Annotated in this window: 48 protein-coding genes and 9 tRNA genes; 9 read left to right on the forward strand and 48 right to left on the reverse strand. The window is 60.0% G+C overall.

Going from position 1 to position 57,671, the window contains the following annotated elements; translation table 11 throughout:
- Window positions 1–175: 175 nt before the first annotated feature.
- The 6 genes from N4Q37_RS22600 to N4Q37_RS22625 all read right to left on the reverse strand — a co-directional run bounded on the left by N4Q37_RS22600 (window position 176) and on the right by N4Q37_RS22625 (window position 4,058).
- Window positions 176–1,336, reverse strand: coding sequence for an alpha/beta hydrolase (locus tag N4Q37_RS22600; protein ID WP_260961865.1), 1,161 nt, complete (start codon window positions 1,334–1,336; stop codon window positions 176–178).
- 314 nt (window positions 1,337–1,650) lie between these two features.
- On the reverse strand, window positions 1,651–1,851 hold the full coding sequence (locus N4Q37_RS22605; protein WP_260961866.1) for a hypothetical protein: 201 nt from the start codon (window positions 1,849–1,851) through the stop codon (window positions 1,651–1,653).
- A gap of 284 nt (window positions 1,852–2,135) precedes the next feature.
- Window positions 2,136–2,369, reverse strand: coding sequence for a zinc ribbon domain-containing protein (locus N4Q37_RS22610; protein ID WP_260961868.1), 234 nt, complete (start codon window positions 2,367–2,369; stop codon window positions 2,136–2,138).
- A gap of 92 nt (window positions 2,370–2,461) precedes the next feature.
- Complete coding sequence (locus tag N4Q37_RS22615; RefSeq protein ID WP_260961870.1) at window positions 2,462–3,007, reverse strand: hypothetical protein; 546 nt, start codon at window positions 3,005–3,007, stop codon at window positions 2,462–2,464.
- Window positions 3,008–3,203: 196 nt separating this feature from the next.
- On the reverse strand, window positions 3,204–3,848 hold the full coding sequence (locus N4Q37_RS22620) for a hypothetical protein (RefSeq protein ID WP_260961872.1): 645 nt from the start codon (window positions 3,846–3,848) through the stop codon (window positions 3,204–3,206).
- 133 nt (window positions 3,849–3,981) lie between these two features.
- A tRNA-Val gene (locus N4Q37_RS22625) sits at window positions 3,982–4,058 on the reverse strand.
- Window positions 4,059–4,241: 183 nt separating this feature from the next.
- Here N4Q37_RS22625 and N4Q37_RS22630 point away from each other — a divergent pair.
- Entirely contained in the window at window positions 4,242–5,525 is a 1,284-nt protein-coding gene (locus N4Q37_RS22630; RefSeq protein ID WP_260961873.1) for an NAD(P)/FAD-dependent oxidoreductase, read from the forward strand.
- Between the two features lie 173 nt (window positions 5,526–5,698).
- Here N4Q37_RS22630 and N4Q37_RS22635 read toward each other — a convergent pair whose 3' ends face one another.
- On the reverse strand, window positions 5,699–6,328 hold the full coding sequence (locus N4Q37_RS22635; RefSeq protein ID WP_260961875.1) for a LysE family translocator: 630 nt from the start codon (window positions 6,326–6,328) through the stop codon (window positions 5,699–5,701).
- Between the two features lie 46 nt (window positions 6,329–6,374).
- Window positions 6,375–6,779: a VOC family protein gene (locus tag N4Q37_RS22640; protein ID WP_260961877.1), complete on the reverse strand. Its 405-nt coding sequence runs from the start codon at window positions 6,777–6,779 to the stop codon at window positions 6,375–6,377.
- 123 nt (window positions 6,780–6,902) lie between these two features.
- On the opposite strand from N4Q37_RS22640, the gene N4Q37_RS22645 reads away from it, so the two are divergent.
- The gene (locus N4Q37_RS22645; protein ID WP_260961878.1) at window positions 6,903–8,261 is read left to right on the forward strand and encodes an aminotransferase-like domain-containing protein; all 1,359 of its coding nucleotides are present in this window, start codon (window positions 6,903–6,905) and stop codon (window positions 8,259–8,261) included.
- A gap of 22 nt (window positions 8,262–8,283) precedes the next feature.
- Here the strand turns inward: N4Q37_RS22645 and N4Q37_RS22650 are convergent, their stop codons facing one another.
- The 20 genes from N4Q37_RS22650 to leuC form a co-directional block, all read right to left on the reverse strand.
- A complete protein-coding gene (locus N4Q37_RS22650; protein ID WP_260961879.1) occupies window positions 8,284–10,335 on the reverse strand; it encodes an FAD-binding oxidoreductase in 2,052 nt (683 codons plus the stop codon).
- A 284-nt stretch (window positions 10,336–10,619) separates the two neighbouring features.
- Window positions 10,620–10,696 (reverse strand) — tRNA-Asp (locus N4Q37_RS22655).
- 88 nt (window positions 10,697–10,784) lie between these two features.
- A tRNA-Asp gene (locus N4Q37_RS22660) sits at window positions 10,785–10,861 on the reverse strand.
- 58 nt (window positions 10,862–10,919) lie between these two features.
- Window positions 10,920–10,995: transfer RNA gene (locus N4Q37_RS22665), tRNA-Val, on the reverse strand.
- 167 nt (window positions 10,996–11,162) lie between these two features.
- Window positions 11,163–11,936 carry an SDR family oxidoreductase gene (locus tag N4Q37_RS22670; protein ID WP_260961880.1) on the reverse strand — a complete coding sequence of 258 codons (774 nt, stop codon included), beginning with the start codon at window positions 11,934–11,936 and terminating at the stop codon, window positions 11,163–11,165.
- Window positions 11,933–13,144, reverse strand: coding sequence for an O-succinylhomoserine sulfhydrylase (locus N4Q37_RS22675; RefSeq protein WP_260961881.1), 1,212 nt, complete (start codon window positions 13,142–13,144; stop codon window positions 11,933–11,935). Before N4Q37_RS22675 ends, N4Q37_RS22670 begins: the two co-directional genes overlap by 4 nt.
- A gap of 58 nt (window positions 13,145–13,202) precedes the next feature.
- Complete coding sequence (gene purF / locus N4Q37_RS22680) at window positions 13,203–14,708, reverse strand: amidophosphoribosyltransferase (RefSeq protein ID WP_260961882.1); 1,506 nt, start codon at window positions 14,706–14,708, stop codon at window positions 13,203–13,205.
- 41 nt (window positions 14,709–14,749) lie between these two features.
- Window positions 14,750–15,310, reverse strand: a complete 561-nt coding sequence (locus N4Q37_RS22685; RefSeq protein ID WP_260961883.1) for a CvpA family protein — start codon at window positions 15,308–15,310, stop codon at window positions 14,750–14,752.
- Between the two features lie 89 nt (window positions 15,311–15,399).
- The gene (locus N4Q37_RS22690; protein WP_260961884.1) at window positions 15,400–16,071 is read right to left on the reverse strand and encodes an SPOR domain-containing protein; all 672 of its coding nucleotides are present in this window, start codon (window positions 16,069–16,071) and stop codon (window positions 15,400–15,402) included.
- Window positions 16,055–17,362 carry a bifunctional tetrahydrofolate synthase/dihydrofolate synthase gene (gene folC / locus N4Q37_RS22695; protein WP_260961885.1) on the reverse strand — a complete coding sequence of 436 codons (1,308 nt, stop codon included), beginning with the start codon at window positions 17,360–17,362 and terminating at the stop codon, window positions 16,055–16,057. Before folC ends, N4Q37_RS22690 begins: the two co-directional genes overlap by 17 nt.
- A complete protein-coding gene (gene accD, locus N4Q37_RS22700; protein WP_260961887.1) occupies window positions 17,359–18,279 on the reverse strand; it encodes an acetyl-CoA carboxylase, carboxyltransferase subunit beta in 921 nt (306 codons plus the stop codon). The genes folC and accD overlap by 4 nt, the downstream gene beginning before the upstream one ends.
- 264 nt (window positions 18,280–18,543) lie before the next feature.
- Entirely contained in the window at window positions 18,544–19,167 is a 624-nt protein-coding gene (locus N4Q37_RS22705; protein ID WP_260961889.1) for a phosphoribosylanthranilate isomerase, read from the reverse strand.
- Window positions 19,168–19,230: 63 nt separating this feature from the next.
- Complete coding sequence (truA, locus tag N4Q37_RS22710; RefSeq protein WP_260961964.1) at window positions 19,231–20,055, reverse strand: tRNA pseudouridine(38-40) synthase TruA; 825 nt, start codon at window positions 20,053–20,055, stop codon at window positions 19,231–19,233.
- Window positions 20,056–20,296: 241 nt separating this feature from the next.
- Window positions 20,297–22,867: a FimV/HubP family polar landmark protein gene (locus N4Q37_RS22715; RefSeq protein WP_260961890.1), complete on the reverse strand. Its 2,571-nt coding sequence runs from the start codon at window positions 22,865–22,867 to the stop codon at window positions 20,297–20,299.
- 194 nt (window positions 22,868–23,061) lie between these two features.
- Window positions 23,062–24,072 (reverse strand): aspartate-semialdehyde dehydrogenase, encoded by a 1,011-nt coding sequence (locus N4Q37_RS22720; protein WP_260961892.1) that lies wholly within the window; start codon window positions 24,070–24,072, stop codon window positions 23,062–23,064.
- A gap of 175 nt (window positions 24,073–24,247) precedes the next feature.
- On the reverse strand, window positions 24,248–25,360 hold the full coding sequence (gene asd, locus N4Q37_RS22725) for an aspartate-semialdehyde dehydrogenase (RefSeq protein WP_260961894.1): 1,113 nt from the start codon (window positions 25,358–25,360) through the stop codon (window positions 24,248–24,250).
- A gap of 54 nt (window positions 25,361–25,414) precedes the next feature.
- The gene (leuB, locus tag N4Q37_RS22730) at window positions 25,415–26,497 is read right to left on the reverse strand and encodes a 3-isopropylmalate dehydrogenase (RefSeq protein ID WP_260961895.1); all 1,083 of its coding nucleotides are present in this window, start codon (window positions 26,495–26,497) and stop codon (window positions 25,415–25,417) included.
- A 66-nt stretch (window positions 26,498–26,563) separates the two neighbouring features.
- Window positions 26,564–27,328, reverse strand: a complete 765-nt coding sequence (locus N4Q37_RS22735; protein ID WP_260961896.1) for a class I SAM-dependent methyltransferase — start codon at window positions 27,326–27,328, stop codon at window positions 26,564–26,566.
- 95 nt (window positions 27,329–27,423) lie between these two features.
- The gene (leuD, locus tag N4Q37_RS22740; protein ID WP_260961897.1) at window positions 27,424–28,068 is read right to left on the reverse strand and encodes a 3-isopropylmalate dehydratase small subunit; all 645 of its coding nucleotides are present in this window, start codon (window positions 28,066–28,068) and stop codon (window positions 27,424–27,426) included.
- Window positions 28,069–28,079: 11 nt separating this feature from the next.
- Window positions 28,080–29,498: a 3-isopropylmalate dehydratase large subunit gene (gene leuC / locus N4Q37_RS22745; protein WP_260961898.1), complete on the reverse strand. Its 1,419-nt coding sequence runs from the start codon at window positions 29,496–29,498 to the stop codon at window positions 28,080–28,082.
- A gap of 156 nt (window positions 29,499–29,654) precedes the next feature.
- On the opposite strand from leuC, the gene N4Q37_RS22750 reads away from it, so the two are divergent.
- Both N4Q37_RS22750 and N4Q37_RS22755 read left to right on the forward strand, forming a co-directional pair.
- Entirely contained in the window at window positions 29,655–30,545 is an 891-nt protein-coding gene (locus tag N4Q37_RS22750; protein WP_260961899.1) for a LysR family transcriptional regulator, read from the forward strand.
- 69 nt (window positions 30,546–30,614) lie between these two features.
- Window positions 30,615–33,893, forward strand: coding sequence for an EAL domain-containing protein (locus tag N4Q37_RS22755; protein ID WP_260961900.1), 3,279 nt, complete (start codon window positions 30,615–30,617; stop codon window positions 33,891–33,893).
- 58 nt (window positions 33,894–33,951) lie between these two features.
- Here the strand turns inward: N4Q37_RS22755 and N4Q37_RS22760 are convergent, their stop codons facing one another.
- From N4Q37_RS22760 to uvrB, 11 genes are all read right to left on the reverse strand, one after another.
- A complete protein-coding gene (locus N4Q37_RS22760) occupies window positions 33,952–34,398 on the reverse strand; it encodes an Hsp20 family protein (protein ID WP_260961901.1) in 447 nt (148 codons plus the stop codon).
- Window positions 34,399–34,518: 120 nt separating this feature from the next.
- Entirely contained in the window at window positions 34,519–35,478 is a 960-nt protein-coding gene (locus N4Q37_RS22765; RefSeq protein ID WP_260961902.1) for a tRNA dihydrouridine synthase, read from the reverse strand.
- A 107-nt stretch (window positions 35,479–35,585) separates the two neighbouring features.
- A complete protein-coding gene (locus tag N4Q37_RS22770; protein ID WP_260961903.1) occupies window positions 35,586–36,035 on the reverse strand; it encodes an acyl-CoA thioesterase in 450 nt (149 codons plus the stop codon).
- Between the two features lie 85 nt (window positions 36,036–36,120).
- On the reverse strand, window positions 36,121–36,954 hold the full coding sequence (locus N4Q37_RS22775) for an alpha/beta fold hydrolase (RefSeq protein WP_260961904.1): 834 nt from the start codon (window positions 36,952–36,954) through the stop codon (window positions 36,121–36,123).
- Window positions 36,955–36,982: 28 nt separating this feature from the next.
- Entirely contained in the window at window positions 36,983–37,522 is a 540-nt protein-coding gene (locus N4Q37_RS22780; RefSeq protein ID WP_260961905.1) for a TetR/AcrR family transcriptional regulator, read from the reverse strand.
- A 181-nt stretch (window positions 37,523–37,703) separates the two neighbouring features.
- Window positions 37,704–37,779, reverse strand: a tRNA-Glu gene (locus N4Q37_RS22785).
- 75 nt (window positions 37,780–37,854) lie between these two features.
- Window positions 37,855–37,930: transfer RNA gene (locus tag N4Q37_RS22790), tRNA-Ala, on the reverse strand.
- A 53-nt stretch (window positions 37,931–37,983) separates the two neighbouring features.
- Window positions 37,984–38,059 (reverse strand) — tRNA-Glu (locus N4Q37_RS22795).
- Between the two features lie 75 nt (window positions 38,060–38,134).
- A tRNA-Ala gene (locus tag N4Q37_RS22800) sits at window positions 38,135–38,210 on the reverse strand.
- Between the two features lie 146 nt (window positions 38,211–38,356).
- Window positions 38,357–39,838: a glutamate--tRNA ligase gene (gene gltX, locus N4Q37_RS22805; protein ID WP_260961906.1), complete on the reverse strand. Its 1,482-nt coding sequence runs from the start codon at window positions 39,836–39,838 to the stop codon at window positions 38,357–38,359.
- 158 nt (window positions 39,839–39,996) lie between these two features.
- Window positions 39,997–42,012: an excinuclease ABC subunit UvrB gene (uvrB, locus tag N4Q37_RS22810; RefSeq protein WP_260961907.1), complete on the reverse strand. Its 2,016-nt coding sequence runs from the start codon at window positions 42,010–42,012 to the stop codon at window positions 39,997–39,999.
- 333 nt (window positions 42,013–42,345) lie between these two features.
- On the opposite strand from uvrB, the gene N4Q37_RS22815 reads away from it, so the two are divergent.
- The 3 genes from N4Q37_RS22815 (at window position 42,346) to N4Q37_RS22825 (ending at window position 45,242) form a co-directional block, all read left to right on the forward strand.
- A complete protein-coding gene (locus tag N4Q37_RS22815) occupies window positions 42,346–43,542 on the forward strand; it encodes an amino acid aminotransferase (protein WP_260961908.1) in 1,197 nt (398 codons plus the stop codon).
- 139 nt (window positions 43,543–43,681) lie between these two features.
- Window positions 43,682–43,757 (forward strand) — tRNA-Asn (locus N4Q37_RS22820).
- A 162-nt stretch (window positions 43,758–43,919) separates the two neighbouring features.
- Window positions 43,920–45,242 carry a tyrosine-type recombinase/integrase gene (locus N4Q37_RS22825; protein WP_260961909.1) on the forward strand — a complete coding sequence of 441 codons (1,323 nt, stop codon included), beginning with the start codon at window positions 43,920–43,922 and terminating at the stop codon, window positions 45,240–45,242.
- A gap of 713 nt (window positions 45,243–45,955) precedes the next feature.
- Here N4Q37_RS22825 and N4Q37_RS22830 read toward each other — a convergent pair.
- On the reverse strand, window positions 45,956–47,092 hold the full coding sequence (locus N4Q37_RS22830) for a DSD1 family PLP-dependent enzyme (protein ID WP_260961910.1): 1,137 nt from the start codon (window positions 47,090–47,092) through the stop codon (window positions 45,956–45,958).
- A 96-nt stretch (window positions 47,093–47,188) separates the two neighbouring features.
- On the opposite strand from N4Q37_RS22830, the gene N4Q37_RS22835 reads away from it, so the two are divergent.
- Window positions 47,189–48,097 (forward strand): LysR family transcriptional regulator, encoded by a 909-nt coding sequence (locus N4Q37_RS22835; protein ID WP_260961912.1) that lies wholly within the window; start codon window positions 47,189–47,191, stop codon window positions 48,095–48,097.
- A 52-nt stretch (window positions 48,098–48,149) separates the two neighbouring features.
- Window positions 48,150–48,776, forward strand: coding sequence for a helix-turn-helix transcriptional regulator (locus tag N4Q37_RS22840; RefSeq protein ID WP_084380676.1), 627 nt, complete (start codon window positions 48,150–48,152; stop codon window positions 48,774–48,776).
- Between the two features lie 22 nt (window positions 48,777–48,798).
- Here the strand turns inward: N4Q37_RS22840 and N4Q37_RS22845 are convergent, their stop codons facing one another.
- The 8 genes from N4Q37_RS22845 to N4Q37_RS22880 form a co-directional block, all read right to left on the reverse strand.
- Window positions 48,799–49,497, reverse strand: a complete 699-nt coding sequence (locus N4Q37_RS22845; RefSeq protein WP_260961914.1) for an RraA family protein — start codon at window positions 49,495–49,497, stop codon at window positions 48,799–48,801.
- Between the two features lie 42 nt (window positions 49,498–49,539).
- Complete coding sequence (locus N4Q37_RS22850) at window positions 49,540–49,929, reverse strand: RidA family protein (protein WP_260961915.1); 390 nt, start codon at window positions 49,927–49,929, stop codon at window positions 49,540–49,542.
- A gap of 66 nt (window positions 49,930–49,995) precedes the next feature.
- On the reverse strand, window positions 49,996–51,138 hold the full coding sequence (locus N4Q37_RS22855) for an asparaginase (protein ID WP_260961916.1): 1,143 nt from the start codon (window positions 51,136–51,138) through the stop codon (window positions 49,996–49,998).
- A 38-nt stretch (window positions 51,139–51,176) separates the two neighbouring features.
- A complete protein-coding gene (locus tag N4Q37_RS22860) occupies window positions 51,177–52,448 on the reverse strand; it encodes a dicarboxylate/amino acid:cation symporter (RefSeq protein ID WP_260961917.1) in 1,272 nt (423 codons plus the stop codon).
- Window positions 52,449–52,584: 136 nt separating this feature from the next.
- Window positions 52,585–53,550: a threo-3-hydroxy-L-aspartate ammonia-lyase gene (locus N4Q37_RS22865; RefSeq protein ID WP_260961918.1), complete on the reverse strand. Its 966-nt coding sequence runs from the start codon at window positions 53,548–53,550 to the stop codon at window positions 52,585–52,587.
- Between the two features lie 20 nt (window positions 53,551–53,570).
- Window positions 53,571–54,542: an ornithine cyclodeaminase family protein gene (locus tag N4Q37_RS22870; protein ID WP_260961919.1), complete on the reverse strand. Its 972-nt coding sequence runs from the start codon at window positions 54,540–54,542 to the stop codon at window positions 53,571–53,573.
- 881 nt (window positions 54,543–55,423) lie between these two features.
- The gene (glyA, locus tag N4Q37_RS22875) at window positions 55,424–56,689 is read right to left on the reverse strand and encodes a serine hydroxymethyltransferase (protein WP_260961921.1); all 1,266 of its coding nucleotides are present in this window, start codon (window positions 56,687–56,689) and stop codon (window positions 55,424–55,426) included.
- A 101-nt stretch (window positions 56,690–56,790) separates the two neighbouring features.
- Window positions 56,791–57,609, reverse strand: a complete 819-nt coding sequence (locus N4Q37_RS22880; protein ID WP_260961922.1) for a YggS family pyridoxal phosphate-dependent enzyme — start codon at window positions 57,607–57,609, stop codon at window positions 56,791–56,793.
- Window positions 57,610–57,671: the final 62 nt, after the last annotated feature.

Here is a 57,671-nt window from a genome sequence, read left to right on the forward strand (position 1 = left end):
AGGCCGACCTGGTGAAATCAAGGCCTGCCTGACGGCAGGCCGCTACCGGCCCGAACACAAAAAATCTGACAGTCCCGGCTTTAAAAAACCTTATCCACATAGGTGTTCACAAACCAACCCGGCATTTCTTCTTCGTGGAACTGAAGATCAATGCCGTGGGTGATCTCCAAAACCACTACGGCTGTAGAAAAAAATACGGGTAAGGCGGTTCAACAATAAAACCTTTTCTTTTGTTGGCCCTCAAATTTTTCCCGATCATATCTTGCATATCCACTAGCACACGCGCCGAACTACCATACTTTGAATGCCCAAGAAGATCATCAATACCCCCCGCACGAGTGATATCGACCGAGTCGATGCCAGGAGAGTAAAAACCTTCAGGACCACTAAAGCCAAGCATTTCCCGATCAGCCAGATAGGTGCTGGAGGAAAGTAGCAGCGCCTTGTCCTCCGACGACATGTAAACGGTTGCACGACCAAACTTACTGAACGCTGTCTTATATTTTGAAATGAACGTCTCCCTGGGAAAATCAGGTGCAGCCAGTATGATATTGCTCAGTTTTTTATCCAATAGCTTTGTATGGGTGGAATAGAGTCTAGCCAATGCCGGAATGACGACTTTTGACCCCATGCTATGCGCCAGGATATGAATTCGCCGCCCCTGCGTAGAGGTCGCCAGCTTTAACATGAATTTTTCGAAATCATCCACGGAGTCCAAGGCCCTGCCGAAATCACGATTGTACTTCAACGGATCTCCAATAGACGGCCAACTGAACACCACCGGCTGCAAAGCCGGATTAATGTCATAGGAAACCTGAGCGGCGCGCTTGACCGCATCGTCAAACTTCACGTTAAAACCATGTACGAAAAGCAATACATCGTTGCTTTTAATACCATTCGTTGACTTGAACTGCTTAAAGAAGTCAGCCTCAGACAACGTCAGTGATTTGTCATCCAGCAAGGTGATAATCGGGTCATCCTGCTCGTCCACCACTCCAAACTTCATCAACACTTTGAATGCAGGGCTATGCGAATCCTTAAAACTCCCCACTTCCCTTTTCAAAGGAATCAGGACGGTCTCCTGACCATAAGACAGAGGATCACCGGACACATTCAACTCAGGCAATAGGCTGCCATCCGCTGCTTTTTTTCTATTCGTCGCATAACTGACCTTCACCGCCGCAAAGGTTTCAGTCTTCTGTACAGATTCCGGCATTGGATAAGACACCTCCTCGGAGCCGGAAACTGGAGCCGGAAACGAAACCGAAGAGGCGCATCCAGCAAAGAACACGCTGAATGACAGCAGCCAGATCATACCGAATGCAGAAAACCTCATGACTCTTCTTCCTTGATTTTTATTGAACGCGAGCAGCAAGACAGCCCAAGCGTGATTTGCTGCTTTGAAGACTTGTGCACCGGTAGGGTCGAGTGCATAGGTGGGTTTCTGTATTTACATGCCGTCCTTCTCGTCCTTGCCATCTAACCGAGCAGCTAGCTATTGATTGCTGGGCAAGCGGAAAGCACTTCTACACATCCAAGCTCCAAAGTATCAAGCGCCTTAGAAAATAATTAGCATCAATTTGCCACTAGTCAAGAAATTCTGAGGTTTTGATGGCGTAAGCTCGTCTTTCCCAAACGGCCTACCGCCCTTCAATGCAAAACCCTGCGACTCTCTCCAATCCTGATCCGATCAAGCGCCCGGTTTAAAGCATCCAAGGCATCGAGTAGCGCTTTCGCCTCAGCTTCCCGACCATCGCCCCAAAGCCGTTCAGCCACTTTGTTCAGCGCCTGGATGGAACGCTCGATGTCAGCAGCCGTCGCTGCTTTGCTTTCCTGAAGTTTCTTCGGCATTGATCAATCTTTCCTCAAGGCGTTGTTTCATAAGCTCCAACGCGAATACATCGCACGCCAGAATGCTTTGCAAATGTCCCGACCGGCTAACGCTCAACCATTCGCACCGGGACGCCTCGGTCATCGACAGACTGAGTGTAGGGGAGCTGGCGTTGCGCTCCGGTCAATAGTACGTCACGAATAGTCCCAAAACCTGCCAAGCTCCAGCCGCAAAAAAGGGCCAACCTATCGGTTGACCCTTCCAGAGACCGTCCACCAGAGCTGGATTTTCTGGGAGGCGCGATTCAACGCAAGATGAAGACTGCCGCAACGGCTATCACCAGAACGATCCCGAATACCATGCGCGCCAACCACGGAGCGGTAAGCCATATGCCAGTCACTCCAGCAATCTGGCCGATGTTTTTCTCACTGAAATAGCGGCTGGAGGGCGCCTCCCGGAAAGGGTTGCCGCAGTGTGGGCAGGCGTGGGCTTTATCGGAAATTTTCGCAGAGCATTCAGGGCAGTCAATCAGGCTCATAACTTATCGTCCGTTTTCGTTAATGGCTGCAAACCTAAATGAAGACTTCATTTTCTGGTTTTGGTTCTGCGAGCCTGTCCCCGCCTCCCAGGTTACTTGGCTTTTGCGCTCTTGATGTCGCTGATGATTTGCTGCGAAATAGCCTGGACCTGCTTTTGGGTCATGGCCGACATGACCCCTTCCCAAGCGGACGACGACGTGTCATACGTCCGAGTGCCAATCAGCTGGCCTGATTTCAAGTCCGAGTAATCCGCACTGGAATTGACCCACGCATTGCCTACCATGACCCCGGCTCCGTAGCGTGCGCCAGGGGTCAGGTAACGGAAGTTGGTCACATTGATCTTGATACCGACCCCGTCCTTTCCCTGGAGGCTCGATGCCTGGGTCTCTGTGAGGCTGTAGCCGGCGCGAGTCGCTTCGGCTTGCAGGGCCTCATTCCATTCCTGCTTCAAGCGAGGCCAGTCCTCGTTTTGTAGAACCTTGCTATTTCCTTGAAAGTTGACGACCAGGTTCTGCTTGGCGGATTCCTGAATGACGAGCGCTTCAGTTCCACCGCTTTTTACCGAGGCAGCGCATCCGCTCAACGTCGAAATGGCAACAGCGCAGGACAGTGCAATCGAGAGCTTGGAGTTGTTCATTGAATTTCCGTATCCACAAAAACGGTTGGGAGAGCAGTTAGGTATTCTCGCGGAGCCAGATGAGCCCACACGCAGGGCGCACAGAATTTAGCACTACCCGGCTACGAGTCGCAAAGACTGGGGACAAACCTCGGTTTAGTCGGGGTTTTCTCGTTTCTGGTAGATGCAAAACCCGCTCGATGGCGAGCTGTGCTTGTTAGTTCTTGCAGACCACCTGCGGAGGCGCAGCAGGTGTCAGTTTTTGGGGAATTACAATTGAAGTGCCGGGTAAAGAGGCGAGTTCGAAAATCCCCAGCATGCAAATAAGCGTTTGCCCGCCATCCTTGCCTGGCCTGCTGCCCACCCCCGCCAAAGCTTCATAGTCTTTCCCGGGCTCCAGCTTGTAAACGAGCGCCTGGCCACCACAAGACGAATAAGTGCTGCCATAGCCAGCAATGGTCGCGCCCAGTGTTGCTATTTGGAATGGCAGATCAGTCCTGACGCGATACTCGGTTACGACTTCTTTATATGCCCCTTCGCCCATCCGGATTGCAGGGACATACTCGACAAGCGTGGGCACAACTCTTTCCGGCATGCCAATGCTCGCCGACTTCAGGGGTTGTTGTGGGTAGTTGATGTTCGCCGTCCCGTCCCGTCCAAAACGTCCGGCTTCAGCCATCTTATGACGGGTAGCAGGAGCACAATTGCCAACGACGCTATCCCCAAACACGCTGGAGTTCGTGATAACGCGAACACGCGCCACACTCTCTGATTGAACAGGCTCTTCGTATGGAACTGAAGGTATGCCAGAGCAACCAGCAAGTACTACAGCAAAAGAACTTACGAAAGTGACAACCCGCATGACCATTTCCTTATGCGCTCAAAGACGTCGCCTGCATTGGAGAACACCCAAAGCTTTCCCAGACTTCGCATAACGAAAAAGGGCCCACCTTTCGGTGAGCCCTTTCAGACCGCCCAGCAGAGCGGATTTTGTTTGGTAGGCGCGATTGGACTCGAACCAACGACCCCCACCATGTCAAGGTGGTGCTCTAACCAACTGAGCTACGTGCCTGCTGTGAGGCGGCATTCTACGGAATTCCGAAGGGGTGTCAATACCTTTTTTTCACCTAACCCTATGAATATGCAAAATATTTAATTTCGCCCATGGGAGGAGGATTTTGCGGTGGCTGGCGGCCGGATTTTATCTCGGGTAGGATCGCTGCACTCGTAAAAAATATAAAACAGAGGTTCCAGAATGGCGAACACATCCTATCCAGCGTCCTATTACGCCGCGTCGGCCAACCCGGCCCCGGCGCGCCCTGCCCTGCAGGCTGACGTCGAAACCGATGTGTGCGTGATTGGTGCGGGGTACACCGGCCTGTCTTCTGCACTGTTTTTGCTGGAAAACGGTTTCAAGGTCACGATTCTCGAGGCCGCCAAGGTGGGGTTTGGTGCTTCGGGTCGCAATGGCGGGCAGATCGTCAACAGCTATAGCCGCGACATCGATGTGATCGAGCGTAGCGTCGGGCCTCGACAAGCACAGTTGCTGGGCAACATGGCGTTCGAGGGCGGGCGGATCATTCGTGAGCGGGTGGCGAAGTATCAGATTCAGTGCGATCTGAAGGACGGCGGTGTATTCGCGGCCCTCACGGCTAAACAAATGGGCCATCTGGAGTCGCAGAAGCGTTTATGGGAGCGTTTCGGTCATACCCAGCTGGAGCTGCTGGATCAGCGTCGTATCCGCGAGGTGGTGGCGTGCGATCAATATGTGGGCGGGATGCTGGACATGAGCGGCGGGCATATCCATCCGCTTAACCTGGCGCTGGGTGAAGCGGCGGCCGTGGAATCCCTGGGCGGGGTGATTTATGAGCAGTCGCCGGCGGTGCGCATCGAGCGCGGTGCCAGCCCCGTGGTGCATACCCCGCAGGGCAAGGTCAGGGCCAAGTTCATTATCGTGGCCGGCAATGCTTATCTGGGCAATCTGGTGCCAGAGCTGGCGGCCAAGTCCATGCCTTGCGGCACGCAGGTGATTACGACCGAGCCACTGGGAGAGGCATTGGCCCGTAGCCTGCTGCCTCAGGATTATTGCGTCGAGGACTGCAACTACCTGCTCGACTACTACCGGCTGACGAGTGACAAGCGCCTGATCTTCGGCGGTGGCGTGGTGTATGGCGCGAGGGATCCGGCGAACATCGAAGCGATCATCCGACCGAAGATGCTCAAGGCGTTCCCGCAGCTCAAGGATGTGAAGATCGATTACGCCTGGACCGGAAACTTCCTGCTGACTTTGTCGCGTCTTCCGCAGGTCGGACGCCTGGGGGACAACATCTACTACTCACAGGGTTGCAGCGGCCATGGCGTGACCTACACGCATCTGGCGGGCAAGGTGTTGGCCGAGGCGTTGCGTGGCCAGGCCGAGCGTTTCGATGCGTTTGCCGACCTTCCCCACTACCCTTTCCCTGGCGGCCAACTACTGCGCACGCCATTCGCGGCGCTGGGCGCGTGGTATTACGGGCTGCGGGACAAGCTTGGGGTGTGAAACCCGCACTCGGCAGCCCCACGTGATGAGTGGGGCTACTCAATCAAGGGGCTGATGACCATGGCCAGCGGGTTGCCGGAGATCGACTCGGCGCCAAACTCGTCAACGACCTGAATCACGGGGTCCAAGGCATTCTCCTTTGTTTTCCCTGGCAGCTTCAAAACATGGAAGCATCAGTGGGATGACACAAGAAGTTTCAATCCCGCGACCGCAAACAGCGCAGAGAACAGCCCTTGAATCCAGCGCCGCAGCCGTGTGTAGCCGGCGATCATCCTGGCCGTCGAAAACATAACGGCGTAGCCGCCGAAGATGATGATGCCGAGCAAGGCGCAACCGCCGATGATCGCAGGCAAGGTACCGACGGGGGCATCTTCACGGAGCCCGAGCGACATGATCGCCATCCAGGACATGATGGCCTTGGGGTTGCCGATATGCATGAGCACGCCCTGGCGGTACAGCGACAGATAACGCCGAGCCTCCCGTCCAGCTAGCGCCCCGGCGCTCTCTTGGGTCGATGTCATGGCAGCCTTGCCCGCGCGCATCGCCAGGTAGAGCAAATAGACACCGCCCGCCACCTTGATGACGAAGAGCGCCTGAGCGCAAGCCGCCAACAAGGCGGAGAGGCCCGTCGCCGCCAGGAATGCCCAGAAGAGCGATCCTGTCATGACGCCGGACGCCAGGACCAAAGCGTGGGAGCGCCCGTCACGCATCGCCACCCCCATGATCGCCATATTGCTTGGGCCCGGGCTGGCGGCGGCAAGGACGTAGCTGCCAAAGGCGAGCAGGATCGAGTGGTCGATCATTGGGATGTCCCCAGGCACGGAGCCCGAAACCCACGAACATATTTATTCATGCCAGAAGGTCCGCACGGTAAACGATGTGGACCTTGTTTCCATCAGGGTCGCGCAGATAGGCGCCGTAATAGCCGTCGCCATAGTGAGGACGCAGCCCTGGCTCTCCTTCGTCCGTCCCACCCTTGGCAAGCCCCGCAGCGTAGGCCAGCGCCACGGCGTCTTTCGAAGACGCCAGGAAGGCGACCATGCTGCCATTGCCAATGCTCGACGGGGCACCGTCGCGAGGGATATAGACATAGAAACGTGGCAGCGGCGCAGTGCCCGTCACCCAACAGAGCGACGGTGGCCCGCCATCCGGCACGACGGCCCGCCGCTTCAGGCCGAGTGGCGCGAGGATGGCGTCGTAGAAATGGCCGGCCCGCTCAAGGTCCTGCGTCCCCACGGTGATATGGCTGAACATCTGGAACTCCCTGGTCGGCTATCGCGGTTAAACAAGTGATTTAGAAAGCACCATAATGCGCGTTACACTTCATGACTATTTAAATAGTGTCACGCGACACTATTCGTTCGCTGGATACCAACAATGCGCCTTCAATCGCCGTGGACACCCCGCCTTGCGGACATCGAAGCGAACGCATCAGAACGCCTGGTGTGCGCCCTGGCCGACGACATCGTTGAAGGACGATTGAAAAGTGGCGACCGCCTCCCCGCTCATCGGCAGCTCGCGTGGCAATTGGGGATCGGGCTGGGTACGGTGACAAAAGCCTATGCCGCCCTGGAACGACGGGGCCTGGTGAGCAGCGTCAAGGGAAGAGCAACGTTCGTGGCCATCCTGCAGGCACACGGGCAGCAACTGATCGATCTTTCGTCCAATGTGCCACCCGCCATGTTGACGAGCCGCCTTCTGGCGCGGACCTTGGCCGGTATCGCTCGCAAGATTGACGCCGATCATCTCAATCTCTACTCACCACCCGCCGGACACCTGGAACATCGTCGCCTGTTGGCCCGCTGGCTTGAAACCCTCGGTATCGCGGTCGAACCGTCACACCTGGTGCTGACGGGCAATGCCCGCCAGGCCATTTCCCTGGCTTTCGACCTCGCGTGCGGGCCCCACGGGGTGATCCTGACGGAACGCCTCACTTATCCCGGCGCGATTGCGCTGGCCCGACGCAAAGGCTATCGGATGCAAGGTGTCGAGACCGACGCGCAAGGCATGCTGCCGGAGGCGCTCGCTCAAGCCCTCGGTCATCTCGCAGCGGCTACCGGCAAAGTGGTTTATCTCACCCCCACGCTTCAAAACCCGACCACAGCGACGATGGGAGCGGCGCGACGGCAGGCTATCGTCGAGGTCTGTCGACAAGCGGGCGCCTGGATCATTGAGGACGGTGTCTATGCACTGGGATCCGCGTTAGCGCCTGCCCTCGCAACGCTGGCGCCCGAGCGGGTGTTGCACGTCAACGGTCTGTCCAAGTCCCTCGGCCCCGGGTTGAGGATCGGCATGCTCACGCTGCCCGCTGAAATGCATGGCGCTGCGCAGGAAGCCTTGCAGGATATCCCCCTGGGCCCGTCGCCGTTGTCGTGCGCTGTGGTGGAAGACTGGTTGTCCAACGGCGTCATCGCCTCGATCCAGCAGGACTTGCGCCATGAAGCGCGGCGCAGAACGGGCCTCGCCGCCGAATTGCTCGGCGAGACCGAATTCATCTCGCACCCGGACGCTTATCACATCTGGCTACCGATGCCTCGCGACGCCGCGGATCGCGTCGCGCAGGCGGCTGTCCAGATGAGCATCCGGGTAACTGCGCCAGAGTCCGTGATGGTGGACCGCAATGAACCGATGGCTGGCATTCGTCTGTGTCTTGGGGGCCCGTCCTTTGAGGAGTTGACGCAGGGGCTGACACGTCTGTCGAACCTGCTAAAAAACAAGCCGGGCTCCCCTGCTTGAACCAAGGAGCGCTCCCCATCACTCAAACGTCCAGCACCAACGTCTCACTCCCCTGCGCCGGCACTGCGCAACAGATCAACACCTCATCCGCCTCCAATCGTTGCGCCGGCATGTTCAGGTAATGCACCTGGCCGCTGCTCAGCCGGGTCTTGCAGGTGCCGCAGGAGCCACCGCGACAACTGAACTCCGGATTCAGCCCTCGCGCTTGCGCCAATTCGAGCAACGTCCCGGTGCCTGGCTCCCAGCGCGCTTCCTTGCCAGAAGCGGCGAACAGAACCTTCACCGCTTCATTGGCCATGGGGACCTGTTCCGCCGCTGGCACGCTGACTTCAATATCGCGCACCAACGTTGACGGGCCAAAGGTTTCAGCGTGGATGCGATCATCGGGAATACGCAATGTGCGCAGGCCATCGTACAGCGCCTGGGTAAAGCTCCCCGGTCCGCACAGGTAGTAGTCGTAGTCATTCAGCGGGAGCAAGGCCTTGAGCAGCTCGACATCGATCCTGCCCGCCCTGTCGAAACTATCGGCCGAGCCGTCGAGGGGTGGCTGGCTGACCATACGCAGGACCTTGATCTTGTCCCCCGCGCGGACCACCAGTTCATCGACCTCATCACGAAAGGCCAGGTCGGCGACTGAACGGCTGCTTTGTATCAACCATGTCGGCCGCATGCGATTGATGCGTTTCCCTTGATAGACCACTTCGCGCAACATCGACAGCAACGGCGTAACGCCAACGCCCGCGCCCAGCAGTACCAATGGACGCCGCTCGGAGGCCTGGACCGTAAAATTCCCTTGGGGCGCCCGGGCTTCGATCCAGTCCCCGACTTGAATCCGGTCGTGCAGATGCGAAGACACCGAGCCGTCGCGCTTGACGCTAATGCGCAAGAACTCATCGGACGGTGAACTGGAAACGCTGTAGGTACGAATAACGGGGGCCTGCCGCCCTTCCAACCGAACCCGCACGGGCAGGTGCTGCCCTGGTTCAAATCCGGGCAAGCCAGCGCCATCATCGGCTTGCAGATAGAACGACCGGATGCTGCGGCTCTCATCCACGATGCGTACAACCCTCATCGTTCGCCACTGGCTACGCAGGGCTTCGGCCTGCAAGCGCTCGGCGGCTTGCTGCCAACTGCCCGTCATCAACACGCTGGGGGAGGTCCCCTCGGACGTGTCCGTCCAGCGCAACGGGATCGCGGCCTGACGGTAGACAATGCGCTGCGGCTTGAAGCGCCACAGTCGCTCGGCCCCCTGGAACGCGGCAATTTCGGGACTGTCCAGCAGCACCTCGGCTGAACCGCTCATTTGCAGCAGATCGCCGCTCTGGAAATCAATGAATACCAGCCCGGCCCTGGGGTTCAGCAGGATGTTGCCCAGGGTATTGAAAAACAGATTCCCGGAGAAATCCGGAATGGTCAGCGTCCCGTCTTCTTCCATTCGCACAAAACCCGGTTTGCCGCCGCGATGCGAGGCATCGACCTGGTTCTGGCCTTCGCGCACGACGTAAGTCGCGACATAGAACGAGTCGGCCGTAGTGACCATACGGCGTACCTGCGGGTCCGCGCCGGTCAACTCAAGCACGGCGCCCGCCGTCTCATCGACGAAGGCGTACTGGCGCAGATTGATGTAGCGCGGGCAATTGCCGTAGGCCTGGGTCACGGAGATTTCAATGCCATCATCGAATTGACGCAGTACGTTGCCATTCATGCGGTTGCGTCGACGGGTATGCAACTCGATGCCGAGCATGCCGATGGCATCGCCCTGCTTCATGCCGTCCTGGGCAGGGTCGTCGGACTGCGGCTGGAGGCTGATGCGCAGGCGTTCCGGCATGGACGAACTCATGAAACCAGGTTGTCCCGTGCGAATCGTGGCCCATACATCGCCTTGCCGATCCACCGCCCCCAACACCACGAAGGGGAGCTGGGCATAGAACTCGCGATGCTGGTCCGGCATCCACGCCCGGGCCATTTGCCGCTGGCCGACACCCACCATCATGTCGACTGCACCGACTGCACGCTGCAAGGTCAACTCGCCCTCATGCCAGGGCGACGGTTGCGGTGTTGAGACTTTATCCATTCGCGGTCACCTCGCGCAGGCAGCGACAACTTCGCGCCAGCGGCTACGGTCAGGGTTCTTTCACCCCCTGTGGAGGTGAGCGTGAGCGCCCATATTCCCCCCGATGCACCTGCGATGGAATGCGCACAAACTACAATCCACTCTTTCAGAAACTGGAATGGTCAGGCTTGGATTGCAGAAACAAAAAACCCCGGTCTTTCGACCAGGGTCTTTGCTATCGATCAGAAGAGGCGTTTCGGCTTTCTTCCTGGCTCCAAGGCGTTCAGTGGTCCTCGAAGCAGATATGGCGCAGCGGACGGGACTCGAACCCGCGACCCCCGGCGTGACAGGCCGGTATTCTAACCGACTGAACTACCGCTGCGTATCGCTGTGGACTTTCGTCCAGTTAACTCGTCTGATCAAGACCCTTGGGCCTGATCTCGAACCAGGCGAACCTGACTCGGAAAATATGGCGCAGCGGACGGGACTCGAACCCGCGACCCCCGGCGTGACAGGCCGGTATTCTAACCGACTGAACTACCGCTGCGCGTCGGTGGAGGCTTTTGACAGCTTCCATCTTGCTTTCGCAAGACTCTCATGAAACATGGTGGGTGATGACGGGATCGAACCGCCGACATTCTGCTTGTAAGGCAGACGCTCTCCCGGCTGAGCTAATCACCCTTTGCTTCGCTGAGGCCGCGAAATTTACGCAGGTGCCGAAGCTAAGTCAATAGCAGGGTTGGAGTTTTTTTCAAAAACAGCTTCGAGCGACAAGCTTCGAGCTGCAAGCAGAAACGCCAACACCGCGAAATCGCTCGCAGCTTGCAGCTCGCCACTTACCGCTGCTCTTATTCGTAGATCATTTTCTTGGTCATGCCGCCGTCCACCACGAACTCCTGGCCCGTGACGAAACCGGCGTTGCGCGACAGCAACCACGCCACCATCGCCGCCACATCCTCCACGGTGCCCACCCTGCCCGCCGGATGCTGGGCGTGATCGGTATCGCTCAGCGGCTCTGCCCGACGTTGGGACGGGTCCCGCGCGTCGATCCAGCCGGGGCTGACGGCATTGACCCGGATCTCCGGCCCTAGGCTGATCGCCAGGGCATGGGTCAGAGCCAATAGACCACCTTTGCTCGCCGCATAAGCTTCGGTGTCCGGTTCCGATTGCGCGGCACGGGTCGAGGCCAGGTTGACGATGGCGCCGTTGTGGGCACGCAGATACGGCGCGCAGTGCTTGGCCAACAGCATCGGCCCACCCAGGTTCACCGCCAGGACCCTGTTCCAGTGGGCCAGGTCCAGGCTTTCCAGGGTGATGTTGTGCGGGTCGGCAATGGCCGCGTTGCACACCAGTGCGTCGAGTCGACCGAACTGCCCCAGTACCTGGGCAATACCCGTGGCAACCTGCGCCTCGACCGCTACGTCCATGGCAATGAACCAGGCGTTATCGCCCAAGATCTTCGCGACCCTGGAACCGCGCTCGCGGTCCAGGTCGGTCAACACCACCTGCCAGCCCTCACAGATCAGCCAGGCGGCGATGCCCAGGCCAATGCCCCGTGCGGCGCCCGTAACCAGTGCAACCCGGCCATGAGTACCGCTCAGCGGCGCTGCCAGCTCGATCACAAGGCCGCCAACCCACGGGCCAGGTCGGCTTGCAGGTCGGCGACATCTTCCAGGCCGACCGCGACGCGGATCAGGCTGTCGCGGATGCCCGCCGCTTCACGCTCCTGAGGCGACAGACGGCCATGGGACGTGGTGCTCGGGTGGGTAATGGTGGTTTTGCTGTCACCCAGGTTGGCAGTGATGGAAACCAGTCGGGTCGCGTCGATGAAGCGCCAGGCACCGTCTTTGCCACCCTTGACCTCGAAACTCACCACCGCCCCGAAACCACGCTGCTGGCGCACCGCCAGGTCGTGTTGCGGATGGCTCTTGAGGCCAGCGTAATGGACCTTCTCGATGCCGTCCTGCTGCTCCAGCCACTCAGCCAGGGCCTGGGCATTGGCACAATGGGCCTTCATGCGCAAACCCAGGGTTTCCAGGCCCTTGAGGAAGACCCAGGCGTTGAACGGGCTGAGGGTCGGCCCGGCAGTGCGCAGGAACCCCACGACTTCTTTCATCTGCTCGCCACGACCGGCCACCACGCCACCCATGCAGCGACCCTGGCCGTCGATGAACTTGGTTGCCGAATGCACGACCACGTCGGCACCCAGCTTCAGCGGCTGTTGCAGCGCCGGGGTGCAGAAGCAGTTATCGACCACCAGCATCGCGCCCTTGGCGTGGGCGATTTCCGCCAGGGCGGCGATGTCCACCAGCTCGGCGAGCGGGTTAGAGGGAGACTCGACAAAGAGCAACTTGGTATTGGCCTTGATCGCCGCATCCCAACCGGACAGGTCTGCCAGGGGTACGTAATCGACTTCCACGCCAAAGCGCTTGAAGTACTTCTCGAACAGGCTGATGGTCGAGCCGAAGACGCTACGCGACACCAACACGTGGTCGCCGGCACTGCACAGGCTCATCACCACAGCCATGATCGCCGCCATGCCGGTGGCAGTGGCAACGGCTTGCTCGGCGCCTTCCAGCGCGGCGATGCGCTCCTCGAAAGCCCGCACGGTCGGATTGGTGTAGCGCGAATAGACGTTGCCCGGCACTTCGCCGGCAAAGCGTGCCGCCGCGTCGGCTGCGGTGCGGAACACGTAGCTGGAGGTGAAGAACATCGGATCGCCATGTTCGGCTTCCGGCGTGCGGTGCTGGCCGGCGCGAACCGCCAGGGTATCGAACGCTACACCTTCAAGGTCGCTGTCCAGCCGACCGGCATCCCAATCCTGACTCATGCTGTCACTCCTGAAATCGGTTTAAACGCAAACCGGCCCCTCAGGGCCGGTTGGTTAATCAATTGTTGTACAGATCGATGATCGCGCTGACCGCCTGAGTCTTGGCCTTGGACGCATCGTTACGTGCGCTCTCGATCCTGTTCAGGTAGGCCTCGTCGACGTCGCCGGTGACGTACTTGCCGTCGAACACCGCGCAGTCGAAATGCTCGATCTTGATCTTGCCGCCACCGACCGCTTCGATCAGGTCCGGCAGGTCCTGGTAGATCAACCAGTCGGCGCCGATCAGGTCGGCCACTTCCTGGGTCGTGCGGTTATGAGCGATCAGCTCATGGGCACTCGGCATGTCGATGCCGTAGACGTTCGGGTAACGCACGGCGGGGGCCGCCGAGCAGAAGTAGACGTTCTTGGCGCCGGCTTCACGGGCCATCTGGATGATCTGCTTGCAGGTGGTGCCGCGCACGATGGAGTCATCCACCAGCATCACGTTCTTGCCGCGGAACTCCAGTTCGATGGCATTGAGTTTCTGGCGTACGGATTTCTTCCGTGCAGCCTGGCCCGGCATGATGAACGTACGGCCGATGTAGCGGTTCTTCACGAAGCCTTCGCGGAACTTGACGCCCAGATGGTTCGCCAGTTCCAGGGCCGAGGTACGGCTGGTGTCCGGAATCGGGATAACCACGTCGATGTCGTGGTCCGGACGCTCGCGCAGGATCTTGTCGGCGAGCTTCTCGCCCATGCGCAGGCGGGCCTTGTAGACCGAGATGCCGTCGATGATCGAGTCCGGGCGCGCCAGGTAGACGTGCTCGAAGATGCAAGGGGTCAGGGACGGATTGGTCGCACACTGGCGGGTGAACAACTGGCCGTCTTCAGTGATGTAGACCGCTTCGCCCGGCGCCAGGTCGCGGATCAGGGTAAAGCCCAGTACGTCCAGGGACACGCTTTCGGAGGCAATCATGTACTCGACGCCCTCGTCGGTGTGGCGTTGGCCGAACACGATCGGGCGGATGCCATGGGGGTCGCGGAAACCGACGATGCCGTAGCCGGTGATCATCGCCACCACCGAGTAACCGCCGACGCAACGGTTGTGCACGTCGGTCACGGCGGCGAAAACGTCTTCTTCGGTCGGCTGCAGCTTGCCGCGCTGGGCCAGCTCATGGGCGAACACGTTGAGCAACACTTCGGAGTCGGAGTTGGTGTTGACGTGGCGCAGGTCCGATTCGTAGATCTCCTTGGCCAACTGCTCGACGTTGGTCAGGTTGCCGTTGTGCGCCAGGGTGATGCCGTACGGCGAGTTGACATAGAACGGTTGGGCCTCGGCCGACGTCGAGCTGCCTGCGGTCGGATAGCGCACATGGCCGATACCCATGTGACCGACCAGGCGCTGCATGTGACGTTGATGGAACACGTCACGCACCAGACCGTTGTCCTTGCGCAGGAATAACCGGCCGTCGTGGCTGGTCACGATACCGGCAGCGTCCTGGCCGCGGTGCTGGAGCACGGTTAGCGCGTCATACAGCGCCTGATTGACGTTCGACTTACCGACGATACCGACGATGCCACACATGCGACGCAACCCCTACTTAATGGATCTGAACTGAACAACACTCACTGCGGCGTTTTGGCCGTCGGCAAGAGCTGTTCCTTGAACGGTATTTCAGCGGGTACGCTGATACCGCTGGCAAGCCACTGACTGCTCCAACCCAGGATCAGGTTCTTGGACCAGTCTGCGACCAATAGAAATTGTGGCACGAGCCGGGACTCCTGCCACCACTTGTCCTGCTGTACCGGCCCCAGGCTCAGCAGCCCGACGGCCACGACCACCAGCAACGCGCCACGCGCCGCGCCGAAGGCCATGCCCAGGAACCGGTCCGTTCCGGAAAGCCCGGTGACGCGAATCAGTTCGCCGATCAGATAGTTGATCATTGCGCCTACCAGCAGGGTGGCGACAAACAAGATGGCACAGCCCGCAATCACGCGAGCCGATGGTGTTTCGATGTATCCGACGAGGTACTGGGACAACGAGCCACCGAACATCCAGGCTACCACTCCCGCGATGATCCAGGTCAGCAGCGAGAGCGCCTCCTTGACGAAGCCGCGGCTCAGACTGATCAATGCGGAGATGGCGACGATCGCAACGATCGCCCAGTCAACCCAGGTAAATGGCACGGTGCAGCCTACAGACGGATAAGGCGGCGCATTTTAGCAGAGCGCAGGGCTGTCGGTAAGCTGCGTGATTCAAATCAAGTAAATCGCCGTCAACCGCGCTCGGGCTGGAAACGCACCACGAACCCCTTGAGGTTCTGCTGGCGGCTAAGCAAATCACGCAGGCGGTCGGCCTCGGCACGCTCGATCAGTGGACCGACAAACACCCGGTTCTTGCCTTCGGCGGAACGGATGTAGGCGTTATAACCTTGACTGCGCAGGTTCTTTTGCAGGGCTTCGGCGCTTTCTCGGCTGGTCAGGCTGGCCAATTGCACCGACCAACTGACCGACAGACCGTTGGCATCCACCCGACTTTGCGTGGCGTCCGGTTTGGTGGGCGCAGCGGTGATCGGCTGGGCAGGCGCTGGCTTGGCTGCCGGCGCGGCTGGCGTTGGCGCGACAGCCGGCTTGCTCGACGGCACGGCGACGGGGGCCGCTGGAGCATGGGCTGGCGCAATCGGCTGGGAAGGCGCGGCAGGTTGTCCGGCCAACTCCTCGTCGGTCGGGACAGGCTCCTGGGGCAAGGCCTGCGGCTCAGGCACGGCCACGGGCTCGACCTGCACGGGCGCCATCGCTGGCGCCTGGGGTGCAGCCGGGGCATCGACGGTCACCTGGCGCTGCTCGTCCTGACGAGAAAACAGCATCGGCAGGAAAATCACCGCCAGGGCCACCAATACCAGGGCCCCGACCATGCGCTGCTTGTACGCCTTATCCAGCAATGCCATCTGCCGCCTCCTCCGTGGGGCGCCGGGCCAGCCATTGAAGGGCCTCGGCTACGCAAAAAAATGATCCGAACAGCAGAATCTCGTCATTGGTCGTCGCCAGGGCGCATTGCCCTTCCAACGCCGCAGCCACGCTCGAATAGGCCTGAACCGCAGCACCGTGGCGCAGCAACGCTTCCTGCAGCTCTGCCGCCGGACGCGAACGTGGCGAATCCAACGGCGTGACCGCCCAATGTTGGACACTAGCACCCAACGCATCGACAACGCCATCCAGATCCTTGTCGGACAGCAGGCCGAACACCGCCAGGCGTCGCCCCGTCAGCGGACGGCGCGCCAGGCGCTCGGCCAGGTACTGAGCCGCATGGGGGTTGTGGCCGACATCCAGCAACAGGTTCAGGCGCTTGCCATGCCAATCGAACTGACGGCGATCCAGGCGACCGACGCCCCGGGTTGCCTGCAACGCCTGGACGATCTGACCGGCGTCCCACGGCAACCCCAGCAACAGGTAGGCCTGGAGTGCCAGCGCAGCGTTTTCCATTGGCAGATCCAGCAGCGGCAGATCGTGCAGCTCCACTGGATGGCCCTGGGCATCGCTGCCGCGCCATTGCCAGTGCTGCTCGGTCATGGCCAGGTCGAAATCCCGCCCACGCAAGAAGAACGGGCAGCCCAGTTCGCGGACCTTGTCCAATAAGGGTTGGGGCGGATTGAGGTCGCCACACAGCGCAGGCGCGCCCTGGCGAAAGATGCCGGCTTTTTCGAAAGCCACCGACTCGCGGGTATCACCCAGGTAATCGGCGTGGTCGACACCGATGCTGGTGACCAGCGCGATGTCCGCGTCCACCAGGTTGACCGCATCCAGCCGCCCACCCAGGCCGACTTCCAGCACTACCGCATCGAGACCGGCACGGGCAAACAGCCAGAACGCCGCCAGGGTGCCCATCTCGAAATAAGTGAGGGATGTCTCGCCCCGCCCGGCTTCCACCGCGGCAAAGGCCTCGCACAGCTCGGCGTCGGTGGCCTCGACGCCATTGACCTGCACACGCTCGTTGTAGCGCAGCAGGTGCGGCGAACTGTAGACACCGACACTCAAACCCTGGGCCCGCAGCAGCGAAGCCACGAAGGCGCAGGTCGAGCCCTTGCCGTTAGTGCCGGTGACGGTGATGACCCGGGGCGCAGGCTTCGCCAGCCCCATGCTGGTCGCTACCGCTTGCGAGCGCTCCAGCCCCATGTCGATGGCCGATGGGTGCAACTGCTCGAGGTAGGCAAGCCAGTCGCCCAGGGTGCGCTGGGTCATAGGCCGGCAGGCACCGGTGGAACCGCGATCGGCTCGATCGGAGCCGCGACGAACTTCGGCGTCGGCAGCCCCATCAGTTGCGCCAACAGGTTGCCCAGGCGCGGACGCAGCTCCTGGCGATGAATGATCATGTCGATGGCGCCGTGTTCCAGCAGGAACTCGCTGCGCTGGAAGCCTTCCGGCAGTTTTTCACGCACGGTCTGCTCGATCACACGCGGACCGGCAAAGCCGATCAGGGCTTTCGGCTCGCCGACGATCACGTCGCCCAGCATCGCCAGACTAGCGGAAACACCACCATAGACCGGGTCGGTCAGCACCGAAATGAACGGAATGCCTTCTTCCCGCAGACGCGCCAGCACTGCGGAGGTCTTGGCCATCTGCATCAGGGAGATCAGCGCCTCCTGCATGCGCGCACCGCCGGAAGCGGCGAAGCAGACCATCGGGCAACGTTTTTCCAGCGCGTAGTTGGCAGCACGAACGAAGCGCTCGCCGACGATGGCGCCCATGGAGCCGCCCATGAAGGAGAATTCAAAGGCCGAAACCACCACAGGCATGCCCAGCAGGGTACCGCTCATGGACACCAGGGCATCTTTTTCACCGGTCTGTTTCTGGGCCGCGGTCAGGCGGTCCTTGTATTTCTTGCCGTCGCGGAACTTCAGGCGGTCCACCGGCTCCAGGTCGGCGCCCAACTCAACACGGCCTTCGGCATCCAGGAAGATGTCGATACGGGCACGCGCACCAATGCGCATGTGGTGATTGCACTTGGGGCACACGTCCAGGGTCTTTTCCAGCTCAGGGCGGTACAGCACCGCTTCGCAGGATGGACATTTGTGCCACAGACCTTCGGGCACCGAGCTTTTCTTCACCTCGGAACGCATGATCGAAGGGATCAGTTTGTCTACCAACCAGTTGCTCATGCTTTCTTTCTCCAGTACCGGCGGCCCGAACGCTCTGGTTCGCGGCCCCGCGTATGCCCTTGAGCTAAATTCATTGTGCGGCGGGGTTCGAGGAGCATCACGGTCAGCGCGAAACATGACCTGCGTGCCGCCCTATCTTCCCCAGCCATCCCGGCAACCGCTGCACTGCGGCTGCCCTTCTCCATTGGCCCACCCGGGGGCGGTGCCTGCCTGCTTCGTACAGTGCTGGTATGGACGGCGGCAGTCTGCCAGCCGTCACATTGACTACTGACTGCTGTGTACAGCCGCCATGAATGCGCGAATCTTCGCCGGGTCCTTGATGCCCTTGCCTTGCTCCACCCCACCGCTCACGTCCACCGCGTAAGGACGCACCTGACGAATGGCCTCGGCCACGTTCTGCGCGGTCAAGCCGCCCGCGAGGATGATCGGTTTGCTTAGGCCCTGGGGCACCAGTGACCAGTCGAACGCTTCGCCGGTGCCGCCGGGAACACCCTCCACATACGCGTCCAGCAAGATGCCGCTGGCACTGGCGAACGCCTGGCAACTGGCCGCGATGTCATCACCAGCCTTGACCCGCAACGCCTTGATGTACGGGCGATGCCAGCCTTCGCAATCGGCCGGGGTCTCGTCGCCGTGAAACTGCAACAGCGCCAACGGCACCGCGTCGAGGATTTCGCCCAGTTCGCAACGACTCGCGTTGACGAACAGGCCCACGGGGGTCACGAACGGCGGCAAGGCCTGGATGATTGCCCTCGCCTGCTGCACGGTCACCGCGCGGGGACTCTTGGCATAGAACACCAGCCCGATGGCATCGGCTCCGGCCTCGACCGCCGCCAACGCGTCCTCGACGCGGGTGATCCCGCAAATCTTGCTGCGAACGGCTGACATGGTGGGTAAAACCTCAGGCAAATCCGTGAAAGTCCCGGATGGTAGCAAATGCTGCGCAGGGCGTCAGCCGTCGAGTTCCGAGAAGCCGGTGAGGAAATGTGGGCCGATGTAACGCTCCGGCAACTCGAACTCATCGCGGTATTCAACCTGTACCAGATACAAGCCAAACGGATGCGCGGTCACGCCACCGGAACGGCGAACGCGGCTGTCGAGTACTTCCTTGACCCATTCCACCGGCCGCTCGCCGGCGCCGATAGTCATCAGTACACCCGCGATGTTGCGCACCATGTGATGCAGGAATGCACTGGCGCGGATATCGAGCACGATCATCTTGCCGTGACGGGTCACGCGCAGGTGATGCAGCTCCTTGATCGGTGACTTGGCCTGGCACTGACCAGCGCGGAAGGCGCTGAAATCGTGGACGCCGATCAGGTATTGCGCGGCCTCGGCCATGCGCTCGACGTCCAGAGGGCGGTGGTTCCAGGTGATCTCTTCGTTCAGGTGCGCGGGACGGATTTGATCGTTGTAGATCACATAGCGATAGCGTCGGGCGATGGCCTTGAAGCGGGCATGAAAATGCGCAGGCATGACCTTGGCCCAACTGACGCTGACGTCGTGGGGCAAATTGATGTTGGCCCCCATCACCCACGCCTTCATCGAGCGTTCGACCTGGGTATCGAAATGCACCACCTGACCACAGGCGTGCACGCCGGCATCGGTGCGGCCGGCGCAATGCAGCGACACGGGCGAGTCGGCGACTTTGGACAAGGCGGTTTCAAGGGTTTGCTGAACCGTTGCCACGCCGGAGGCCTGACGCTGCCAGCCGCGATAGCGCGAGCCCTTGTATTCAACGCCCAGGGCGATCCGAAAAAAGCCCTCGGCCGCCATTTCGGCTTCCGGATTGTCTATGTTTGCCAAGGAATTACAGCCTGCTCAGTACGCAAAGGCGGGCATTATAAGGCGGGCGGTGCGGGATGCCAGTGCAACCGGGATCTCGCGTGGGAATATCCCAGCCTCATCGCGAGCAAGCTTCGCTCCCACAATGGCTCTCGGGCGTCCACAGATCTGCGCCCCGCCACAAACAAAAACGGCAGCCTCATCGGCTGCCGTCCTCGTTACTCCAATCACTTCATGCCAGGCGCGCCAGCATTTCCTGCGCTTCGCTCTTCTGGGTGGCATCGCCTTCGTTGAGGACTTCACCGAGGATGTCCCGAGCCCCGTCGTTGTCGCCCATGTCGATGTAGGCCTGGGCCAGGTCGAGCTTGGTGGCGACTTCGTCGGTTCCGCCGAGGAAGTCGAAGTCCGGCTCCTCTTCAGCGCTGGCCAATGCATCGTCGGCGGTGAAGGATGGCTGGCCCAAGCTGTCGGACAAGCGCTCCAACTCGGCGTTGACATCGTCCAGCTCGGACTCGAAGGCATCCTTCGGCGCCGCCGGAACGTCCATTTCATCGCCCAGGGACAGATCGAAATCCGCCGGCAACTCGAGGTCGTCGGCCGGGAAATCGGCCAAGGTCGGCGCTTCGCTCTCCGGCACGTCCAGCCCCTTGAGGTCGTCGCCCAGGTCCAGCAAGAAGTCTTCGTCCTCCAGCGCGGGTGCAGGGGCAGCTGCCGGCGCATCGCCCCCCAGGTCCAGATCGAACTCCGACAGGTCGTCCAGGCTTTCGTTGGCCTCGGTCTGCTGCTTGAGCACCGATTCGAAACTCAGGTCATCGTCTTCCGGAAACGCGTCCAACTCCACGACAGGCTCGGGAGCCGGTGTCACCGGCGCTGCCTCCAAGTCATCCAGACTCAGGTCGAAGGCGCTGTCCAGCTCTTCATCGCTCGGCGACGGGTCTTCCAGCAGGTCCTTGACGTATTGCGCGTCCAGCTCCGCAGCCACCGCCGCGGCGGCCAGGCCCGCACTGGCGGCAACGACCATGGCCGGGAAACGACTCTTGAGTTGCTCGACCTGGGCGTAGTTGTCGCCGTTGGCCACCAACTGACGCTCCTGGGCGACAAAAGCGTCGCGGTCGCCCTGCTGGCCGTAGACCTCCATCAGCTTCAAGCGCAGGTCGCTGCGCTGAGGCTCGGCCTTGATACCTTGCTCAAGCAGATCGGCGGCCTGGTTCAAGCGACCACGGTCGATGTGGGACTGGGCTTGAGCCAGCACATCATCGGAACGCTCAGCGGCCGGTGCCACCAGCGGCGCGGCGATCGGCGGCGTAACGACCACCGGTGCGACCGCAGGCGCAGGCTTGGGTTCGAGCTTGACGTTAGGCGCTGGAACCTCGATGCCCTCGAAGCTGCTCGGGGGCAGGTCGAGCTCCGGGGAGAAGTCGGCCTCCTCCTCGAGGGCACGCGCCATGCGCAGGTGTTTCTCGGCTTCCTGCTGGGCCTTGCGACGACGCGCGAGCAACAGCAGCAGCAACAGCAGGATCACCGCACCACCGCCAACCAGGCCCAGCAGGATCGGGTTGGTCAGCAGGTCGTTGTACTTCTGCTCGTCGGAAGCGGCAGGTGCCGGCTCCACGGCTGCGGCAGGCGGCGCGGCCTCAGGTGTCGCTTGAGGTTCGGGCGCAGGCACGACGGCCGGGGCTTGTGGTGCTGGCGTCAGCTCGGCCGACATCGCCGGGGCGGACTGGCCCGCTGGAGGAACGGCAGCGCCTTCGGCCTGCATCTTGGCCAACTGGTTGTTCTTCAACTCGATCAGGCGCTGCAGCTTGTCCAACTGGCTCTGCAGGTCCGCCATGCGGCTTTTCAGCTCTTCATTGTCGCGTCGGGCCGAGTCGAGGCTTTCCTGGGTCACGGCAAGCTTGTTGCTCAGCGCCTGGGCATCACCGGCAGCGCCCTTGCCCTTGCCACCCGCCTTCGCAGGCTCGGCCGAGACCAGGCTCAGGTTGTCGCGACCGGCCGCCTGGGCCAGCGCGCCTTCACCGCGACCACGCTTGGTTGCGTCGAGCTGTTGCTGACCGGCAGGCGCCACACCCCGACGCCCCGAGCGCCAGGCGGCGTTTTGCGCAGCCACTTCGGCGATGGCCTGGGGCTGCGGCAGCGCGGTGCTTTGCACCGGGTCTGGCAGGCGCAGGACCTGGCCGGTCTTGAGCAAGTTGATGTTGCCATTGATGAAGGCTTTCGGATTCAGCGCCTGGATCGCCAGCATGGTTTGCTGGACTGATCCACCGTTGCGCACCTTCGCGGCAATTTCCCACAGGGTATCGCGCGGCGTGGTGGTGTACTGCGCCGGCTTGGTCGCGCCGGTGACGGGCGTCGATACGACCTGCGACGGCTTGGCCCGGGCTGCATCAGCGGCCTGGGGCGAGAATTTGGACGGATCGAGCAATACGCTGTAGTCGCGCAGCAGGCGGCCGTTCGGCCATATCACCTGCACCAGGAACTTGACCATCGGCTCGGACAGCGGCCGGCTGGACGTTACCCGCAGGACACTCCTGCCATTGGCATTGATCACTGGCGTGAAGGCCAGGTCATCGAGGACGGCCTGACGATCGACACCGGCCTTGGCGAAGTCATTGGGCGAGGCCAGGCTCGGCACCACTTCGGCGGCAGTCAATTGCTGGACATCGAGCAGCTCGATCTCGGCGACCAGGGGCTGGTTCGGCGTCGATTTCAGGGTCAGCTCCCCGAGCCCGAGCGCTTGCGCCATACCGGAGGACAGCGCCGAGGCGGCCGCTATTGCTAACACCAGTTTGCGAACTTGAACCATAGCCTCTTCCTTTGTTTGAACATTCCTCGGCCAGCGAGAAGGTATTGATGTCGCTGCCGCAAGGCATTGCGTACGAGCCCGAAACGACAGTGCGCGCGATTATTTCACTCATGCAGAGGGATGTTCGCCTGCTGTGTTCCAGCCAAGCATAGCGCCCGGCTAGAACCATTCGACAAATTGACGCCAAGTATCTTTTACGGCAAGTCTTTTATCAACAACTCAGCCACCTGCACGGCATTGAGCGCCGCACCCTTGCGCACGTTATCCGACGTCAGCCACATATTGAGTTCCGCCGGATCGTCGATGCCGCCACGTACCCGACCGATGTAGACCACATCCTGTCCCACAGCATCACCCACCGGAGTCGGATAGTCGCCCGCCTCCACCAGCTCGACGCCGGGCGCCGTTTGCAGGGCGGCGTTGACCTTCGTCAGGTCGATTGCATGCGCAGACTGCACGGTCACGCTAAAGCTATCGCCGAAAAACACCGGGGCTTGAATGCAAGTGACTGAAATTTTTAATAAAGGTTGGTCCAGAACCTGGCGCAGCTCGCGAACCAGGCGCTTTTCCAACAGCGTATGCCCCTGTTCATCCGGGGTGCCGACCTGGGCCAACAGGTTGAACGCCATCTGTCGATCGAAGAACGTGGGCTCCAGCGGTCGGACGTTAAGCAACTCAGCGGTCTGGCGCGCCAGTTCGGTGACGGCGACGCGCCCCAGGGCGGACACGGCCAGACTGGCGGTGACGCTGATGCGCTGCACATCCAGGCAATCGCGCAGCGGCGCCAGGGCAACCGCCAATGCAATGGCCGAAGCGCTGGGACTGCTGACTTGAAACGGCGTGCCCAGCCCGGAGAGCACTTGGGCATTGGCTTCCGGCACGATCTGCGGCGCCTGTTCCGCTGGCAAGGCGCCAGACAGGTCGATCAACGCGCACCCGGCTGCCGTGGCACGCGGCGCGAAGCTCAAGGTCACCGCCGGACCGGCGGCGAAGAATGCCAGTTGGACCTTGCTGAAATCGAACTCATCGACCTCGCGCACCCGCACGTTTTTACCGCGAAACATCACCGAACTGCCCGCCGACTCGCTGCTGGCCAGCAGGTGCAGGTTACCCATGGGAAAATCCCGCTCTTCAAGAATCTGCACGAGGGTTTCGCCGACAGTGCCGGTGGCGCCGATCACGGCAATATCAAAGGACTGGCTCATGGGTCTACCTCAGGTAAAACGTGGGGAGCGGCACTTTACCGGGTGGTTGGCAGCCAGGCAATTGAACAGACAGCAACCTTATGTGGCGAGGGAGCTTGCTCCCACATAGTGAAGTGCCCCCATAAAAAAACCCGCACCTCTCACAAGGCGCGGGTTCTTCTACAACATCAGCCGATCAACGCTCGAGCAGGATCCGCAGCATGCGACGCAGCGGTTCGGCCGCGCCCCACAGCAACTGGTCGCCGACGGTGAAGGCGCCGACGAATTGCGAACCCATGTTCAGCTTGCGCAGGCGCCCCACCGGCACGTTCAGGGTGCCGGTGACCTTGGTCGGGCTCAGCTCCTGCATGCTCGTCTCGCGGTTGTTCGGCACCAGCTTGACCCAAGGGTTGTGCTGGCTGATCAGCCCTTCGATGTCGGCGATCGGCACGTCCTTGTTCAGCTTGATGGTCAGCGCCTGGCTGTGGCAACGCATGGCGCCGATGCGCACGCAGATGCCGTCCACCGGGATCGGGCTCTTGAAACGGCCCAGGATCTTGTTGGTTTCGGCCTGAGCCTTCCACTCTTCACGGCTCTGGCCGTTAGGCAGTTCCTTGTCGATCCAGGGGATCAGGCTGCCAGCCAGTGGCACGCCGAAGTTCTCGGTCGGGTAGGCATCGCTGCGCATCGCCTCGGCAACCTTGCGGTCGATGTCGAGGATGGCGCTGGCCGGGTTGGCCAGGTCATCGGCGACAGCGGCGTGGGTCGCGCCCATCTGCCGGATCAGCTCACGCATGTTCTGCGCACCGGCACCGGAAGCCGCCTGGTAGGTCATGGCACTCATCCATTCCACCAGGCCAGCCTCGAACAGGCCACCCAGGCCCATCAGCATCAGGCTGACGGTGCAGTTGCCGCCGATGTAGTTCTTGGTACCGGCATCCAGTTGCTGGTCGATGACCTTGCGGTTCACCGGATCGAGGATGATCACCGCGTCATCCTGCATGCGCAGGCTGGAAGCGGCATCGATCCAGTAGCCCTGCCAACCGGCTTCACGCAGCTTGGGGAAGACTTCGCTGGTGTAGTCGCCGCCCTGGCAGGTCAGGATCACGTCGAGGGTCTTGAGCTCTTCAATGCTGTAGGCATCCTTGAGCGCACCGGTGTCCTTGCCCACGGACGGGCCCTGGCCACCGACATTGGAAGTGGTGAAAAACACCGGTTCAATGAGATCGAAATCCTGCTCTTCCAGCATTCGCTGCATGAGCACGGAACCGACCATACCGCGCCAACCGATCAGACCTACACGTTTCATCGCAACTACACCTTTACAAAAGTGGGCCACCGTCGAAGCAGTGGGCCCGAAAGATTACAGATTCCGCAGCGCCGCGACTACTGCATCGCCCATTTGCTGCGTACCGACTTTGGTACAACCTGCCGACCAGATATCACCCGTGCGCAAGCCCTGGTCCAACACCACACTGACGGCCTTCTCGATTGCATCGGCCGGCTCATTGAGGTTGAAGCTGTAACGCAACATCATCGACACCGACAAAATCGTCGCCAACGGGTTGGCAATGCCCTGCCCGGCGATGTCCGGCGCCGAACCGTGGCAAGGCTCGTACATGCCCTTGTTGTTGGCGTCCAGGGAGGCCGACGGCAGCATGCCGATGGAACCGGTGAGCATCGACGCTTCGTCGGACAGGATGTCGCCGAACATGTTGTCGGTGACGATCACATCGAACTGCTTCGGCGCGCGCACCAGTTGCATGGCGGCGTTGTCGACGTACATGTGGCTCAGCTCGACGTCCGGGTAATCCTTGGCCACCTGCTCGACCACTTCACGCCACAGTTGGCTGGAGGCCAGCACATTGGCCTTGTCCACCGAACACAGTTTCTTGCCACGCACACGGGCCATGTCGAAACCGACCCGGGCGATGCGGCGGATTTCGCTTTCGCTGTATGGCAGGGTGTCATAGGACTGGCGTTCGCCATTATCCAGCTCACGGGTGCCACGCGGGGCGCCGAAGTAGATACCACCGGTCAGCTCGCGGACGATGAGGATGTCCAGGCCCGAGACGATTTCCGGCTTCAGGCTCGAAGCGTCGGCCAGTTGCGGGTAGAGGATCGCCGGACGCAGGTTGCCGAACAGGCCCAGTTGCGCACGGATCTTCAACAGGCCGCGCTCGGGGCGGATGTCACGCTCGATCTTGTCCCATTTCGGACCACCGACGGCGCCCAGCAGCACGGCATCGGCCGCACGGGCACGGTCCAGGGTCTCGTCGGCCAGGGGCACGCCGTGCTTGTCGATGGCCGCGCCACCGATGACGTCGTGGCTGAGTTCGAAACCCAGGCCGTACTTGTCGTTGGCCAGTTCCAGCACCTTGACCGCCTCGGCCATGATTTCCGGGCCAATGCCATCGCCAGGGAGAATCAGAATCTGCTTGCTCATGCTTTCCTCGTTTGCTCTGTCAGCGCGCCCCAGGCTGGGTGCCTCCGGGCGGGCCGGAAAATAGTGTTATCGCTCGGCCCACAGCACCAGTACATCTGTACTGAACGAACCATCGGCCTCAATTTCAAAATATTCACGCACTTCATCGCCCATCGAACGCTGCAGCTCAAGGATGGCCGCGCGCATCACCTCGGGGGTGCGCATGCGCTCGACCCAGGAGCGGTATTCCAGGCGCAGGCGCTGGCGCGAAGTGCTGCGGGTGTGCAATCCCGCGTCACTGACCTGGCGCAACCACTCGCAGGCCGAATAATCGCGCACATGGCTGGTGTCGCGCAGTACTTCGATGCTTTGCAGGTAAGTGTCCAGCAAGGGCATGCCCGGCGACAGGATGTCGATGAACGCCACCACCCCGCCCGGCTTGAGCACGCGGCGCACTTCCCGCAATGCCAGGCCCAGGTCGCTCCAATGATGCGCCGAATAGCGACTGAACACGAAGTCGAACTCACCGTCGGCGAATGGCAGGCGCTCGGCGGCACCGCGCACCGTGGCGATATTGCCCAGGCCACGCTCCGCAGCCGCCGCAGCCACCACGTCAAGCATCTGCTGGGACAGGTCATAGGCCACCACTTCAGCGGCCAACGGCGCCACGTGGAAGCTCACATGGCCGGCGCCGCACCCCAGGTCCAGCACGCGGGCATCGCCCCGACCGGCCAGCGCAGCCTGTAGCAATGCGAATTCGGCACCCTGGGCGTGCACGGCACTGCTCAGGTAGGCCGCGGCCTGTTCACCGAATTGCTTTTGTACAACCTGACTGTGGGCGGTGCTGGTCATGGGGACTTCCTTTTTTGGGGTTTAGCCTTATGGTCTCTGTTCTGGCCTGCTCCGGGCAGCGATCCGACGATGGCGTCGCTATGCCCTACAGAAAATCAAGCATCGCGAAACAACCAGGGCTGACTCGCCCGATGCTTGGCTTCGAACGCCGCGATCGCGTCGCTGTCCTGCAAGGTCAGGCCGATGTCGTCCAGGCCGTTGAGCAGGCAATGCTTGCGGAACGCGTCGATCTCGAAACTCAGCACCTTGCCGTCGGGACGGGTTACGGTCTGGGCGGCCAGGTCGATCTGCAACTGATAACCCGGGTTCGCCTCGACCTGCTGGAACAGTTCATCGACTTGGGAGTCGCTGAGGATGATCGGGAGCAAGCCGTTCTTGAAGCTGTTGTTGAAGAAGATGTCGGCATAGCTCGGCGCGATGATGCTGCGGAAACCGTACTCTTCCAGGGCCCATGGCGCGTGCTCACGGCTCGAGCCGCAGCCAAAGTTCTCGCGGGCCAGCAGCACGCTGGCGCCTTGGTAACGCTCGGCGTTGAGCACGAAATCCTTGTTCAGCGGCCGCTTGGAGTTGTCCTGGTACGGCTGGCCGACATCCAGGTAGCGCCACTCATCGAACAGGTTCGGGCCGAAACCGGTGCGCTTGATGGACTTCAAGAACTGCTTGGGAATGATCTGGTCGGTGTCGACGTTGGCACGATCCAAAGGCGCGACAAGACCGGTGTGCTGGGTAAAAGCTTTCATGCTGCGCTCCTTCAGATCAATTCGCGGACGTCGACGAAACGGCCGTTGACAGCCGCCGCCGCGGCCATGGCCGGGCTCACCAGGTGGGTACGACCACCGGCGCCCTGGCGGCCTTCGAAGTTACGGTTGGAGGTGGACGCGCAATGCTCGCCCGACTCCAAACGGTCCGGGTTCATCGCCAGGCACATCGAGCAGCCGGGCTCACGCCATTCGAAACCGGCTTCGAGGAAAATCTTGTCCAGGCCTTCCGCTTCCGCCTGGGCCTTCACCAGGCCCGAGCCCGGCACCACGATGGCCTGCTTGATGGTCGAGGCAACCTTGCGACCCTTGGCGATCACTGCTGCAGCGCGCAGGTCTTCGATCCGCGAGTTGGTGCAGGAACCGATAAACACGCGGTCGAGCTGGATGTCGGTGATCGCCTGGTTGGCGCTCAAGCCCATGTATTTCAAGGCGCGGACGATGGAGTCGCGCTTGACCAGGTCCATTTCCTTGGCCGGATCCGGTACGTTCTGGTCCACCGCCAACACCATCTCAGGCGAAGTGCCCCAGCTGACTTGCGGCTTGATCTGCGTTGCGTCGAGCTCGACCACGGTGTCGAACTTGGCATCGGCATCGGAGACCAGGTCTTTCCAGGCCTCGACCGCCACGTCCCATTCCGCGCCTTTTGGCGAGAACGGACGACCCTTGACGTATTCCACAGTTTTTTCATCGGCCGCCACCAGGCCAACGCGGGCGCCGGCCTCGATGGACATGTTGCAGATGGTCATGCGGCCTTCCACGGACAAGTCGCGGATCGCGCTGCCGGCGAACTCGATGGCATGGCCGTTGCCGCCAGCGGTACCGATCTTGCCGATCACCGCGAGGACGATGTCCTTGGCGGTCACGCCGAACGGCAACGTGCCCTCGACGCGTACCAGCATGTTCTTCATTTTCTTGGCGACCAGGCACTGGGTGGCGAGTACGTGCTCGACCTCGGAGGTGCCGATGCCATGGGCCAAGGCACCGAAAGCGCCGTGGGTCGAGGTGTGCGAGTCACCGCAGACCACGGTCATGCCGGGCAAGGTCGCGCCCTGCTCCGGGCCGATGACGTGGACGATGCCCTGGCGCACATCGTTCATCTTGAATTCGACGATGCCGTATTCGTCACAGTTGTCATCGAGGGTCTGGACCTGCAAGCGCGAGACCTGGTCGACAATGGCGTCGATGCCGCCCTTGCGCTCCGGCGTGGTCGGTACGTTGTGGTCCGGGGTCGCGATGTTGGCATCGATGCGCCACGGCTTGCGGCCGGCCAGGCGCAGGCCTTCGAAGGCTTGCGGCGAGGTCACTTCGTGGATGATGTGACGATCGATGTAGATCAGCGCCGAGCCATCGTCGCGCTGCTTGACCAAATGCGAATCCCAGAGCTTGTCGTAGAGCGTTTTGCCGGCCATCAGACGGTTCCTCATCAGCTTGTTTCTATGCCCCGGGTCTTGAGCGTTTCAATAACCCTTTGGCTTGTGAGGCTGATGCTATGGGGTTACATTGAATAACTCAAATTCATATTTTTTATACTTTGCATAACCAGTTGGAATTCGACCAGGACGGACATGGACCTCGCCAACCTCAACGCTTTTATCGCCATCGCCGAGACGGGCAGTTTCTCCGCTGCCGGCGAGCACCTGCACCTGACCCAGCCGGCCATCAGCAAGCGGATTGCCGGGCTGGAACAGCAGCTCAAGGTGCGCCTGTTCGACCGGCTGGGCCGCGAAGTGGGCCTGACCGAAGCCGGCCGGGCCCTGCTGCCGCGGGCCTATCAGATCCTCAACGTGCTGGACGACACCCGTCGTGCGCTGACCAACCTGACCGGCGAAGTGAGCGGACGCCTCACGCTCGCCACCAGCCATCACATCGGCTTGCATCGCCTGCCGCCGCTCTTGAGGGAATTCACCCGACGCTACCCACAGGTCGCGCTGGATATTCAGTTCCTCGATTCGGAAGTGGCCTACGAAGAGATCCTCTACGGCCGGGCCGAACTGGCGGTCATCACCCTCGCCCCCGAACCCCATGCGCTGATGCGCGCCACACCGGTGTGGGACGACCCCTTGGATTTCGTGGTCGCACCGGAGCACGCCTTGCTGGAGAGGGACGCGGTGAGCCTGGCGGACATCGCCTTGCACCCGGCGGTGTTCCCCGGTGGCAACACCTTTACCCACCACATCGTCCGCCGCCTGTTCGAGGCCCAGGGCCTGACGCCGAACATCGCCATGAGCACGAATTATCTGGAAACCATAAAAATGATGGTCTCCATCGGCCTGGCCTGGAGCGTCTTGCCGCGCACCATGCTCGATGAGCAGGTCGCACGCATCCCTTTGCCGGGCATACAACTGAGTCGCCAGCTAGGCTATATCCTGCACACCGAACGGACGCTGTCGAACGCCGCACGGGCTTTCATGGCCCTCTTGGATGCGCAAATCGATCTGCCAGGGAAAACGGCATAAGTTGTGCTAATCCTATAGAGCCGCCACCCCTGTGCCTAACGCCCAAACCTGCTCAAGGCCCGCCAGATAATGCCCAAACCCGCCGACCCTCTCCCGCCCCTGCCGCGTATCCAGGCGCTTGATCCCAAGCGCTCCGAGCAAAGCTGGGACAGTGCGCCGCAGTTGCTGGCCGCGCTGAACGGTGCGCGGCTGGGCGCCTGGTCGTGGGACATCGACACCGGGCGAATCAGTTGGTCCCGTGGCACCCAGGCGTTGTTCGGCTTCGACCCGCGCCAGCCGCTGCCAGCGGATGTCGACTACCTGGACCTGTTGCTGCCCGAAGACCGGGCCAAGGCGATACGTGCCTTCCATGCCGCCGTGATCGGCGCGCCGCTGGAACAGGCAATGCACCATCGCATCGTCTGGCCGGACGGCAGCCTGCACTGGCTGGAGATCAGCGGCAGCGTACAACCCGACAAGCATGGCCGTCCGCGCATGATCGGGGTCATCCGCGAAATCACCCACCAGCGCGAACGGGAACAGGCGTTGCGCAGCTCGGAAAAACGCTTTGCCACGCTGTTCCATCTCAGCCCGAACATGGTGCTGTTGACCCGTCAGGAGGATGGGATGATCAGCGAGGCCAACCAGTATTTCGAAAGCCTGTTCGGCTGGCCACTGCACGATGTGATCGGCCGCACCACCCTGGAACTGGGCCTGTGGGTCGACCCCGGGCAGCGAGCGAAACTGGTGGAGGCAACCAAAGCCAAGGGCGAACTGGTGAACATGGAGGCGGAGTTCAGGGCCAGCAACGGCCAGATCCACACGGGCCTTCTCAGCTCGCAGAAAGTCGAAATCGAAGGCCAGCCCTACCTGCTGAGCACCTTCCTCGACACCACCGAGCGCAAACTGGCCGAACAAGCCCTCAAGGACAGTCAGGAACGTTTGGACCTGGCCCTGGACTCGGCGCAACTGGGCACCTGGGACTGGCACATTCCCAGCGGCATGCTCTACGGCTCGGCCCGTGCCGCGCAACTTCATGGCCTGGAGCCCAAGCCGTTCCACGAATCGTTCGATGCGTTTTTCGATGGCGTCCCCACCGAAGAACGCAACAACATGCGCAACGCCTACCGCAGCTTGCGCGAAGGCCCGGCGGGCAATTATCAACTGACCTACCGCGTACAATTGCCCGACGGCAGCTCCCGCTATCTGGAAAGCCGCGCTCGCCTCTATCGCGACGACGACGGTAATCCCTTGCGCATGGCCGGCACCTTGCTGGACATCACCGACCAGGTTGAACGCGAACAGAGCCTGGCGGCCTCGGAAGAGAAGTTCGCCACGTTGTTCCAGGTCAGTCCCGACCCGATCTGCGTGACCCAGCAGGACTCGGGCCGCTTCCTCGAAATCAATTCCAGCTTCACGCAAACCTTCGGTTGGGCGGCGAGCGACGTGATCGGCCTCACCGCCGACGAAATCGGTCTGTGGGAGGCCTCGGGCAGCAGCCTGCAACGCATCGAACGGGTGATCCGCGAACAATCCCTGAGCAATGTCGCCATCGTCGTCCACCACAAGGATGGCCATCTACTGACCTGCGTGATCTCCAGCCGGCAGATCAACGTCGGCAACCAGCCCTGCATCGTGACCACCCTGCGCGACATCACCCAGCAACAACGCTCCGAAGCCGCCCTCAAGGCCAGCGAGGAGAAATTCGCCAAGGCGTTTCACTCCAGCCCCGACGCCATCACCATCACCGAGTGCGAAAGCGGCCGCTACCTCGAGGTCAACGATGGCTTCTGTCGCCTGACCGGCTACCGCGCCGACGAAGTGATCGGCCACACCGTCTACGAAGTGGGCATCTGGGCGGAAGAAAAGCAGCGCGCGGCGCTGTTGGCCGAACTGCAACTCAAGGGCCGGGTGCATCACCAGGAAATGCTCGGGCGCAACAAACGTGGGGAAATCCTCACAGTGGAGGTGTCGGTCGAACCCATCACGCTCAACGAAACGGCCTGCCTGTTGCTGACGGCCCGGGATGTCAGCCTGCTGCGCAACGCCGAAGCGCAGATCCGCCACCTGGCCTACCACGACCCCTTGACCAACCTGCCCAACCGGGCCCTGTTGCTGGATCGGTTGAGCCAACAGATTGCCCTGCTCAAGCGCCACAACCTGCGTGGCGCCCTGCTGTTTCTCGACCTGGATCACTTCAAGCACATCAATGACTCCCTCGGCCACCCGGTGGGCGATACGGTGCTGAAAATCATCACCGCGCGCCTGGAGGCCAGCGTGCGCTTGGAAGACACCGTCGCGCGGCTGGGCGGCGACGAGTTCGTGGTGTTGCTCAGCGGCCTGGAAGGCTCCCGCAGCGAGGTCAGCGAGCAAGTGCAGCGCCTGGCCGACACCGTGCGCGAACTCCTTTCCGAGCCGATGTTCCTCGACGGCCAGCGGTTGCAGGTGACGCCGAGCATCGGCATCGCGCTGATCCCCGACCACGGCGCCACGCCCACCGACCTGCTCAAGCGCGCCGATATCGCGCTGTATCGCGCCAAGGATTCAGGACGCAACACCTCGCAAATGTTCCATGCCTCCATGCAAAAAGCCGCCAGCGAACGGCTGCGCATGGAAAGCGATCTTCGCCAGGCCTTGGCCCGTGGCGAATTCAGCCTGCACTTCCAGCCGCAGGTCGACGCCCGCGACAACCGCATCATCGGCGCCGAAGCCTTGGTGCGCTGGCATCACCCGGAACTGGGGGCGCAATCGCCCAACGAATTCATCAAGGTACTGGAAGAGAGCGGGCTGATCCTGGAAGTCGGGACCTGGATCCTCGACGAAGCCTGCGACGGCTTCAAGCAACTGATTGCCAAGGGCAAGGTCGATCCCCGGCGATTCAGCCTGTGCGTGAACATCAGCCCGCGGCAGTTCCGCCAGAGCGACTTCGTCGAACGCATCGAAAGCAGCCTCGCCACCCACGGCTTGCCCAGCACCATGCTCAAGCTGGAAATCACCGAAGGCATCGTGATCCAGAACCTGGACGACACCATCGGCAAGATGCGCCGCCTCAAGAAACTCGGGGTGAGTTTCGCCATGGACGACTTCGGCACCGGTTATTCGTCGCTGACCTACCTTAAGCGTCTGCCCGTGGACACGCTGAAAATCGATCAGTCATTCGTACGCGATGCCACCAGCGACCCCAACGACGCCGAAATCATCCGAGCCATCGTCGCCATGGCCCATAGCCTCAACCTGGAAATGATCGCCGAAGGCGTGGAAACCCTGGAGCAATTGCAATTCCTGCAAGGCCTGGACTGCCATCTGTACCAGGGTTACCTGCACAGCCGGCCGTTGCCGTTGGAGGCGTTTGAGCGGTTGTTGCCGTGATACAGCCCCAGACATGAAGAAGGGCGCCATTTAGGCGCCCTTCTTCAGTTGCGATGCATCAGTTTTGCAGCGCAGGTTGCGCCCCATTGATCGGGATGCGCTTGGCTTTCGCCTCTTCCGGGATCACCCGCAACAGGTCGATGCTCAACAGACCGTTGCTCAGGCCGGCGGACTTGATCTCGATATGATCCGCCAATCGGAAGGACAGCTTGAAGGCACGCTGGGCGATGCCCTGGTGCAAGTAAGTGACGCTGTCGTTACTGGCTTCGCGCTTGCCACCGCTGATGGTCAACACGCCTTTTTCTACCTGCAGGTCCAGGTCTTCTTCCCGGAACCCGGCGGCGGCGACCACGATGCGGTATTGGTCATCACCGTATTTTTCCACGTTGTAGGGTGGATAGCTGCTGCCTGGTTCGTTACGCAGGGCGGTTTCGAACAGGTCGTTGAAACGGTCGAAGCCTACCGAGGAACGGAACAGAGGGGCCAGCGAAAATGCAGTACTCATGATTCAAATCTCCTGAAAAGTTCAGCAAGGTTTTTTGTCTCCGCGACCCGAATTCGGCATCGCGTAACCCCTATCTAGGGTCCGCCCAATACTTTTCAAGAGCTTTTTTTGAAATTTTTTTCAGGCCGCTTCGGTGCGCTGCACTCCCAGCAAATGCCCCACCGCGTCCAGGTCGGTTTCGCGGCGCAACGCCGTAAACAACGCCACCGCCTCGGGGTAATTGCGGGTCAGCATCGCCAGCCACTGCTTCAAGCGACCGGGTGCCTGGCGCGGCGTCAGTTGCTCGACCACCTGCACCCAGAAGTCCTGGAGCATCGACTGCAACTCGGCCCAACTCATCTCGACCACCTCCTCGCCGGCCCGGGCGGCGGCGATCTGCCGGGCCAGGTCAGGACGCGACACCAGACCGCGACCGAGCATGATGTCCTCGACCCCGCTGATCTCGCGGCAACGGCGCCAGTCCTCCACGCTCCAGATATCGCCATTGGCGAACACCGGCACCTTCACCACCTCCTGAACCCTTGGAATCCACTCCCAATGGGCCGGTGGTTTGTAACCGTCGACCTTGGTCCGCGCATGCACCACGATGTGCGCCGCGCCCCCTTCGGCCAGGGCCGTGGCACACACCAGCGCACCGTCCGGGCTGTCGAAACCCAAGCGCATCTTGGCGGTGACCGGGATGTGTTTCGGCACCGCACGGCGCACGTGCTCGACGATCTCGTTGAGCAACTCCGGTTCCTTGAGCAACACCGCCCCGCCCCGGGACTTGTTCACGGTCTTGGCCGGGCAGCCGAAGTTCAGGTCGATGACCTCCGAGCCCAACTCACAGGCCAACGCGGCATTTTCCGCCAGGCACACCGGATCGGACCCCAGCAACTGCACCCGCAGCGGCACGCCGGTAGCCGTCCGGGCACCGGTCAACAGCTCTGGGGCCAGCTTGTGGAAATAGGCAGGTGTGAGCAGGCGGTCATTGACGCGGATGAACTCGGTCACGCACCAGTCGATACCACCGACCCGGGTCAGGACATCCCGCAGGATGTTATCGACCAACCCCTCCATGGGTGCCAAGGCAATTTGCATGGAAAAACACACTCAACTAAAAAAACGTGCGGCAGTTTACCGGATTTTGCCCATGCCATCGGCCATTCACCGACCCGTGGGCAAAGCTCGCTCGCGATGGCAGTGAGTCAGTCTACAAAAATGCCAGAGGGTTTCAGCGCCGGACCGTAGCCTTCGATGAATTCCGGCGGCATGCGCTTGGGCCGGCCGGTGGACAGTTCGATACAGACGAAGGTGGTCTGGGCCCGCAATAAGGTGGTGTTGTCGCTGGGGCGGATCAGTTGGAAATGCCGGGTCATTTTCAATCGCTGGTCCCAGTCGACAATCCAGGTCGCCAGTTGCAGCTCGTCGCCTTCGTAGGCGGCCGACAGGTAATCGATTTCGTGGCGCACGACCGCCATGGCCCGGTCGAGGCGGCGGTATTCCACCAGATCCAGCCCCAGGCGCTGGGAATGGCGCCAGGCGCAGCGTTCGAGCCAGGTCACATATACCGCGTTATTGGCATGACCCAGTCCGTCGATGTCTTCGGCGTTTACTTGAAGATCAATGATGAACGGCGTTTCCCGATCCCAGCCCATGCCCCTCTCCCGGTCGAATGTGAATCGGGGCAGTGTAACGGATCCACGCCTCGCCGCCATCGCGGGCAAGCCTCGCGCCCACGGCTCAAGCGGATTGCCGCGCCTGCAGGCTGCGCCCGGCCAGCAGGGACAGCACGCCGTCGATCACCTGCGGATCGGCCAGGACCCGCTGGTGCCCACCTTGCGGCAACCGCAGCAGGCGACTGTCGAACCAGGCCTCGTGAATCAATTGCGACTCCTTGACCGAAACGAAGGTGTCGTCCTCGGCATGAACGATCAGCCCGGGCACGTCCAGTTGGTAATGGGCGACATCCATCTTCGCGGCCTGCATGCCCACATCGCGCTCAACCTGGCGAATGAACGCCGAACGCGCCCGGGGCGGCAACCCCATGAACCGGGCGAAACCGCGCAGCACGCCCAGGATGCGCGCCGGGGCGGCGATGCTGACCAGCGTCTCGGTACGCAAGCCCAACTGGACCGCGAGCATCGCACTGGCACCGCCCATGGAATGGCCGATTACCGCTTGCAGCGGTGGCAGTTCAGCCGCCGCTTCAAGCATGGCCCTGGCGAACAGCAGCACATTCGCCTCACGACCCGGGGAGCGACCGTGGGCCGGACCGTCCAGCGCCACCACCGTGTAGCCGGCGTCGACCAGCGCGGTGATCAGTGCCGCGAACTGGGTCGGCCGCCCTTCCCAGCCATGCATCAGCAGCACCGCAGGCCCTTGCCCCCAGCGCAAGACCGAGAGGCCAAAACGCAAGGTGATGCGCTCAGACGTCGCCAGCAATGGCAGCTCCCAGTCGCGTGGCGGCAAGCTCCGGGGACGCATGAACAGTGTCCGCATTTTCTTCGCCACCAGGTCCGGAGCGACCCGACCCAGCGTGCCATTGACACCACGAATCCAGCTAAGCCTGTTCATTATCTGTCTCCAGGGCTTGCACTCAAGCTCAACGCACCGCTGACTTGGCGGCGCGCAGCAAACGATCCGACAACTCCCCCGGGCCCAGCGCCCGCGCCAGGGCCAGGCCGCCGACCATCAATGCGATGTCGGCCAAGGCTTTGTCGGCATCTTCCGGGCTGGCCGCCAACTGCGCGACCAACAGTTCTATGTGTTCGTTGAGCGCCTCACGAAATTCGTCCGGCAGCCGCCCGAACTCTCCCACCGACGCCGGGATCGGACAGGCTTGTTCAATGGAGTCGCGATGTTTGCGCGACAGGTAGAATGCGGACACCAGGGCGCGGCGCTCTTCGCCGGTCAGCGTGCAATCCATGTCGGCAATCAAGCCGCGACGCTGGCTGAGCAATTGCTTGAACGCTTCGAGCATCAGGGCGTCCTTGCTTTCGAAGTGGGCATAGAAGCCCCCCACGGTCAGCCCGGCCGCGCCCATCACTTCGCCCACGCTGGGTTCGGCTGGCCCACGCTGGATCAACGCGGCGCTGGCAGCCTTGAGAATGCGCTCGCGGGTTTGTGCCTTTTTATCGCTCATCGTCGCCTCCAAATATTACGATTGAAATATTATTCATATAATAATTTTCTGCAAGCGGAAAATCGAGCCGCTGGTCAGCCAATGGTTTTCGAGGAATAAGAGAATTGGCAGAACGCCAGAAAAACAAAAGGGCCATTCAATGATTGAATGACCCTTAAAAATCCCGCATAGCGGGTAATCGTGGCGTCCCCTAGGGGACTCGAACCCCTGTTACCGCCGTGAAAGGGCGGTGTCCTAGGCCACTAGACGAAGGGGACACAAACCTTCTGACTTGATCAGAGCTGAGAACTGATCGATTCAAGGCCGGTGTGGCCAGACCTTGAACTGCAAATTGGTGGAGCTAGACGGGATCGAACCGTCGACCTCTTGCATGCCATGCAAGCGCTCTCCCAGCTGAGCTATAGCCCCGGATTTTTCGCCTCGCGGCGGAGTGACATCTTGCAACATCACTTCTGTAAAACTGGCGTCCCCTAGGGGACTCGAACCCCTGTTACCGCCGTGAAAGGGCGGTGTCCTAGGCCACTAGACGAAGGGGACGCAAACCTTCTGACTTGATCAGCACTGAGAACTGATCGATTCAAGGCCGGTGTGGCCAGACCTTGAACTGCAAATTGGTGGAGCTAGACGGGATCGAACCGTCGACCTCTTGCATGCCATGCAAGCGCTCTCCCAGCTGAGCTATAGCCCCTCATCGCTGAGGACGGGGCGAATCTTAAGGGCGTATCGGAGGGCTGTCAAATTTATTTTCAACAAATTTGAAAATTTTTTGCCGGGATAACAACCACTTACCGACAAACCCCGGAAAACCGGGGTGTGCCCTGCCTCATCGACCGCTTAAGCGATCGCGCCCAGCAGTTTTTCCCACTCCTTGTTTTCCTTCTTCGACACGCCACCGAGCAGATCGATGGCTTGCCGCAGACGGAAACGGGTCAAGTCCGGCCCGAGGATTTCCATCGCGTCGAGCACCGATACCGAGCTGGCCTGGCCAGTGATCGCGGCGAACATCAACGGCATGGCGTCACGCAGCTTCAGTTCCAAGGATTCGACCACAGCCTGGATGGTCGCGGTGATGCTGTCCTTTTCCCACTGACGCAAGCTCTCGAGCTTCCACAGGATCAATTGCATCAACTGGCGCACCTGATCGCCAGAGAGCTTCTTGGACTCGAACAACTTCGCATCCGGCGTCACGCCACCGGCAAAGAAGAAACCGGCCAATGGGGCGATCTGGCTGAAGGTCTCCACCCTGCCCTGCACATGGGGGGCGATCTTCATCATGTACTCAGGGTTCAAGGCCCACTTCTGCACCCGGGCGGCGAACTCTTGCACCGGCAGGTCACGCAGCCATTGGCCGTTGAGCCAGGACAGCTTCTCGATGTCGAAGATCGGCCCCCCCAGGGAAACCCGCGACAGATCGAAATGCTCGACCATTTCCTGCAGCGAGAACTTCTCGCGTTCGTCCGGCATCGACCAGCCCATGCGCCCCAGGTAGTTGAGCATGGCCTCGGGCATGAAGCCCATGCGCTCGTAGAAGGTCACCGAGGTCGGGTTCTTGCGCTTGGACAGCTTGCTCTTGTCCGGGTTACGCAGCAGCGGCATGTAGCACAGCTGCGGTTGCTCCCAGCCGAAGTATTCGTAGAGCAGGATCAATTTCGGCGCCGATGGCAGCCATTCTTCACCGCGCAACACGTGGGTGATGCCCATCAGGTGATCGTCGACCACGTTTGCCAGGAAGTACGTCGGCAGGCCGTCGGTCTTCATCAGCACTTGCATGTCCATGCGATCCCACGGGATCTCGACGTCGCCACGCAGCATGTCCGGCACCACGCAGACGCCTTCGGTCGGCACTTTCATGCGGATCACATGGGGTTCGCCGGCCGCCAGGCGACGGGCCACCTCTTCCTTGGACAGCAGCAACGCACGGCCGTCGTAGCGTGGGGTTTCGCCACGGGCCATCTGCTCGGCGCGCATCTGGTCCAGTTCTTCGGCGGTGCAGAAGCACGGGAAGGCGTGACCCAGGTCCACCAACTGCTGGCAATACTGCTTGTAGATATCGCCGCGCTCGCTCTGGCGGTACGGACCGTGCGGGCCGCCGACGTCCGGACCTTCGCTCCAGTCGATCCCCAGCCAGCGCAGGGCGTCGAAAATCTGCTGCTCGGACTCACGGGTCGAACGCAACTGATCAGTGTCTTCGATCCGCAGGATGAACTCGCCGCCATGCTGCTTGGCAAAGCAATAGTTGAACAGAGCGATGTAAGCGGTGCCGACATGGGGATCGCCAGTGGGCGAAGGCGCGATGCGGGTACGGACGGTGGTCATGGCATGTCTCGGAAAGAAGATAAAAGCGAAGATCGAACAGGGGGCGAATGGTAACAGGCGATGGCGGGCGGGCTCCAGTGAGAGCGGGATTTGTGTGGCCCCGGCAGACCGGGCCGGCCCTCAATCGCGATTGAGGGCCATAGCCTCAGCACAAAACCTCAGACCGTCAGCAACCGCTCCCGCAACTTGCCAATCTCGTCGCGCAACTGCGCCGCCGCTTCGAACTCCAGGTCCCGGGCCAGTTGGTACATTTTCTCTTCCAACTGGCGGATGCGCTTGGTGATCTCGCTGGGCGAACGCAGTTCGGCTTCGTAGCGGGCGCTTTCTTCGGCGGCCTTGGCCATGCCCTTGCGCTTTTTACTGCGCGAGCCAGGCACGGTGGCACCTTCCATGATATCGGCGACGTCCTTGAACACGCCTTTGGGCGTGATGCCGTTGGCCAGGTTGAAGGCGATCTGCTTATCACGACGGCGCTCGGTCTCGCCGATGGCCCGCTCCATGGAGCCGGTCATCTGATCGGCATAGAGAATCGCCCGGCCATTGAGGTTACGTGCGGCGCGACCAATGGTCTGGATCAGCGAACGCTCGGAACGCAGGAAACCTTCCTTGTCGGCATCGAGGATCGCCACCAGGGAGACTTCCGGCATGTCCAGGCCTTCGCGCAGCAGGTTGATGCCCACCAACACGTCGAAGGTGCCCAGGCGCAGGTCGCGGATGATCTCGACCCGCTCCACGGTGTCGATGTCCGAGTGCAGGTAACGCACCCGTACGCCATGATCGGCCAGGTAATCGGTGAGGTCTTCGGCCATGCGCTTGGTCAGCGTGGTGACCAGCACCCGCTCCTCCTGGGCCACGCGCTTGTTGATTTCCGAGAGCAAGTCGTCGACCTGGGTCAACGCCGGTCGCACCTCGACCTGCGGATCCACCAGGCCGGTCGGCCGCACCACCTGCTCGACGACACGGCCGGCATGCTCGGCCTCGTAGTTGCCGGGCGTGGCCGAGACGAAGATGGTCTGCGGGCTCACGCTTTCCCATTCGTCAAAGCGCATCGGCCGGTTGTCCAGCGCCGAAGGCAAGCGGAAACCGTATTCCACCAGGGTTTCCTTGCGCGAACGGTCGCCTTTGTACATGGCGCCGACCTGGGGCACGCTGACGTGGGACTCGTCGATCACCAGCAAGGCGTCGGCCGGCAGGTAGTCGTACAAGGTCGGCGGCGGCGCACCCGCCGGGCGGCCCGACAGGTAGCGCGAGTAGTTTTCGATACCGTTGCAGTAGCCCAGCTCCAGGATCATCTCCAGGTCGAACCGGGTGCGCTGCTCCAGGCGCTGGGCTTCCACCAGCTTGTTGTTCGAGCGCAGGTATTCCAGACGTTCCTGAAGCTCGGCCTTGATGCCCTCGATGGCGTCGAGCAAGGTTTCGCGCGGCGTCACGTAGTGACTCTTGGGGTAGAAGGTGAAACGCGGCAGCTTGCGGATCACCTCGCCCGTCAGCGGATCGAACGCGGAAATGCTTTCGACTTCGTCATCGAACAGCTCGATGCGGATCGCCTCCAGGTCGGATTCCGCCGGGTAGATGTCGATCACATCACCGCGCACACGGAACGTCGCCCGGGCGAAATCCATGTCGTTGCGGGTGTATTGCAGGTCCGCAAGGCGTCGCAACAGTGCCCGCTGATCGAGTTTGTCGCCGCGATCGACGTGCAGCACCATTTTCAGGTACGTCTCCGGGCTGCCCAGGCCGTAGATGCACGACACCGTGGTGACGATGATCGCGTCCTTGCGTTCGAGCAATGCCTTGGTCGCCGACAACCGCATCTGTTCGATGTGATCGTTGATCGAGGCGTCCTTCTCGATGAAGGTGTCCGACGACGGTACATAGGCCTCGGGCTGGTAGTAGTCGTAATAAGAGACGAAGTACTCCACCGCGTTATTGGGGAAAAACGCCTTGAATTCACCGTACAACTGCGCCGCCAGGGTCTTGTTCGGCGCCAGCACCAGGGTCGGACGCTGCACCTGGGCAATCACGTTGGCGATGCTGAAGGTCTTGCCCGAGCCGGTCACGCCGAGCAAGGTCTGATGGGCCAGCCCGGCCTCGATGCCTTCGACCATCAGACGGATGGCTTCCGGCTGGTCGCCTGCCGGCTTGAATCGGGTAACTAGCTGGAATTCAGACATGACATAACCTCTGGGTTCACTCCTTGTCGGTCAGCCGACAGGAACGAGAAAGACCGAAACGACGGATGTCGCCCGAGGAAAAAGCTGGAATGCAGACAATGTGGAGGTGAATGCCTTGGCTTTCAAGACGAACGTCCTACACGCCTTGAAGACTTTGACGCGGCGAAGGGACTAACGGTCGAAAAAAACGAAAATACTTACCGCAAAAGCCGAATCGCCTGTCGCAGTGCTCCGTGATGGCCTCTATACTAGCTCCCCGTTTGTGCACCGCTCTAGTGCATCCGGCTGGAGCGCGACACGTCCCCCCCCTACTCCATTCAGAGCCGCGCAATAATGAGCCTGTTTTCCGCTGTCGAATTGGCACCCCGCGACCCCATCCTGGGCCTCAACGAAGCATTCAACGCCGACACCCGCACCGATAAGGTCAACCTGGGCGTAGGTGTTTACTGCAATGAAGAGGGGCGCATTCCACTTTTGCGCGCCGTGGTCGAAGCCGAGACGATTCGCGTGGCTCAGCACGTTTCCCGTGGTTACCTGCCAATCGACGGCATTGCCGCCTACGACCAGGCGGTCCAGACCCTGCTGTTCGGCAAGGACTCCCCGCTGATCGCCGCCGGCCGCGTTATCACCACCCAGGCCGTGGGCGGCACCGGCGCACTGAAGATCGGCGCCGACTTCCTCAAGCAACTGCTGCCTGACGCCGTCGTGGCCATCAGCGACCCAAGCTGGGAAAACCACCGCGCCCTGTTCGAAACCGCCGGTTTCCCGGTGCAGAACTACCGCTACTACGACGCAGCCACCCACGACGTGAACCGTACCGGCCTGCTGGAAGACCTCAACGCCCTGCCCGACCGCTCGATCGTTGTGCTGCACGCCTGCTGCCACAACCCGACCGGTGTGGACCTGAGCCCCGAGGACTGGAAAAACGTACTGGCCGTGGTCAAGGCCAAGAACCACGTACCGTTCCTGGACATGGCTTACCAGGGCTTTGGCGCCGGCATCGACGAAGACGCAGCGGCCGTGCGCCTGTTCGCCGAATCGGGCCTGACCTTCTTTGCCTCCAGCTCGTTCTCCAAGTCGTTCTCCCTGTACGGCGAGCGCGTGGGTGCCCTGTCGATCGTCAGCGAGTCGAAAGAAGAAAGCGCCCGCGTGCTGTCCCAGGTCAAGCGCGTGATCCGCACCAACTACTCCAACCCGCCGACCCACGGCGCCAGCATCGTCGCCGCGGTGCTCAACAGCCCTGAGCTGCGCGCCCAGTGGGAAGACGAACTGGCCGAAATGCGCCTGCGGATCCGCGGCATGCGCAACCAGATGGTCGACATGCTGGCCAAGGCCGCTCCGCACCATGACTTCAGCTTCGTCGCACGCCAGAGCGGGATGTTCTCCTACTCCGGCCTGACCGTTGAACAAGTGACGCGCCTGCGCAACGAGTTCGGCATCTATGCCCTGGACACCGGCCGCATCTGCGTGGCGGCGTTGAACCAGAACAACATTGAAGCGGTGACCAAGGCAATCGTTCAGGTGATCTGACACGCTGCGCCATGAAAAATGGGAAGCCATCGAGCTTCCCATTTTTTTTGAGGTGGGCCTCTTCCCTGCGGCATACAAGAATGCCCCGTCATCAACTCACGCTTGACTTCTCTTTTCCAATCAGTAACATACGCGCCATTCCGCGATAGCTCAGTTGGTAGAGCAAGTGACTGTTAATCACTGGGTCCCTGGTTCGAGTCCAGGTCGTGGAGCCAGACAAGGTTCCAGAGAAGGCTTTCAAAATCTCTGGAACCCCCGAAAAACCCGCCTCCTGGCGGGTTTTTTCGTTTTGGCGTTCTGTCGGATTCCGGTGGATACCAGCCATTTTAAGGGTAGAGTTTGGGATACAGGTCAGTTCGATAAAAGGGAGTACCCTTATGTCGCGCACTACTGCTCCACTCTCCGACGCCGCTTGCCGTTCGGCCAAGCCCACAGACCGCGCCTACAAGCTTTTCGACGGCGACGGCCTTTACCTTCTAGTCCAACCCAATGGCCGTAAAGGCTGGCGGCTCCGTTACGTCAAACCTGACGGACGGGAAGGACTGACCTCATTCGGCAACTACCCCATCATTGGCCTCGCGGATGCGCGCCGCAAGCGCTTGGAGGTCAAGCGAATGCTGGCGGATGGCATTGACCTTATAGGAGCCAAGAACCAAGCCAAGACGGACGCTCTGATCAAAGGCCGTACCTTTGAAAGCATTGCCCTCGGCTGGCACACGGAAATGTCAGCCAAGTGGGCACCGGACTATTCCAAGACAGTGATGAGTCGCCTCAAAACTCACCTCTTCCCGCTGATCGGCGCCCGCGCCATTGTCGACCTTGATACCCACGACCTTATGCGCCCCCTGGACGCGATCAAGAAGCGCGGAACAATAGACATTGCTTTAAGGGTACAAAACTACCTCCAGAGCATCATGCGCGAGGCAAAGCGCCTCCGGCTTATCACCGTAAACCCTGCTTACGACCTCGTAGGCTCTATAAAAGCCTCGCGGGTCGTCCACCGCCCCGCCTTATCCTTATCGCGCTTGCCTGAATTGCAGGAACGGATCGATACCTATAAAGGCCGCGCACTTACCCGGCTGACGGTCTTGCTGTCGCTGCACGTGTTTGTCCGCTCCAGCGAGCTGCGCTTCGCCCGCTGGAGCGAGTTCGACCTCAAACGTGGCGTCTGGGAAATACCCGACACACGACCAGCGTTGGAAGGCGTACCCTTTTCCACAAGGGGTACGAAGATGGCAGGCGATATCCATCTTGTACCCTTATCGCCGCAAGCGATCGCCCTGCTCGAGCAGATCCACGCAATCACAGGCAAATTTGACTTGGTGTTCGCAGGCGATACCAAGTCTTGGAAACCAATGTCCGAAAACACGGTGAACAGCGCGCTTCGGAAGATGGGGTACGACACCAAATCCGAAATCTGTGGGCATGGGTTTCGTTCGATGGCCTGCAGCGCACTGATCGAGTCAGGTTTGTGGACGGACACAGCCATCGAGCGGCAGATGAGCCACAAGGAACGTAACAACGTCCGCGCCGCTTACATCCACAAGGCCGAGTTCATCGAGGAGCGAAGGCTGATCATGAACTGGTGGAGTCGCTACCTTGAGGCTAATCAACAGGAGCATCTCAGCCCACGCGAATTCGCCAATCAGACGGGTCCGAACGTCTCTCGACTAAAAGCAAAACGTGGCGCAACCGAGTAAGCATTCGGTCTTCATATCTTGGTGATCCGCTTGTCCACGCGGGTCCATCCAAGCAGGGCTGCAAAGCCGCCCTGCTTGGATGGACCTCACTTAAAAAATCCAAAAGCCACACCACTGTCTTTGGGAAACCACGGATTTCCATAGACCGCTTATGCCATTCGCAGCCGCAGAATTCTCGAAAAATCGAGCCTTGACCCTGTCTATCGGCGAGCGTAGAAAAGATCGTGCAAGTGCTGTCGTTGACAGCAACCCAGGTAGCCAGAACCTTTAAGGCTACGCCACACCGTGGTGGTTCTCCCAAAGTGCGATTAGCGTCTGGCGGCTCGCACGGTCACAGCGATGTGATGGATGCCTACTTTTACCAGTGTGCCCACTGCGGCAACTCATCCCCTTTCATAGCTGCCCTGCAGCAACCTATCCGCTTGGCCATTTCCTTGCGCCAACCTGCGTCCGTCTCTTTCTCCCGGAAAGAGACGGGCGCTTCAACCGCTGCTGCAGCCTAACTCGTACAAGGCTTTGCGGCATTCCCCCTCGTGACAATCGGCGTGACAAGCACCGAAGTCACCAGCAACAGCGATGCCGATGATGGTGCCGCAGCCCACAGAATGGACTGCACCTGACTGACAGTCAGGTATGCCCCGGTCGTCGCCTCACTGCCTTCACCCGACTCAGGATCTCGCGGCGCTGGTCTCGTCAGCCAGTGCAACTGATCCTCACCATCCGTTCAGACGAGACCAATGGTTGATCTCCCCATTTCCCTCTATAGCCTCGTAGGCTTGGTATTGGGCACCAGTGGCGCAGGCATGGTTGGGCAGAATGCGCAGCCGGGTTCCAATAGGAAACTGCTGCTCGATTTCTACCTTTTGGCCTTCCTCGAAAGACACCACACCGTGTTCTTGGTTGGCTGAACGTAACTGAAGCCCGTCGATGAGCTTGCCCTCTGCATCGCAAACCAGGCCGTAGCCGAAATCGCATTGTTGGGACTGTGTACCGCGGTCGCGACTCATCGCCATCCAGCCGGAATCTGTGATGATCCAGCCCTTCTCTGGCTGATGGCCGATTACAGTGGTGAGGACGGTCAAGGCGAGTTCGTCCAACTGGCATACGCCGACATTGTGCATGACCAAGTCGAAGAAAACGTACACGCCAGCTCGGAGTTCGGTGACGCCATCGAGGTGAACGGCGGACAATGCGGTGGGAGTCGAGCCGACACTCACTTCCTGGCACGGCAAGCCCGCTGACCGAATAACCTCAGCAGCCTTTACACATTCTGAACGCTCAATCTCCGCAATTTCCTGCAGCGCTTCAAGGGTGTTCAGCTTGTAGCTTTCGCCGGCGTGAGTCATCACACCTTTGAGCATAGCGCCACCTTCGTGAAGGATTCTGGCGATCTCGATCAGCACTGGGTCGTCACTACGAATACCCGAGCGGTGATGGTCACTGTCGACTTCGATGAAAACCTCAAACTGCTCGCCATGGGCGCGGCAAAAGTCGGTGATCGCTCTCGCGCCTGCAACGCTGTCAGTGACAATAGTCAGGGAACAACCGGCGCGGCGCAGTTCCAATGCTTGGTTGAGCTTGGTGGGTGCCATTGCTACGGCGTAGAGAATGTCTGTGATGCCTTGGGCAAAAAAGGCTTGCGCTTCCTTGAGCGTGGAAACCGTAACTCCTTGGGCTCCAGCCTTTACTTGCGCTGCTACCACCTGCTCGCATTTGGTGGTTTTTACATGGGGCCGTAGCCGTACGCCCAGGCGATCCGCCTGGTTCTGCATGCGTTGGATGTTGTGCTGCATACGGCTTACATCCACCAGTGCTACGGGGGTATCGAGGGAATCAATGGAGGAAGTCATGAGCTAGATCTCGCGAGTGTCTGTGTGTTTGCAACTCTACGCAGTACGGTATATTTTTGGTTAACGATCACTTAAACAAATGTTAAGAACTACTTAATGATTACGTTCTCCGATCTCGAACTGGTTACGGCCATTTCCGTTTCTGGCTCATTGAGCGAGGCCGCTCGAAAGATGAGGGTGACCACGGCAGCCCTCTCGATGAGACTGAGAAAACTTGAAGCGGAGTTGGGTATGAAGCTCGCCAGTCGAGACTCCAGGCGCTTGGCGTTGACTGAGGACGGAGAGCGCATGGCTGAGGAAGGCCGTCGGTTATTACAGGCGTTGGAAGAGCTATCTGACTCCATGGTGGCCGACGACGAGCGCCTTCAGGGAGTGATCCGCCTCTCTGCCCCGTTCGGCTTTGGGCGGTTGCGCTTGGCTCCCTTGCTGGCACGATTTGCTAAGCTCCACCCTAAACTACGAGTCGAGCTGGATCTGCGCGAAACCCCTTGGCCAGATCGAAGCAATTGCGATGCGGTCATTCACATTGGCTCCATCAGCGACAGTTCATGGACTGCTCAAGTGTTGGCATCCAATGAACGATGGTTGTGTGCCAGCCCGTCCTATCTGAAAGAAAACGGAACCCCAATAGCGCCTGAGGACATGGCGGCTCATCGGTGTATTTGTATTCGTGAGAACGACGAACACGCGACGTACTGGCACCTGCGCAGGGAAAGCGAAAGCAAGTCTCTGCGAATCTTTCCGAGCATGGTCAGCAATGATGGTGGCGTGGCGCGCAGATGGGCGGAACAAGATCTTGGTTTGGTTCTGCGTTCGCAATGGGACGTGGTTGATTCTATTGCCCAGGGTAGCCTGATTCGCGTGCTGGCAGACTGGGAGTTCGAGACAGCTCCGATTCTTCTGCTAATACCGACCAGAAAAAACAGGTCCCGTAAAATACAGGCTCTTGCTTCATTCTTGAGCGAATCATTCAAAACGAAAGGCACTGAGAAAAGCCGGTCATAGGCTGTTATCGTCCTCTTATTTAAACCTTTTACTTTTGCTGGACATCTTCGCTATGAAGAAAACGACCCCCGAGCAACAGGCGCTGATCAGTCAGCTGGAGCAAATTGCCGAAGGCTTGAGCCAGACCTTCAGCCCATTTTGTGAAGTCGTATTGCACGATCTGCGAGATCCCGAGCACGCAATACTGGCCATTCACAACAATCTTTCTGGTAGGGAGATCGGACATCCAGCTACCGAGTTGGGGCTCGCCCGGATTGCTGATCCAGCCTATCCCCAGATCATTGCCAATTATCCCAATCAATTCAAAGATGGCCGTCAGGCCAAAAGTACCTCGATTGGTATAAAGGACTCCACTGGACGGTACGTGGCCGCGCTCTGCATGAACGTTGATCTCACCCTGTTTAGGGGTTTGCAGGGCATGCTGGATCAGTTCGGATCTTTCAGTGGCGATCGTCCGCATGAATCGCTCGAATCGAGCGGTGCAGAATCTATTCGTGCGCGTATTGATCAGTTTGCTGCACGACTATCCACTTCTCCTCGTGCGCTGAAGGCTGGCGATCGGCGAGTTTTACTTCAGGAGTTGAAGGAGTCTGGCCTTCTGGATATCAGAAAGGCCATGGAAACGGTGGCTTCACACCTCGGTGTATCTCGCGCAACGGTGTATAGCGATACGAGGTGATCAACACCTCGTATGATCTCGGCTACACGGGACAGCCTTTGGCCCTGAGCATCGCGTTGAACCGATCAGGGTCAAGCGTATTGTCTTCAATCCCTTTGAGGATCGACGCCTCCCGATCCAGCAACTGGCGGCAAAGATCATAAACCTTGGCGAGCTGATCCTGAGCGATGGCAACCACGCCATCGGAATCCCCTACCACCAGGTCACCCGGATTAACGACCAGCCCGGCACACGACACTGGGACATTGATCTCGCCAGCACCGTCTGTACTTGGGCCACGGTGGACACAGCCGAGGGCGAAAACTGGCATCTTGCCGTCCAGCCAGTCGTCATGATCACGAAGCATACCGTTTACGACGATCCCAGCGATCCCTGCTTTGAGAGCCATCGCCCGCATGATCCCGCCAATGATGGCTCTGGTCTGGTCACCACTACCGTCCACCACCAGAATGTCGCCAGGCCGCGCCATCTGGATGGCTTTAAGCGTCATGAGGTTATCGCCGGGGCGCACCCGCACGGTAATCGCTGTTCCGCACATATGGCCGCGGCCGTGAAATGGACGCAGACCCAACCCGCCTACGTTGCGACCCAAGCAATCACTGATGATTGCGCTGGGGACTTGGCTAAACGTGTCAAGCCAGTCATCAGCGATAGCAGCGGGTGATGGGTTGATATGGAAGCCCGTGGGCCAAGCTTCATTCGACGCGACATTTAGCATCATCGATCTCCTATGAATGCCAGAAATGGACGTAATTGCAGCGCTTTAATCAGCGTTGATTTCAATACGAGCGATAGCCTCAATCTCAACCAGATAGCCATGGTGCAGCTCTGGCACCGGTACCACGGCGCGAGCTGGCCGGTGGCTGCCCAACATTTCGGAGTAGAGCCGGTCGAAGGCTGGCCAGTGCTTCACACCTGCGACGTACACAGTGACCTTGACCAAGTCGGAGGGAGTGCAACCTGCGGCATGCAGAATGGCCAACAGATTGTTGAGAGCAACTTGTGCTTGTTCGGTGAACGATGCCTCGATGTTGTGGGTGCCATCTGGGCTAACGGGAAGCTGACCAGAAATGTACAGCGAGCCTTGGTGAACAACCGCTTGCGAGTAGTGACCGGCAGGTTGGGAAGCCGCATCGGTGCTAACAATTTTCATAGGTAACCTTGTATAGGGTGGAGCCGACGCATCAGGCGATGCCCACCGCGTCAGCTCTTGGATGTATCAATGACCGTTTGTGAAGGCTGCTTGTACCTTGCCAGGATCGGTGACGCCGCCGGCGATAAGCAGTTGGGCGAGAATTCGCGACTTCTGGGGGTTGAGATCCATCGAAGCGACAAAGCCGCTCTTGGTGTCATCCACTTCGATGTTGCGATTGACATAGCCTTTGCTTACACGAGTCGAGCGGACAACCACAATGCCTTGCGCAACTGCTTTTTCGAGGGCGGCGAGTGCCTGCTTCGAGGTGTTGCCATCGCCCTTACCAGCCAAAATGATGCCCTTGGCTTTGTCTTCAATGGCATGCTCAATTTGCTTGGCATCCATGTTGGCATGACTGTAGATGATGTCGACGCGTGGCAGAGCCGGGCCTTGCGGCAACGCCAGCGGCGCAAGGCGACCCGCATCAAGCGGCTGGATATAGCGCACATGTCCCATATCCACATACCCCAGAGAGCCAAGGTTAGGAGACTGCATCGTTTGAACGCTGGTGCTGTTGGTTTTGGTAACGCCACGGGCCCCATCGATCTGCTCGTTCATTACCACTAGGACGCCGCGGCCTTTCGATTGTTTGTCCGTCGCCACCTGGACCGCTTCATAGATATTGGCCGGGCCATCAGCGCTCAAGCCGGTCGCCGGCCGCATCGAACCGACCAAAACAACGGGCTTGTCGGTCTTCAGCACCAGATCGAGGAAGAAGGCTGTTTCCTCCATGGTATCCGTGCCATGGGTGATCACCACGGCCTCCGCTTCGTTCTTGTCGAAGGCTTGTTGAATACGATTGGCGAGCTTGAACCAGATTTCATCGCTCATGTCTTGCGAGCCGATTGAGGCGATCTGTTCGGCGGTGATGGTGGCCAAATCCCCCAGCCCTGAAACTGCGGCCACCAATTGCTGAGGGCCAATGGCGCCGGCATTGTAGGCACCGGTGCCACGATTATCGGCGGAGCCTGCGATAGTTCCACCCGTTGCAAGTAACAGAACACGTGGCAGTGCCACTTGTTGATTAGTCGAACTCATGGTCTTTTCCTGGGCGAACGCAGACGGAACACCAACGGTTAAGCCTGCCATTATCGAGAGCATAAACCCCGCCAAAAGTTTACGGCTGAAGTTATGGCTGCTGTTGAAGCTCAAAGAGTTGATAGTCATTTTTCGTTTCTCTTATTTTTGTTAGAGCAATGTTTTGATTAAACGACTTGAGGAATTTTCTCAGCATTGATTGCTGTTTCAACTTCCTCAGTTTCATTGTCGTGTCGTCCGATGACGGCTGTTGCGACACCGCAGCCAAAAACGTTGGTGGCGGTGCGTCCCATGTCCAGGATGGGGTCAACTGCAAGGATGAGAAGCAGGCCTGCTTCCGGAAGTCCGATCATCGGCAGTCCCGCAGCCAGGACGACCAGCGAGCCCCGAGCTACACCCGCTGTACCTTTGCTGATTACCAGCAGGGTCAGCAGCACCATGATCTGGTGGGCAAAGGTCATTTCGATGTTGTACGCCTGGGCGATGAACATCACGATGAATGCTTGGTACATCATCGAGCCGTCTAGGTTAAATGAGTAACCCAACGGCAGGACGAAGCTGCTTACACGCTTGTTAGCGCCGAACTTGTCCATGGCGGCAATAGTTTTCGGGTAAGCAGCTTCGCTGCTCGCCGTAGAGAACGCGATCAGAATTGGCTCACGCATATGCTGGAACAGGTTTTTCATGCGTGGACCGAGGGCTAGGTAGCCGGCAAGCGTAATCAACGACCAAAGCAGTGCCAGGCCCAGGAAATACTGTCCAACCATCTTGCCAAAGGTCACGACCATTTCCAGACCATGGACGGTGATGGTGGCGGCGATGGCTGCAAATACCGCCAGTGGAGCCACATACATCACGTAGTCGGTGACCCTGAACATGACATTGGCCAGTTCTTCGAGCATGTCCACGATGATGGACTTGCCTTTGCCCTTGACGAACGCCAATGCAGAGCCGAAGAACAGGGAGAACACAACGATTTGCAGCACTTCGTTCGTCCCCATTGCCTCAATAATGCTTCGAGGGAATACATGGGTGAGGAAGATCGGCAGGCTAAAGCCGGAAGTGTTCAAACCCGTGCTCACGGCTTCACTGGCCACGGTCAGGTTCAGACCGACACCTGGCTGGAAAAGATTGGCGAAGAGCAAACCGATAGACAGGGATACCAGGGAGGCAATCAGGAACCAAGTGATGGCTTTAAAGCCGACACGGCCCATCGAACCGTTCCCTGACATGCTGGCAACGCCGGTTACCAAGGTGGCAAGCACCAAGGGTGCGATAACCATTTTGATCAGGCGTAAAAACACGTCAGTGACCAGATTCAGGTATCCGGCAATTTCTTTTGCGGCCGCAGCATCCAGCTGACTGTGGAGCGTGCCTCCTAGGACTACGCCGAAAATCATCGCGATAACTATCGCTTTAACGAGAAAGCGGCTTTTCATGTGCACCTCTTTTTATAGTGGCTTAATTTATGGCCATATTGTCTGGGCTAAATGTATGTTCTTTAAATCTCGGCAAGACGGTGCCGTCAGGTGCTGTTGAGCGCCTGATTTTTTCAACAGATAAAGCTAACGGCTCTTACGACAGGAGAAACTTTCCAAGCTTGTCGATATCAATATTACCGCCTGTAATAATGACGCCGACCCGGTTACCCTGGAGCTCGTCCTTGAACTTTCTTACTGCGGCAAGACCCAGACATCCGGTGGGTTCGACCACAATTTTCATGCGCTGAATAAAGAACTTCATTGCAGAAATCAGCTCTTCGTCAGTGACAGTTACAATCCGGTTCACACCATTCAAAATAATTGGGAAGGTGTAATTACCCAGATGCTGTGTTTGCGCACCATCAGCGATGGTGTCAGGGGTGTCGATGTGAACAATCTCACCTGAATTGAAAGACCGTTGTCCGTCGTTCCCTGCTTCAGGCTCAACGCCGATCAGAGTGCATTCTGGCGCCAATGCGCGCGTCGCCAAGGTGGTTCCCGACAGCATGCCGCCGCCGCCCAGACCTACAAACAAGGCGTCCAGTTGCCCGACGCTTTGAAACAGTTCTTTGGCGGCCGTACCCTGGCCGGACAGAACGTCTGGATGGTCGTAGGACGGGATCAGTGTCATACCATGCTTGGTGGCCAGTGCCCGACCGATAGCCTCGCGGTCTTCGGTGAAGCGGTCGTAGAACACAACCTCGGCGCCATAGCCTTTGGTAGCCGCGACCTTGGCTGCAGGAGCGTCAGTTGGCATGACAATGGTGGCCGAGATCTTCAACAGCTTGGCCGCCAAAGCGATGCCTTGTGCGTGGTTCCCCGAAGAGAACGCTACAACACCGCCTCGACGTTGCTCTTCGCTGAATTTAGCGAGCGAGTTGTATGCACCTCGGAATTTGAAGGAGCCGGTACGTTGGTAGTTTTCGCATTTGAAAAATACCTGTGCACCGATCTCCTCATCGATCGTACGAGAAGTCAAAACAGGCGTGACGTTGGCTGCTCCCTCAAGTCTCGTAGCCGCGTCGACTACGTCTTGATAAGTTGGCAGAGTGATTTGCATAGCAAAATGTCCTCAAAGATTTACCACGGCCATGAAATATCGTGGCCAATACCTTCGATATTGGCTTGCTTGAACAGAAGCTGAGCAACTGTCAGATCTTGTAACGCCAACCCCGTCATGTCGAAGAGGGTGATGTCATTGGTATTGCGGATGAATTCGACTTGCCCAGTCAGCAGGTCACCGATTTCAGTTACTGGTGAAGCCGGCGCCCATTGCGTTTCGCCAAACTGACGAGCTTGAGCTTGATCGTCGACAAAGACTTTGGCTTTGAGCAGTAGCCCTTCCGGCGCTTCCCGTTTGCCCTTAGTGTCTGCACCCACGCAGTTGAAGTGCGTACCGGGTTGGACGGCCTCTAGGTCAAACAGTACCTGTCCTCCGGGCGTTGCTGTGATGACTACATCACTTTGGGATACGGCATCGTTAGCCGATGCGCTGTGGCGCACAGAGGCGCGTTCTGAAAACTGCGATTCAAATTGCGCACTCGGTACGCCATCCGCTGTCAGGTAGGTGACATGCTTGATGCTGGACATCACGCGAAGGGCGTAATCCACTTGAATGCTGGCCTGTACTCCGGTGCCGAAAACGCAGAGTTGCGAGCTGTCTCGACGAGCAAACATTTCCAGACCCAAAGCTCCGGCAGCGCCCGTCCGGAGTGTCGTAATAGCGTTGCCATCAATGACACACAGCGGCCGTCCGGTCTCGGGATCGATCAGCAGGATGGTCGCTTGATGCGGTTCACCTTGCAGGGCACGGTTGGTGGGCCAGAAACCGGCTGCTTTGAATCCGAGCACGCCCTGGTTGGCGATACCGCCGGATTTGATTCCAAAGATGCCACCCGTGCTGAGCGCTTCGCGAACAACAGGGAAGACTTGGCCATCCCCTGCGCTATGCAGATAGAAAGCTTCGCGAACGGCGTTGAGGATCTGCTCGGGTAGCACTAGGGCGTTTACACTATCCCTATCCAGCAGTTTTAGCGTTTCAATCTTGGACATTATGCGCGCCTGGTACGATAGCTATTTCAGACACATTATCCAGTTCTGGACATTATGTAAAGGCACGGTGCAGCCGCCTGTCAAGAAAGATCGACCGCTCAGCTCATTGCGACGGGCCGCTAGGGCGTCCTGGCGGTTAACTGACGCTGCGCAATGGCTGTGGATTTTTAGCCCGTCAGGGCAGGCGGAAGTCGGCCAAAAGCGGGCATTAATCTTCGAGGTACTAACCAGAACTCTCATATCCTCAATTGAGAACTATCGTGATGGTTGCGAAACCGCCTGTGAATCTCCCCGGGTTTCTTGGATAGTGAGCGACCGCTTCTGGCCGATTCTGTTGAAAAAGTCGGCCATGGTTTCCTCGGCAGAAAAGTACGCGCGTGAGATTGAAATCTTTACTTTGAGCAGAGGCTTCCGGACTCAGATTTCACGTATGAACGTGCAAAAAAGGCGTTTTCACCGATGAGCGATGAGACCGTTTCGGCAAAGCGACTTTTTCAACAGAATCGGCCGACTGCTGCCCTTGGCCTGTGACAGCAATCGGCCCAAAAGCAGGCACTCGGATGTGTGTTCCTGATCTTGCACAGAATTGCCTGCGTACACCACCTTCGGCAGTTTGCTGCTGCCGTGCTCATGGGGTATCGAAAGAACTCCAATAAAATATGGGCTTGATCAGGATAATCGTAGGGATATGAATACTAATAATCAGCATAATTTCATTGTAAAACAAATGCTTATTTTTCTATTCGAGTCCAGGTCGTGGAGCCAGACAAGGTTCCAGAGAAAGCTGTGAACCGCCCGAGAAACCCGCCTGATGGCGGGTTTTTTCGTTTTTGGCGCTGCCCAATACGAAGCGCCGCCCGGCATCGACAGCGGACCAGGGGCTATCGATACACAGGATGACGACGGCACAACGTCACCACCTGTTCGCGCACCTGCCAGGCGACCCGCTCGCTGCCACCGGACTCCAGTGCATCCAGCACATCACAGAGCCAACCGGCCAGTTGCTCGCACTCCGCCACGCCGAACCCGCGGGTGGTCACGGCCGGGGTGCCGATGCGCAGTCCCGAGGTCACGAACGGCGAACGCGGATCGTTTGGCACCGAGTTCTTGTTGGCCGTGATGTAGGCATCACTCAGCGCCGCATCAGCTTCCTTACCGGTGTAAGGCTTGTCGGACAGGTCGATCAACATCATATGGTTGTCAGTCCCCCCGGAGACGATCCTGTAGCCACGCCGTTGCAGCACGGCGGCCATGGCCCGGGCATTGATCACGACCTGCTGCTGATAGATTTTGAACCCGGGCGCCAGCGCTTCCTTGAAGGCAACGGCCTTGGCGGCGATCTGATGCATCAGCGGACCGCCCTGGACACCCGGGAATACCGCCGAGTCGAGTTTCTTGTAGAACGCCTCATCCTGGCCCTTGGACAGGATCAAACCGCCCCGTGGGCCGCGCAGGGTCTTGTGGGTGGTACTGGTGACGACATGAGCGTGGGGCAATGGATCCGGATACTCGCCCGCCGCCACCAGGCCGGCGACATGGGCCATGTCAACCCAGAAAATCGCCCCGACCTTGTCGGCGATGGTGCGCATGCGGGCCCAGTCCTTGTAGCGGGAGTAGGCGGAAAAGCCACCAATCAGCATTTTCGGCCGGGTCTGCAGGGCGATGCGCTCCATCTCGTCGTAGTCGATCAGCCCGGTCTGCGGGTCGAGGCCGTAGGGAACGATCGTGTAGTGGCGGCCGGAGAAATTGACGGGATTGCCGTGGGTCAGATGACCACCCTGGGCCAGGTTCATCCCCATCACGGTGTCGCCCGGATTGATCAGGGCCAGGAACACCGCGGCATTGGCCTGGGCACCGGCATGCGGTTGGACGTTGGCGTAATCGCAATCGAACAGCGCCTTGACCCGTTCGATGGCCAGGCGTTCAGCCACGTCGACGTATTCACAGCCGCTGTAGTAACGCTTGCCCGGATAACCTTCGGCGTACTTGTTGGTGAACACTGAGTTCTGTACCGCCATCACCAACGGGCTGGCGTAGTTTTCGGAAGCGATCAACTCGACGTGATCTTCTTGGCGGCGCTCTTCGTCACGAACAGCCTTCGACAGATCGGCGTCGAAGGCGGCGAGGGTCAGGGAAGTGTCGTACATGATGATTGGGTCCTGAAGGAGAAAATGGGCCGACTGCCATACCTGCCATGACAAAGCCACGCAGTTGCAGCCGGTCGTGAATCAAAAGCTCCGCGGAGGCGCTAGGGGCAGGCATCCGCCGTAGGCCAGTAATAGGCATCCGGCATGGCCCGGGCACCGAAAATGGCCTGGCCGACGCGCACCACGGTCGCACCTTCTTCGATGGCGATCTCGAAATCACCGGACATGCCCATGGACAGCTCCTCCAGCCCGATACCGGGCGGTGCGTCCTGGCGCAGGCGCTCACGCAGTTCACGCAGCCGCACGAAGCACGGGCGGACCCGGCTGACGTCAGCCGAAAACAGGGCCAGCGTCATCAGGCCTTGCACCCGCAGCGCAGAGAACGCCGGCAGCGCACGCAAAAACCCGCCAACGTCGTCCGGCGCCAGACCGTACTTGCTGACCTCCCCGGAGGTGTTGACCTGGACGAACACATCCAGCTGCCGACCTTCGATGTGCAGGCGACGATCCAGAGCCTCGGCCACCCGCAGGCTGTCCAGCGCCTGGAACTCGCTGGCGAAACGCGCCACCTGCTTGACTTTGTTGGTTTGCAGATGGCCGATGACCGACCATTGCAGGTCAGTCAAATCGGCCATGGCTTCCCATTTGCGCTGCGCTTCCTGCACCTTGTTCTCGCCCAATAGCCGGCACCCGGCGGCATAGGCCATACGCAGGTGAGCTTCGTCGAAGGTCTTGCTCACGGGCAGCAGGCGCACACTCGCTGGATCACGACCGGCCCGCAGGCAAGCGCTGGCGATGCGCTGCTGCACGGCCGCCAGATTGCGGCGAAAGTCCTCGACGCTGTTGGCCTGCGGGTAGCGACCATGCTGCTCGTGCAGGGTCAGGGTGTCGGGGGCGACTTCATCCATTCGGGCTTGCATCAGGTGGCGGCTCCTTGCAATAGCGATGGGCAGAGTCTACGGATAAACTGGCCTGTCAGTTA

Origin of the sequence: Pseudomonas citri, from assembly GCF_025336485.1 — a bacterium.
Taxonomy (GTDB): Bacteria; Pseudomonadota; Gammaproteobacteria; order Pseudomonadales; family Pseudomonadaceae; genus Aquipseudomonas; species Aquipseudomonas citri.

Bases quoted from the DNA above. Each gene is read 5' to 3' on its own strand.
- N4Q37_RS22650 (WP_260961879.1), bottom strand. From the start codon at position 10,335: ATGGATAAAGTCTCAACACCGCAACCGTCGCCCTGGCATGAGGGCGAG.
- N4Q37_RS22830 (WP_260961910.1), bottom strand. From the start codon at position 47,092: ATGACTTCCTCCATTGATTCCCTCGATACCCCCGTAGCACTGGTGGAT.
- N4Q37_RS22675 (WP_260961881.1), bottom strand. From the start codon at position 13,144: ATGAGTCAGGATTGGGATGCCGGTCGGCTGGACAGCGACCTTGAAGGT.
- glyA (WP_260961921.1), bottom strand. From the start codon at position 56,689: ATGTACGACACTTCCCTGACCCTCGCCGCCTTCGACGCCGATCTGTCG.
- N4Q37_RS22770 (WP_260961903.1), bottom strand. From the start codon at position 36,035: ATGGGCTGGGATCGGGAAACGCCGTTCATCATTGATCTTCAAGTAAAC.
- N4Q37_RS22765 (WP_260961902.1), bottom strand. From the start codon at position 35,478: ATGCAAATTGCCTTGGCACCCATGGAGGGGTTGGTCGATAACATCCTG.
- purF (WP_260961882.1), bottom strand. From the start codon at position 14,708: ATGTGTGGCATCGTCGGTATCGTCGGTAAGTCGAACGTCAATCAGGCG.
- N4Q37_RS22755 (WP_260961900.1), top strand. From the start codon at position 30,615: ATGCCCAAACCCGCCGACCCTCTCCCGCCCCTGCCGCGTATCCAGGCG.
- N4Q37_RS22615 (WP_260961870.1), bottom strand. From the start codon at position 3,007: ATGAACAACTCCAAGCTCTCGATTGCACTGTCCTGCGCTGTTGCCATT.
- N4Q37_RS22855 (WP_260961916.1), bottom strand. From the start codon at position 51,138: ATGACTATCAACTCTTTGAGCTTCAACAGCAGCCATAACTTCAGCCGT.
- N4Q37_RS22715 (WP_260961890.1), bottom strand. From the start codon at position 22,867: ATGGTTCAAGTTCGCAAACTGGTGTTAGCAATAGCGGCCGCCTCGGCG.
- N4Q37_RS22600 (WP_260961865.1), bottom strand. From the start codon at position 1,336: ATGAGGTTTTCTGCATTCGGTATGATCTGGCTGCTGTCATTCAGCGTG.
- accD (WP_260961887.1), bottom strand. From the start codon at position 18,279: ATGAGCAACTGGTTGGTAGACAAACTGATCCCTTCGATCATGCGTTCC.
- N4Q37_RS22845 (WP_260961914.1), bottom strand. From the start codon at position 49,497: ATGATGCTAAATGTCGCGTCGAATGAAGCTTGGCCCACGGGCTTCCAT.
- N4Q37_RS22735 (WP_260961896.1), bottom strand. From the start codon at position 27,328: ATGACCAGCACCGCCCACAGTCAGGTTGTACAAAAGCAATTCGGTGAA.
- leuB (WP_260961895.1), bottom strand. From the start codon at position 26,497: ATGAGCAAGCAGATTCTGATTCTCCCTGGCGATGGCATTGGCCCGGAA.
- N4Q37_RS22850 (WP_260961915.1), bottom strand. From the start codon at position 49,929: ATGAAAATTGTTAGCACCGATGCGGCTTCCCAACCTGCCGGTCACTAC.
- N4Q37_RS22865 (WP_260961918.1), bottom strand. From the start codon at position 53,550: ATGCAAATCACTCTGCCAACTTATCAAGACGTAGTCGACGCGGCTACG.
- N4Q37_RS22815 (WP_260961908.1), top strand. From the start codon at position 42,346: ATGAGCCTGTTTTCCGCTGTCGAATTGGCACCCCGCGACCCCATCCTG.
- leuC (WP_260961898.1), bottom strand. From the start codon at position 29,498: ATGGCCGGCAAAACGCTCTACGACAAGCTCTGGGATTCGCATTTGGTC.
- truA (WP_260961964.1), bottom strand. From the start codon at position 20,055: ATGGCGGCCGAGGGCTTTTTTCGGATCGCCCTGGGCGTTGAATACAAG.
- N4Q37_RS22690 (WP_260961884.1), bottom strand. From the start codon at position 16,071: ATGGCATTGCTGGATAAGGCGTACAAGCAGCGCATGGTCGGGGCCCTG.
- N4Q37_RS22760 (WP_260961901.1), bottom strand. From the start codon at position 34,398: ATGAGTACTGCATTTTCGCTGGCCCCTCTGTTCCGTTCCTCGGTAGGC.
- N4Q37_RS22750 (WP_260961899.1), top strand. From the start codon at position 29,655: ATGGACCTCGCCAACCTCAACGCTTTTATCGCCATCGCCGAGACGGGC.
- N4Q37_RS22880 (WP_260961922.1), bottom strand. From the start codon at position 57,609: ATGCAAGCCCGAATGGATGAAGTCGCCCCCGACACCCTGACCCTGCAC.
- N4Q37_RS22635 (WP_260961875.1), bottom strand. From the start codon at position 6,328: ATGATCGACCACTCGATCCTGCTCGCCTTTGGCAGCTACGTCCTTGCC.
- folC (WP_260961885.1), bottom strand. From the start codon at position 17,362: ATGACCCAGCGCACCCTGGGCGACTGGCTTGCCTACCTCGAGCAGTTG.
- N4Q37_RS22860 (WP_260961917.1), bottom strand. From the start codon at position 52,448: ATGAAAAGCCGCTTTCTCGTTAAAGCGATAGTTATCGCGATGATTTTC.
- gltX (WP_260961906.1), bottom strand. From the start codon at position 39,838: ATGACCACCGTCCGTACCCGCATCGCGCCTTCGCCCACTGGCGATCCC.
- N4Q37_RS22825 (WP_260961909.1), top strand. From the start codon at position 43,920: ATGTCGCGCACTACTGCTCCACTCTCCGACGCCGCTTGCCGTTCGGCC.
- N4Q37_RS22640 (WP_260961877.1), bottom strand. From the start codon at position 6,779: ATGTTCAGCCATATCACCGTGGGGACGCAGGACCTTGAGCGGGCCGGC.
- N4Q37_RS22610 (WP_260961868.1), bottom strand. From the start codon at position 2,369: ATGAGCCTGATTGACTGCCCTGAATGCTCTGCGAAAATTTCCGATAAA.
- N4Q37_RS22630 (WP_260961873.1), top strand. From the start codon at position 4,242: ATGGCGAACACATCCTATCCAGCGTCCTATTACGCCGCGTCGGCCAAC.
- N4Q37_RS22870 (WP_260961919.1), bottom strand. From the start codon at position 54,542: ATGTCCAAGATTGAAACGCTAAAACTGCTGGATAGGGATAGTGTAAAC.
- N4Q37_RS22620 (WP_260961872.1), bottom strand. From the start codon at position 3,848: ATGCGGGTTGTCACTTTCGTAAGTTCTTTTGCTGTAGTACTTGCTGGT.
- N4Q37_RS22835 (WP_260961912.1), top strand. From the start codon at position 47,189: ATGATTACGTTCTCCGATCTCGAACTGGTTACGGCCATTTCCGTTTCT.
- leuD (WP_260961897.1), bottom strand. From the start codon at position 28,068: ATGAAAGCTTTTACCCAGCACACCGGTCTTGTCGCGCCTTTGGATCGT.
- N4Q37_RS22840 (WP_084380676.1), top strand. From the start codon at position 48,150: ATGAAGAAAACGACCCCCGAGCAACAGGCGCTGATCAGTCAGCTGGAG.
- uvrB (WP_260961907.1), bottom strand. From the start codon at position 42,012: ATGTCTGAATTCCAGCTAGTTACCCGATTCAAGCCGGCAGGCGACCAG.
- N4Q37_RS22775 (WP_260961904.1), bottom strand. From the start codon at position 36,954: ATGAACAGGCTTAGCTGGATTCGTGGTGTCAATGGCACGCTGGGTCGG.
- N4Q37_RS22705 (WP_260961889.1), bottom strand. From the start codon at position 19,167: ATGTCAGCCGTTCGCAGCAAGATTTGCGGGATCACCCGCGTCGAGGAC.
- N4Q37_RS22720 (WP_260961892.1), bottom strand. From the start codon at position 24,072: ATGAGCCAGTCCTTTGATATTGCCGTGATCGGCGCCACCGGCACTGTC.
- N4Q37_RS22645 (WP_260961878.1), top strand. From the start codon at position 6,903: ATGCGCCTTCAATCGCCGTGGACACCCCGCCTTGCGGACATCGAAGCG.
- N4Q37_RS22605 (WP_260961866.1), bottom strand. From the start codon at position 1,851: ATGCCGAAGAAACTTCAGGAAAGCAAAGCAGCGACGGCTGCTGACATC.
- asd (WP_260961894.1), bottom strand. From the start codon at position 25,360: ATGAAACGTGTAGGTCTGATCGGTTGGCGCGGTATGGTCGGTTCCGTG.
- N4Q37_RS22780 (WP_260961905.1), bottom strand. From the start codon at position 37,522: ATGAGCGATAAAAAGGCACAAACCCGCGAGCGCATTCTCAAGGCTGCC.